The 57,671-nt window shown below is 47.4% G+C and carries 44 protein-coding genes (1 of these 44 running past the window's edge); 29 read left to right on the top strand and 15 right to left on the bottom strand.

The window, feature by feature from the left end:
* The 5 genes from Q5866_RS08385 to lipB form a co-directional block, all read left to right on the top strand.
* Window positions 1-485 carry the final stretch of an ABC transporter permease gene (locus Q5866_RS08385; protein ID WP_099292683.1) on the top strand. It extends 775 nt beyond the left edge of the window, so only the last 485 of its 1,260 coding nucleotides appear in the window; the start codon falls outside the window, past its left edge; its stop codon occupies window positions 483-485.
* A 144-nt stretch (window positions 486-629) separates the two neighbouring features.
* On the top strand, window positions 630-1,733 hold the full coding sequence (locus tag Q5866_RS08380) for an efflux RND transporter periplasmic adaptor subunit (protein ID WP_099292682.1): 1,104 nt from the start codon (window positions 630-632) through the stop codon (window positions 1,731-1,733).
* Between the two features lie 2 nt (window positions 1,734-1,735).
* Window positions 1,736-3,052, top strand: coding sequence for a TolC family protein (locus Q5866_RS08375; protein WP_099294599.1), 1,317 nt, complete (start codon window positions 1,736-1,738; stop codon window positions 3,050-3,052).
* Between the two features lie 197 nt (window positions 3,053-3,249).
* On the top strand, window positions 3,250-4,104 hold the full coding sequence (lipA, locus tag Q5866_RS08370; RefSeq protein ID WP_099292681.1) for a lipoyl synthase: 855 nt from the start codon (window positions 3,250-3,252) through the stop codon (window positions 4,102-4,104).
* A gap of 98 nt (window positions 4,105-4,202) precedes the next feature.
* Window positions 4,203-4,874 carry a lipoyl(octanoyl) transferase LipB gene (lipB, locus tag Q5866_RS08365; RefSeq protein ID WP_303179822.1) on the top strand — a complete coding sequence of 224 codons (672 nt, stop codon included), beginning with the start codon at window positions 4,203-4,205 and terminating at the stop codon, window positions 4,872-4,874.
* A 316-nt stretch (window positions 4,875-5,190) separates the two neighbouring features.
* Here lipB and Q5866_RS08360 read toward each other — a convergent pair whose 3' ends face one another.
* Entirely contained in the window at window positions 5,191-6,501 is a 1,311-nt protein-coding gene (locus tag Q5866_RS08360; RefSeq protein WP_303179821.1) for a hypothetical protein, read from the bottom strand.
* A 629-nt stretch (window positions 6,502-7,130) separates the two neighbouring features.
* On the opposite strand from Q5866_RS08360, the gene Q5866_RS08355 reads away from it, so the two are divergent.
* The 8 genes from Q5866_RS08355 (at window position 7,131) to Q5866_RS08320 (ending at window position 14,743) form a co-directional block, all read left to right on the top strand.
* Window positions 7,131-7,931: a DUF3575 domain-containing protein gene (locus Q5866_RS08355; protein ID WP_303179820.1), complete on the top strand. Its 801-nt coding sequence runs from the start codon at window positions 7,131-7,133 to the stop codon at window positions 7,929-7,931.
* A gap of 6 nt (window positions 7,932-7,937) precedes the next feature.
* Window positions 7,938-8,963, top strand: a complete 1,026-nt coding sequence (locus tag Q5866_RS08350; RefSeq protein ID WP_303179819.1) for a DUF6562 domain-containing protein — start codon at window positions 7,938-7,940, stop codon at window positions 8,961-8,963.
* A gap of 48 nt (window positions 8,964-9,011) precedes the next feature.
* The gene (locus tag Q5866_RS08345) at window positions 9,012-10,034 is read left to right on the top strand and encodes a DUF6562 domain-containing protein (RefSeq protein WP_368502022.1); all 1,023 of its coding nucleotides are present in this window, start codon (window positions 9,012-9,014) and stop codon (window positions 10,032-10,034) included.
* 129 nt (window positions 10,035-10,163) lie between these two features.
* Complete coding sequence (locus Q5866_RS08340; RefSeq protein ID WP_303179817.1) at window positions 10,164-10,325, top strand: hypothetical protein; 162 nt, start codon at window positions 10,164-10,166, stop codon at window positions 10,323-10,325.
* A gap of 82 nt (window positions 10,326-10,407) precedes the next feature.
* Window positions 10,408-11,094, top strand: a complete 687-nt coding sequence (locus Q5866_RS08335) for a hypothetical protein (RefSeq protein ID WP_303179816.1) — start codon at window positions 10,408-10,410, stop codon at window positions 11,092-11,094.
* A 242-nt stretch (window positions 11,095-11,336) separates the two neighbouring features.
* The gene (locus Q5866_RS08330; RefSeq protein WP_303179815.1) at window positions 11,337-12,095 is read left to right on the top strand and encodes a copper homeostasis protein CutC; all 759 of its coding nucleotides are present in this window, start codon (window positions 11,337-11,339) and stop codon (window positions 12,093-12,095) included.
* Between the two features lie 92 nt (window positions 12,096-12,187).
* On the top strand, window positions 12,188-13,951 hold the full coding sequence (locus Q5866_RS08325; RefSeq protein ID WP_303179814.1) for an aconitase family protein: 1,764 nt from the start codon (window positions 12,188-12,190) through the stop codon (window positions 13,949-13,951).
* Window positions 13,952-13,960: 9 nt separating this feature from the next.
* Window positions 13,961-14,743 carry a nitrilase-related carbon-nitrogen hydrolase gene (locus tag Q5866_RS08320; RefSeq protein WP_303179813.1) on the top strand — a complete coding sequence of 261 codons (783 nt, stop codon included), beginning with the start codon at window positions 13,961-13,963 and terminating at the stop codon, window positions 14,741-14,743.
* A 63-nt stretch (window positions 14,744-14,806) separates the two neighbouring features.
* Here the strand turns inward: Q5866_RS08320 and Q5866_RS08315 are convergent, their stop codons facing one another.
* The 4 genes from Q5866_RS08315 to Q5866_RS08300 all read right to left on the bottom strand — a co-directional run bounded on the left by Q5866_RS08315 (window position 14,807) and on the right by Q5866_RS08300 (window position 19,287).
* On the bottom strand, window positions 14,807-15,499 hold the full coding sequence (locus Q5866_RS08315; RefSeq protein WP_227214853.1) for an OmpA family protein: 693 nt from the start codon (window positions 15,497-15,499) through the stop codon (window positions 14,807-14,809).
* 148 nt (window positions 15,500-15,647) lie between these two features.
* Window positions 15,648-16,805, bottom strand: a complete 1,158-nt coding sequence (locus Q5866_RS08310) for a porin (protein ID WP_099292672.1) — start codon at window positions 16,803-16,805, stop codon at window positions 15,648-15,650.
* A 75-nt stretch (window positions 16,806-16,880) separates the two neighbouring features.
* Window positions 16,881-17,942: an L-asparaginase 2 gene (gene ansB / locus Q5866_RS08305; protein ID WP_099292671.1), complete on the bottom strand. Its 1,062-nt coding sequence runs from the start codon at window positions 17,940-17,942 to the stop codon at window positions 16,881-16,883.
* 34 nt (window positions 17,943-17,976) lie between these two features.
* Window positions 17,977-19,287: an anaerobic C4-dicarboxylate transporter family protein gene (locus Q5866_RS08300; RefSeq protein WP_099292670.1), complete on the bottom strand. Its 1,311-nt coding sequence runs from the start codon at window positions 19,285-19,287 to the stop codon at window positions 17,977-17,979.
* Between the two features lie 486 nt (window positions 19,288-19,773).
* Here Q5866_RS08300 and Q5866_RS08295 point away from each other — a divergent pair, with 486 nt between their 5' ends.
* From Q5866_RS08295 to Q5866_RS08275, 5 genes are all read left to right on the top strand, one after another.
* On the top strand, window positions 19,774-20,973 hold the full coding sequence (locus Q5866_RS08295) for a hypothetical protein (RefSeq protein ID WP_303179812.1): 1,200 nt from the start codon (window positions 19,774-19,776) through the stop codon (window positions 20,971-20,973).
* Between the two features lie 104 nt (window positions 20,974-21,077).
* Window positions 21,078-21,761, top strand: coding sequence for a hypothetical protein (locus Q5866_RS08290; protein WP_099292668.1), 684 nt, complete (start codon window positions 21,078-21,080; stop codon window positions 21,759-21,761).
* A gap of 405 nt (window positions 21,762-22,166) precedes the next feature.
* Window positions 22,167-24,125 (top strand): DNA topoisomerase (ATP-hydrolyzing) subunit B, encoded by a 1,959-nt coding sequence (gene gyrB, locus Q5866_RS08285; RefSeq protein ID WP_303179839.1) that lies wholly within the window; start codon window positions 22,167-22,169, stop codon window positions 24,123-24,125.
* A 96-nt stretch (window positions 24,126-24,221) separates the two neighbouring features.
* Complete coding sequence (locus Q5866_RS08280) at window positions 24,222-24,785, top strand: TIGR00730 family Rossman fold protein (protein ID WP_227214848.1); 564 nt, start codon at window positions 24,222-24,224, stop codon at window positions 24,783-24,785.
* Between the two features lie 291 nt (window positions 24,786-25,076).
* A complete protein-coding gene (locus Q5866_RS08275; RefSeq protein ID WP_099292666.1) occupies window positions 25,077-25,343 on the top strand; it encodes an HU family DNA-binding protein in 267 nt (88 codons plus the stop codon).
* Window positions 25,344-25,501: 158 nt separating this feature from the next.
* On the opposite strand, the gene nusB is transcribed toward Q5866_RS08275, so the two are convergent.
* Window positions 25,502-26,449, bottom strand: coding sequence for a transcription antitermination factor NusB (gene nusB, locus Q5866_RS08270; protein WP_303179811.1), 948 nt, complete (start codon window positions 26,447-26,449; stop codon window positions 25,502-25,504).
* A 117-nt stretch (window positions 26,450-26,566) separates the two neighbouring features.
* Here nusB and recN point away from each other — a divergent pair, with 117 nt between their 5' ends.
* From recN to Q5866_RS08245, 5 genes are all read left to right on the top strand, one after another.
* Window positions 26,567-28,225 (top strand): DNA repair protein RecN, encoded by a 1,659-nt coding sequence (gene recN / locus Q5866_RS08265; protein ID WP_303179810.1) that lies wholly within the window; start codon window positions 26,567-26,569, stop codon window positions 28,223-28,225.
* Between the two features lie 10 nt (window positions 28,226-28,235).
* Window positions 28,236-29,072, top strand: a complete 837-nt coding sequence (locus Q5866_RS08260; protein WP_303179809.1) for an enoyl-ACP reductase — start codon at window positions 28,236-28,238, stop codon at window positions 29,070-29,072.
* Between the two features lie 67 nt (window positions 29,073-29,139).
* Window positions 29,140-29,712, top strand: coding sequence for a 3'-5' exonuclease (locus tag Q5866_RS08255; RefSeq protein WP_099292664.1), 573 nt, complete (start codon window positions 29,140-29,142; stop codon window positions 29,710-29,712).
* A gap of 21 nt (window positions 29,713-29,733) precedes the next feature.
* On the top strand, window positions 29,734-31,275 hold the full coding sequence (gene dnaB / locus Q5866_RS08250; protein ID WP_099292663.1) for a replicative DNA helicase: 1,542 nt from the start codon (window positions 29,734-29,736) through the stop codon (window positions 31,273-31,275).
* A gap of 214 nt (window positions 31,276-31,489) precedes the next feature.
* On the top strand, window positions 31,490-33,292 hold the full coding sequence (locus Q5866_RS08245; RefSeq protein ID WP_292269150.1) for an LTA synthase family protein: 1,803 nt from the start codon (window positions 31,490-31,492) through the stop codon (window positions 33,290-33,292).
* A 197-nt stretch (window positions 33,293-33,489) separates the two neighbouring features.
* Here Q5866_RS08245 and Q5866_RS08240 read toward each other — a convergent pair whose 3' ends face one another.
* From Q5866_RS08240 to Q5866_RS08220, 5 genes are all read right to left on the bottom strand, one after another.
* On the bottom strand, window positions 33,490-36,714 hold the full coding sequence (locus tag Q5866_RS08240) for a hypothetical protein (protein WP_303179808.1): 3,225 nt from the start codon (window positions 36,712-36,714) through the stop codon (window positions 33,490-33,492).
* Between the two features lie 67 nt (window positions 36,715-36,781).
* Window positions 36,782-37,972 (bottom strand): metallophosphoesterase, encoded by a 1,191-nt coding sequence (locus Q5866_RS08235; protein ID WP_292269154.1) that lies wholly within the window; start codon window positions 37,970-37,972, stop codon window positions 36,782-36,784.
* Window positions 37,973-37,978: 6 nt separating this feature from the next.
* The gene (locus Q5866_RS08230) at window positions 37,979-38,635 is read right to left on the bottom strand and encodes a carbohydrate-binding family 9-like protein (protein WP_099292658.1); all 657 of its coding nucleotides are present in this window, start codon (window positions 38,633-38,635) and stop codon (window positions 37,979-37,981) included.
* A 59-nt stretch (window positions 38,636-38,694) separates the two neighbouring features.
* Entirely contained in the window at window positions 38,695-40,365 is a 1,671-nt protein-coding gene (locus Q5866_RS08225) for a formate--tetrahydrofolate ligase (RefSeq protein WP_099292657.1), read from the bottom strand.
* Window positions 40,366-40,381: 16 nt separating this feature from the next.
* Window positions 40,382-41,269: a hypothetical protein gene (locus Q5866_RS08220; protein WP_292269157.1), complete on the bottom strand. Its 888-nt coding sequence runs from the start codon at window positions 41,267-41,269 to the stop codon at window positions 40,382-40,384.
* Between the two features lie 209 nt (window positions 41,270-41,478).
* Between Q5866_RS08220 and Q5866_RS08215 the strand changes: the two genes are divergently transcribed.
* Window positions 41,479-42,756: a DUF2851 family protein gene (locus Q5866_RS08215; RefSeq protein WP_303179807.1), complete on the top strand. Its 1,278-nt coding sequence runs from the start codon at window positions 41,479-41,481 to the stop codon at window positions 42,754-42,756.
* Window positions 42,757-43,114: 358 nt separating this feature from the next.
* Here the strand turns inward: Q5866_RS08215 and Q5866_RS08210 are convergent, their stop codons facing one another.
* Complete coding sequence (locus tag Q5866_RS08210; protein ID WP_303179806.1) at window positions 43,115-45,223, bottom strand: M3 family metallopeptidase; 2,109 nt, start codon at window positions 45,221-45,223, stop codon at window positions 43,115-43,117.
* A gap of 328 nt (window positions 45,224-45,551) precedes the next feature.
* Here Q5866_RS08210 and Q5866_RS08205 point away from each other — a divergent pair, with 328 nt between their 5' ends.
* The 5 genes from Q5866_RS08205 (at window position 45,552) to uvrA (ending at window position 51,011) form a co-directional block, all read left to right on the top strand.
* Window positions 45,552-46,805: a 4Fe-4S binding protein gene (locus Q5866_RS08205; RefSeq protein WP_227214834.1), complete on the top strand. Its 1,254-nt coding sequence runs from the start codon at window positions 45,552-45,554 to the stop codon at window positions 46,803-46,805.
* 99 nt (window positions 46,806-46,904) lie between these two features.
* On the top strand, window positions 46,905-47,147 hold the full coding sequence (gene rpmB / locus Q5866_RS08200; protein WP_099292652.1) for a 50S ribosomal protein L28: 243 nt from the start codon (window positions 46,905-46,907) through the stop codon (window positions 47,145-47,147).
* A gap of 11 nt (window positions 47,148-47,158) precedes the next feature.
* Window positions 47,159-47,347, top strand: a complete 189-nt coding sequence (gene rpmG / locus Q5866_RS08195) for a 50S ribosomal protein L33 (RefSeq protein ID WP_018336620.1) — start codon at window positions 47,159-47,161, stop codon at window positions 47,345-47,347.
* 7 nt (window positions 47,348-47,354) lie between these two features.
* Window positions 47,355-47,507: a DUF4295 domain-containing protein gene (locus Q5866_RS08190; RefSeq protein WP_099292651.1), complete on the top strand. Its 153-nt coding sequence runs from the start codon at window positions 47,355-47,357 to the stop codon at window positions 47,505-47,507.
* A 669-nt stretch (window positions 47,508-48,176) separates the two neighbouring features.
* Window positions 48,177-51,011 (top strand): excinuclease ABC subunit UvrA, encoded by a 2,835-nt coding sequence (gene uvrA, locus Q5866_RS08185; protein ID WP_099292650.1) that lies wholly within the window; start codon window positions 48,177-48,179, stop codon window positions 51,009-51,011.
* A gap of 1 nt (window position 51,012) precedes the next feature.
* On the opposite strand, the gene lepB is transcribed toward uvrA, so the two are convergent.
* From lepB to Q5866_RS08170, 3 genes are all read right to left on the bottom strand, one after another.
* Entirely contained in the window at window positions 51,013-51,870 is an 858-nt protein-coding gene (lepB, locus tag Q5866_RS08180) for a signal peptidase I (protein WP_186975617.1), read from the bottom strand.
* Window positions 51,867-54,908: an efflux RND transporter permease subunit gene (locus tag Q5866_RS08175; protein WP_303179805.1), complete on the bottom strand. Its 3,042-nt coding sequence runs from the start codon at window positions 54,906-54,908 to the stop codon at window positions 51,867-51,869. The genes lepB and Q5866_RS08175 overlap by 4 nt, the downstream gene beginning before the upstream one ends.
* Before the next feature lie 3 nt (window positions 54,909-54,911).
* Window positions 54,912-57,671 (bottom strand): efflux RND transporter permease subunit (locus Q5866_RS08170; protein ID WP_303179804.1); only part of this gene is annotated, 2,760 nt, incomplete at its 5' end.

The following is a 57,671-nucleotide window of genomic DNA, read 5'->3' as shown; positions in this document are numbered from 1 at the left end:
TGATTGCCCCGAATGACGCGCAGGCGGTACTCCTTATAAATGCGGAGAAGTTATACAAGTTGTACGAGAACCTGTTTATAGGTATCGACCTGTTGATATGGATTGTCGGCTTGGGAACCTTGCTGGCGGGAGTGATCGGGGTGAGCAACATCATGATGATCACCGTGCGCGAGCGCACCGGGGAGATTGGCGTGCGGCGTGCTATCGGCGCCCGTCCTTACGATATCATGGGGCAGGTTATCAGCGAGAGCATGGTGCTTACCGGACTGGCGGGTATGCTGGGTATTTCCCTTGCCGTCTACGTCCTCGAACTGATGAACGTCGGCGTGACTTCTGCCAAGGGCTATTATGCCGGTTTTGAAATCTCGTTCTGGACGGTCGTCGGTGCAACCTTCATCCTGTTATTGCTCGGCAGCCTCGCGGGACTGGCTCCCGCGTTCCGTGCCATGAATATAAAACCGATCGACGCGATTCGGGAAGAATGAAATAATTCAGTGATTTATGATTTACGATTTTAGATTGATGATTCCAGCCGCACAAGCGGCATGCGAATTTAAAATCATAAATCTTAAATCATAAGCGTTAGCAAGCGGGGAGAAATCTTAAATCATAAATCTAAAATCTTAAATATGAAAAAGCTCTTTAAAATCTTTGTGCTACTTTTGATTGTAGCTGTATTTATCGGGACGTTCGGGTTCCTGTACGTGAAGTCGCAACCTAAAAAGAAGGTGTACGAGATAGTCACTCCCGTTGTCACCGACGTGGAGAAAAACACGGTGGCGACGGGTAAGGTGGAGCCTCGTAACGAGGTATTGATCAAGCCGCAGATATCGGGTATCATCGCCGAGGTCTACAAGGAAGCGGGGCAGCCGATTCGTGCCGGGGAAGTGATTGCCAAAGTGAAAGTAATCCCCGAAATGGGACAGTTGAGTGCCGCCGAGAGCCGCCTGCGTATTTCCGACATCAATTACAGGCAGGCGGTGCAGGAGTTCGAGCGCATGAAGACGCTGTACAAGGACGACCTGATCAGTAAAGAGGAGTTCGAGAAATGCGAGGTTGCCCTGTCGCAATCCAAGGAGGAGAAGGAAACCGCCGCCGATGCCCTTGATATCGTGCGTGACGGTATCTCCCGCAAGAGTGCCTCGGCGAGCAACACTATGATTCGTTCCACGATCGACGGGTTGATTCTCGACGTCCCCGTGAAAGTCGGTAATTCCGTGATCATGAGCAACACTTTCAACGACGGAACCACTATCGCTATCGTGGCGAACATGAGTGATTTGATCTTCAAGGGAAAGATTGATGAAACCGAGGTCGGACGCGTTCACGAGGGGATGCCTATCAAGCTCACGATCGGTGCCTTGCAGGATATGCAGTTTGACGCCTGTCTGGAGTACATATCCCCGCGCGCAAGGGAGGAAAACGGGGCTAACCTCTTCGAGATTAAAGCCGCTATCACCATACCCGATTCCGTTTACATACGCTCCGGGTACAGTGCCAACGCCGAGATCGTGTTGCAGCGGTCGCCGCGGGTGCTGACCGTGCCGGAAAGTTGCGTGGAATTCAAGGACGGTAAAAACTACGTTCATGTCCTTACCGGTACGCGTCCCGATCAGGTATTCGAGCGTCGTCCCGTCACGCTGGGCATCAGCGACGGAATCAAGATAGAGGTAAAAGAGGGTATCACCGCCGACGATAAAGTGCGCGGCACCGAAAAAACGAACACACTATGATGATGAAAGCGAAATTTGTAATCGTGGCGATGCTGGTCAGCCTCGGGGCGGGGGCACAAGAAAAATGGTCACTCCGCCAATGTGTCGAACACGCCCTTGACAACAATATCGAGATCAAACAACGGGAGATTGCCCTCGACCGTCAAGAGATAGAAGTTCATACCGCCAAATTCCGCCGCCTGCCGAACTTGGGGGCGAGGGCGGGACAGTCGTTCAGCTATGGGCGTGTGGCGTCCCCGCTGGATAACACCTATTTCGACCGTAACACCCGTAATACCAGTTTCGAGGCGGCAACCAGCGTGTCCCTTTTCTCCGGGATGCAGATCACTCACAATATAGCGTTGGCGAAACTCAACCTCGATGCCGCGATGGAAGACCTCAAAAAAGCGCGTGAAGATGTTAGTATGCAGGTCACATCCCTTTTCCTGCAAGTTCTTTTCGCGGAGGAAATCAGCAAGGTTGCCGCCGCGCAGTTAAAAGTGAGCGAGGCGCAGCACCACCGGATGAAACGCCTGCACGAGGTGGGCAAAGTTTCCACGTCAGCGTTCTATGAAACGAAATCCCGCTTGGCACAAGATCGGGTGACTGCCGTTCAAGCGGAGAACAATCGTAAACTCGCCCTGCTCGATCTTAGCCAGATACTGGAACTGCCTTCGCCGGAGCTGTTCGCTATTGTCGCTCCCGACATGGAGCCCACGTTCGAGTTGCTCACCCCGCCACAGGATATTTACGATATTGCCGTCGTGTCGAAACCTATCGTGCGTGCCGCCCAACATCGCGTGGCGGGAGCCGAACGGAGTATCCGTATTGCCCAAAGTGCCTTGTACCCGCAGTTGGAATTTGCCGCCGGGATTACCACGGGCTACTATACCGTGGCGAACTTCGACAGCCCCTCGTTCAGCAGCCAGTTCACCAACAACATGAACAAATCGTTCGGTTTCACGCTGACCATTCCTATTTTCAACCGTATGGAAACGCGTGACAAGGTAAAGAGTGCCCGTTTGCAGATGCAGAACCAATCGTTCATGCTCGATGCCGCCAAGAAAGCCTTGTTCAAGGAGATACAACAAGCCTATTACAGTGCCATTGCCGCCCAATCCACTTACCTCTCCAGTGCCACCGCCGTGGAAGCTGCCGAGGAATCCTATCGCCTCACGGAGCGGAAATACGAGGAAGGCAAGGCTACCGGGGTTGAATTTAACGAGGTCAAAACGCTTTTGCAAAAAGCCGTTTCCGATCGTATTCAAGCGAAGTACGACTATCTCTTCCGGTTGAAGATATTGGATTATTACAAGGGGATACCGATTGTCTTGGAATAAAAAAGGTGTGTTTTTAACACACCCTTTTTACCACTATTTACTACTAACCCTAAAATTGGAACTACTTCGTGAGTCCACTTTTTTATAACCCATTTTTATTACTTAGTCACATTCAATAGATGCAGGAAATATAAAAAGGTTGCGTTGGGAGGAGAAAAAAAAGTATATTCGCGTTTGATTGTAAAAAATAAAGCGTTATGGCTTGTTGTAATAATAGACGTAAACCGGAATGGTTGAAAATTAAGTTACCGATGGGACAGTTGTCCACGGGAGTTTTAAACATCGTGCGAGGACATAACTTGCACACGATTTGCACGAGCGGGATGTGCCCGAACCAAGGGGAATGCTGGGGAGCGGGTACAGCCACGTTCATGATCGGTGGCGACGTGTGTACGCGTTCGTGTAAATTCTGCAACGTGGCGACAGGGCGTCCGGCTCCGCTTGACCCGCGGGAACCGGAGAATATAGCCAACTCCGTGAAGTTGCTGGAATTGAAACATGCCGTGATAACCTCGGTGGATCGCGATGATCTCGAAGATTTGGGCGCGGGGCATTGGGTGCGGGTGATCGAAGCCGTGAAGAGGGAGAACCCGAACACGACGATGGAAGTTTTGATCCCCGACTTTCAAGGACGGCGGGAACTGGTGCAACAGGTAATAGACGTCCGTCCGGAGGTAATATCCCATAATCTGGAAACCGTGCGGCGATTGTCGGATAGCGTGCGGAGCCGCGCGAAATACGATATCTCGCTGGAAGTGATCCGTCAGGTGAGCGAGTCGGGAATCGTGTCCAAGTCGGGTATTATGCTGGGGTTGGGAGAAACGCGGGAGGAGATATTACAGACGATGGACGATTTGCGTGCCGCGGGATGCAAGGTGATGACCATCGGGCAATACCTTCAGCCGACATCCGCGAACTTGGAAGTGAAAGAGTACGTGACCCCGGAGATTTTCGAGGAGTATGGGCGTATCGGGCTGGAAAAGGGATTCCGCCACGTGGAGAGCGGTCCGTTGGTGCGGTCGAGTTATCACGCGGAGAAGCATGTAAAATGAGTTCATAAAGTTCATAAGGTTTATAAAGTTCATAAAGTCTATTAAGATACCATGAACTTTATGAACCTTATAAACTTTATAAACCTTATAAACTGAACATGAAAAAGACAAAGTTTTTTGACTTGGGTACGGCAAGTTACATGCCGGTATGGAAGAAGCAGGAAGAATTGCACGAGCGGGTGATTGCCGCGAAGTTGCGGGGGGAGGAAACGGAAAACTACTTGCTTTTCGTGGAGCATAACCACGTGTACACGCTCGGGAAAAGCGGAAACGAGGCGAATATGCTGATTGGCGCGATACAGTTGCAGGCGGCGCATGCCGAGTTCGTGAAGGTAAACCGGGGCGGCGACATCACGTATCACGGACCGGGACAACTGGTCGTGTACCCGATCGTGGACATGGCTAATTTCGGGGTGGGGGTGAAAGACTACGTGGAGCGTCTGGAAGAGGTCGTGATCCGTGTCATCGGGGAATACGGCATCCGCGGGGAACGGCTGGCGGGAGCCACGGGCGTGTGGATTGACACGGGTACGCCCCGTGCCCGCAAGATATGTGCCATCGGGATAAAGTGCTCCCGTTACGTGACCATGCACGGTTTCGCGCTGAACGTGAACACCGATTTGAACTATTTCAATTATATCAATCCGTGCGGTTTCGTTGACAAGGGGGTGACGTCCATCGCTAAAGAGCTGGGACACGACGTTCCGATGCAAGAGGTGAAAGACGCCGTGAAACGGTATTTCATGGAATTATTCGGGATGGAATTTTAGTCGCCTTCGGTGATTGAGGAATTTTAGATTTGTGATTTTTAGTCGCCTTCGGCGAGTTACAGGTTGCATTTGCCCTCGGCAAGTTACAGGTTGCTTCCCCTGCGTTAGGGACTGTATTCCAGCTCCTCCTCTATAAACAGAGGGAGAGCTAGTTACAGCCCCTAATACAAGTAAATTAACCTGCAACTTGCCAAGGGCAAATGCAACCTGTAACTCGCCGAAGGCGACTCTTTTAATCATTCAATTTAAAATCTAAAATCTAAAATCTAAAATCAAAAATCTCCCTCCCCTTTTTCCAATTTTCAATTTTCAATTTTCAACTTTCAATTGCTAATTGTTTCGTCCCGCTCTTTCCCTCGCCGGTGACGGCGATGGCGTAGAGGAAGCGGAAGCGTTTCAACGATTCCGCGGGGGGCGTGAACGCGGCGGGTGTGTTGGCGTGGCTCCCGTGTAGCGGCACGAGGTCGATGGAACGCAGTCGCGCGTCGAGCACCGCGGCGTACAGTCGCCGGGCGTCGTCCTCGTTGTCCGAGTTGTCACGGGCTTCGGCGGCGGCGAACGCGAGGGCGGTCTTGTCGCGCGTGACGGTCACGTCGGGGATGTCGGCGCCGCCCGGGGCGTTATGGCAGCGGGGCACGGATGCCCGCGACAGGTCGTGGAGCACGGCGACCGTGTACACGAGCAGGTCGGCAGCCTCCCATCCCTCGGGCAGGGTTACCCTGAAATTGCCCCTTTTGCCTCGTTTGCCGAGGGGGTGTAGCTTCACGCGGTCGTTGGCGGTGTTGATGATGACGGCGTACACGTCGTCGCGGGGGGTGATGTTGGGAGTTTCCCGTTTCTGGGCGGTCTTCACGAGGTGGACGGTGACCTCGCGGCGGGCGGGGGCGTCGTTGTCTTGCCCGGTGGCGGTGGGAATCTCCCTCTCGTCCATGGTGACGCGGACGAGGGCGTCGCGCACGGCGGCGGGTGGGTAGATGCAGGTGCTTGCCGACGATTTTTTGCCCTCGTGGAATTTCACGAGCGTGTAGATGAACAAGTTCGTCTTGTCCCACCCGGCGGGGATGGCGAACGAGGTGGAGCCCGACTCGGAACGGGCGCGGAGCGGTACGAGTTCTCCTTCCTCGTTGGTGCCGTCGAACACGTAGCCGTACGCCATGTCGTCCGGGTGACGCGTGCCGCTCGACGGTGTCGTGTCGGCGGTTTGCTCGAACACTATCTTGTTCGTTTCCGCGTCGATGGTGGCGGTGATGGCGACGGGTTTGATGTTGCCCGTGGCGAGCACCATTTCCCTGAAGTCGTACACGCGTTGCAGTTCTCCCTGCTCGTCGCGCACGGCGTCGCAGAGGGTTTTGGCGTTCTCTTGCATGAATCGCGTGGAGGGCGTTTCACCCCGTTTCCGCCCGGGCAGCCCGAGGCGAGTGACGTCGGTCACGAGCGGGGCGATATGCCCGGCGGCGCCGAATCCCTTGATTCGTAGGTCGCGTGCCTCTTCCACTTCCTTGTCGTCGAAGGTGGGGGAAGCCGCTTTCTGGTTGATACTCATTTTACCGCTCGGTAGCGTGCGGATGGTCTTGTCGCCGATGGTGCCGCTCATCTCGAGGGCGATGACGGATTTGAAGTCTGCCATAGTTGTAATTTTTAATAGTAGTTTTTTTGTTCGGTCATCCCGGCGTCTGCCGGCGGGGGATGTAAGTGCCTATCCTCGCGGCGGGATTGTCCCGTCGTTGATTCTGCAATATTACAATATTGAAAAATAGAAAACAAGAAAAAAACGAATTAATTTTAAATTAATTTTAATTAATCCAACAAATATTACAATATTGAATGTTAAAAATAATTACACGTTTTCATTGTCCGGCAGGAAACATCTCTCGACTCTATCTTTTTTATCCACATTCTGTTAAAATATTAACATTAGTACATTGCTGATACACATTGGTTTTATGTTGTATTTCCCTCGCCTCCCCGGGGGCTCTTTTTGGAGGTCACCTGATGATCATCTGCTGATCACTTGCTGATGACTTGATATACTTAGGTCATCAGTAGGTTATTGATAGGTGAAAAAGTGTTAATAAAAAAGAAGACTTCAAGGAGGATGCGAGAAGCATCCAAAGATGGTGTATTGTTGGAAGTTGTGTTTGTGGCGGGGAAATTATTAAACGATCGTTTAATGATACACAAATATATTAACATTTTTCGAAAATACAACCATGTAGCCTAATTTTAGTTGATTTTAATACACAATTAGTTACGGGAATGACATCACTCGTGACAAATTCTCGATTTATCGTATCATTAAACGATGATTTAATAATAGAAATCGGCACGCGTATGAAAACAATAACCATAACACTCTTGTTGCTCTTCCCGTTTCTGGCGTATTCTCGCGGGGGGACGTCGGGAACGGCAGTCGCGGACACCGCGGTAACGGATGCCGCTTGGGCGGAACGGGTGAGGAATCTCGAGGCACTGGAAATCCGGCGGGAACGCGGGTGGCGGGAATCTCTGGCGGCGTACGGGCGTCGCCCATCGGCGACGGTAGAGGCGGTGGTGCCGAGCTTGTCGTTCATCGCGGTGAAGACCAACGCGGTGGCGTGGGCGGCGGCGGTGATGAACATCGCCGCGGAAGTGCGGGTAGGACGGCGATGGTCGGTGGAATTGCCCGTGGCGTGGAGCCCGTGGCACGCGGGCGGGAAGCACGCTGTCAAAACCTTTGCCATCCAGCCCGAGGCACGTTACTGGCTCGCGACACCGGGTGAAGGGCATTTCTTCGGCATGCACGCCCACGTGGGATGGTTCAACGTGAAGTGGAAGAGCGACCGTTATCAGGACGCTGGCCGTCCGCTCCTTGGCGCGGGTATAAGCTACGGCTACCTGTTGCTGTTCGGCGGACGCTGGGCGGGTGAGTTCACGCTGGGAGCGGGGTATGCCAACATGAAGCACGATACCTATTATAATATAGATAACGGCGCGCGGATAGATACCCGGACGAAGAATTACTGGGGCATTACCCGCTTGGGGCTTTCCGTGGTCTATCGCTTTAACCTTAAAAAGTAACGGCTTATGAAACGGAAATACACGATAGGATTTATCGCCCTTGTGCTGACAATCGTCCTTGCCGGTTGTGTACACGACTACCCGTCCATGACGGAAGACGGCGAAGAGGGCGTTGACCCCACGCTCGTTGAAGTCAATACCGAAGTGACGCTCGATATGGAGCTTGTCCCGCTGGAAATCGTCACGGGGAAGAATGCCCGCGGCGGGGAGCCGACGGGATACCGCCGCCGCTTCATCGTCGAGGCGTGGCGCGGCGGCAAGCCGGAATCCCGGCAGGTGACGGTGATGGATGATGCCGAAGACGACGGCGACAGGAAAATCACGCTGCCCGTCCGGCTGAAACTGCACGCCGTGGAATACACCCTCGCCGTGTGGACGGACCACGTGGCGGCTGGCACGACGGACGACCTCTATTACGACACCGGGGACTTGCAACGCGTCGCCTGCCGCGACCCCTATACGGGTAGCACCCCGTACCGCGATTGCCTCTACGGCACCACCGCCCTCGACTTGCGGCAGTACCGCGACAAGTGGAACGCGAAGGTTCAGGTGAAAGTGGAGATGGTGCGCCCGCTGGCGAAGTACGAGATTATCGCTACCGACGTGAAAGACTTCCTCCGCAAGACAAAGAAGCAACGTGCCGACGATGAAACATTTACGATTACGTTCTCCTACGGCTTCTATCTCCCCACGGTGTTCAACGTCCTCACGGGCAAGCCCGCGGACTCGCGGACGGGCATTGCCTATACCACCCCGCTCACCGTCCCTGCGGACGGGCAGGAGGAATGCACCATCGGAACGGATTTCGTGTTTGTGAACGGCACGGAATCGTTCGTCAGCCTCTCGATGGAAATACGCGACAGCGGCGGCAACGTCATCAGTCGCACCACCGGGCTGGAAGTGCCCTACCGCCGGGGACACCTCACCACAGTCCGTGCCCGTTTCCTCACCAACGAGATGCAGGGAGGCGTGGACATAGACGACGATTTTGACGGGAATATAGACGTGGACCTCGACGGTCTGCTACATTGATAAAAAGAGTGAATTACCAATAAATTAAAAATCAAAATTATCAAGCACATGAAAAAGTATCATCTTTACCTCTGGATTATCGCCCTCGTGGGGCTGATGACCTCGTGCAGCCAAGACGAAACCGACGCGCTGCAAACCGACACCATCGACGCCAACCGTGTCACCCTTACCGCCTCGCTGCCCGGAGATTTCGCGCAAATCGGTACACGGGCACTGCCTTCCGTAAACAGCCACCAACTGCGCTGCATCCTCGAAGTATGGACAAAAGACGTAAGCCCTGTGTTGAAATACCGCGAGGAAAAGGCCGGTCTGTCCGGCGACAACGTGGTATTCGAGTTTACGATTGACAATGCGACTTACGACTGCCTTTTTTGGGCTGACTTTATCGCGACGAATGCCGCGACGGATGCAAGCGCAAAAATCGGCGACGTAACCTACACGCATTATGCCGACAAGTATTATGCGACAAACACCGCCGACGGTCTGCGGGCCGTTTCGATTACCGGAACTGACTATGTCAAGGACGGAGAATTCACCAGCGATGCCCGTGACGCCTTTTTCAGCCACGCGGAGCTGGAGAAACAAGCCGGAAAGTCTGGCACGCTCTCGACCAGTCTGACACGCCCGTTTGCCAAACTCATCATCAAAGAGAAAACGAAGGATGCTTATAACCTTTGCAAATATATGACGGCGGCAAGCTACACCGTCCCGAAAACGTTCAATGTATTGACCGGAATCGCCTCCGGCAATTATTCGGTTTCTCCCGACGAAATTTATCAGACAGGCAACGTAAACATTGATGACTTTACGCTCTTTTCCGACTTGATCTTCACTTCTTCCGCCGAGAGGGAAACGCTGGGGCAGATTAGTCTGGCGTTTGCCAAGCAGGATTCGAATCCCACGGAGTTGAAGTCTGTTGACATCCCGGCCGGAGTGCCCATACAGCGCAACCACAAGACCAACGCATCCGGAAATCTAATTTCGGAAAAGTCTTCCAACGACGCTAAGGTAACTGTGACCATGAATAACGAATGGAACGGTACAGACATAAATGACGACCTCGACGAGTGATGAGCAGTAGAAAACGGTACATTGAAACTGTAACCGAAGATAAGTGACATGAATTTTCACTACCTCCGACGCCCGTTTCTCTTGTTGTTGACTCGGGAAACGGACATCGGAGCATTCAAATAGTAACACTTGAAAACAATTGGAATTATGCCATTCTGGAAAAAGATGTTCAATGATGCACAGGGATGGAGTCGGGTCATCCCGGCCGTCCCCGCATCCCGTTCCCATTGCATATATGTCCCAAGCCGGAACGGTTACCGGCAAATAGCTATTCGAACAGCCATGCGTTAATGCCCGGGTGTAGTCGGCAGCACATTTATCCGGCAGTTTAGATTACAGGTACTCGCCCGCGGGCGACTAAAATTTTATTATCATGGATGCACGATTCGCGCCCCTTTTGGCGGGGCAAGTAGACAGGATACGGGTGGGCGGTTACACGTTTTTCATGCAAAACGGGAAGTTGCGTTGCTGCCTGTCGAAGCGTCCGGGATGCTCGGGCGACAACTGGGTGATGACGGAGGGGCGGGCGAGGAGCACGACGAATTTTTCCGGCAACCGCGTGCACGCGACGCACGTGAAGGACGTGTACGAGGAGCTGCCGGTGTGGAAGTGCGGTTTCCGCGACCTCGGGATCACGGGGATGTCGCACGATAATTTCCGCCAGCGGGTGAACGCCGGGTGCTTGGGGCTGGAGGGGAAAATCACGGATTTCCGGCATTTCAAGGCGAGCGTGGGGCGATTGTCGTTGCCCCCGGTGATGACGATGATGACTTCCGGCTCGACGGTAAATCTGTGGTGGAAAGACGACCGGAACGTCCCGACGGCACGCCCGACGGATTTGTTGCACGTGATTTTCGTGCAGGAACTGTATCCCGCCTCGCTGCAACGCGTCGTGCCGCTCGTCCTCCTGCCGGGCAATCCCCCGCTGGCGAGTATCCGTGCCGGCGGTTGGGCGGAGTTTACGCTGCCGGGCGGCGACGCGTACCACTTGTACCCTTTCTTCGGCACGGCGGATAACGACGGGTTCTCGCCGAACGAGTATTTTGATTTTAGATTTTAAATTTTAGATTTTAGATTGAACTCCTCCGTCCGCTTCGCGTCCACCTCCTCTATAAACAGAGGAGGAGCTGGGATACAGCCCCTAACGCGGGGAAAGCAACCTGCAACTCGCCGAAGGCGACTCTTTTAATCATTCAATCACAGAATTGATAGAACTAATTTCTTGAATTATTTGCAGGTTGTCGATTATTTCTTTATATTCGTGTTATGAAACGGATTTTGCGTTAAGAAGATTGTAAGGAAATGAAGAGAAATATCGAGGTTGAGGTTTGCACGTTTTCACTGGAATCGTGCGTGAATGCCCAAACGGCAGGTGCCGACCGGGTGGAGTTGTGTGCGGCGATGTATGACGGGGGGACGACACCGTCGGCTGGGATAATCCGTATGGCACGGAAACTGTTGTCCATAGAACTTTACGTGATGATTCGCCCGAGAGGCGGGGACTTTCTTTATTCCGGGCAAGAATTTGAGTTGATGAAAGAGGAGATACGGCACGTGAAGGAGAGCGGCGCGGACGGTGTCGTGCTGGGAATTTTGAAGGCTGACGGAACGGTGGACGTGGAACGTACCCGTGAACTGGTGGAGCTTGCCGCCCCGTTGAAAGTTACTTTCCACAGGGCGATAGACATGACGCGGGATTTGAACGAGGCTCTGGAAGACGTGATTCGGGCGGGATGCTACCGGGTGCTGACCTCGGGAGGGCGGAACACGGTGGCGGAAGGACTGGAGCAAATAAGAGCGTTAACAAAACGGGCAGCCGGACGCGTACAGGTCATGGCGGGAAGCGGGGTAAACGCCGCGAATACACGTTCGTTACTGGACGCGGGGGTGGATGCCGTGCATTTGAGCGGCAAGAGCGGCAGGGATAGCCGGATGGTGTACCGTAACCCGGACGTGTCGATGGGCGGGGTGCCGGGATTGCCGGAATACGAGCAGTATTACAGCGACGTGGAGAAGGTTGAGGCGGTGGTGAAAGAAGCGAATCGATTCTGTGATTTATGATTTACGATTTTAGATTAAAATAACCATTCAATCATAAATCAAGAAATCATAAATCATAAATCAAATAAAAGGGTAAACTAAAAGCGAAGACGATGTTGCGTACATTTGTAGAGAAAATATTAAACGCGGAAAAAGGAAGTGTCGTGGTTCGGGAACCGGATCTCGTGATGAGTCATGATAATTCGGCAAGGGTCAGGTTTCTTTTCGAGCGGATTCACGGGACGAAGGTACACGACCCGTCGCGGGTGGTAATCGTGCTGGACGGGAAAGCCTCCGGGCTGATGCACGAGTTGTCGTTCGAGTATAACTCGATACGGGATTTCGTGGAGGAACAGGGGATTGAACATTTTTACGATTGCGATAGCGGGATCGGTCACCAGATACTGGCGGGGCTGGTGCGACCGGGCATGCTGGTGGTCGGGTGTGATTCGCACACGGCGACGGCGGGAGCTTTCAACGCGTTTGCCTTGGGTATCAATAAGACGGAAACCGCGGTGTCGTGGAAGACGGGGAAAATGTGGTTCCGTGTGCCGGAAACGGTAAAGATCGTGTTGAGGAACCGTCTGCCGGAAGGTGTTCTGGCGAAGGACTTGGCACTGTGGATTAAAGGTGTCCTCGGGGAACTTGACGTGAACGGGCAGGCGATAGAATATCACGGCGAGGGCGTGGAGTCGTTGACGATAGATGACCGTATGACGATAGCCAATATGTCTACCGAAATGGGCGTGGTGAGTGCCGCGTTCCCGCCGGACGACACGTTGGCGGATTATTTCAACGAGCCTGCCGTGAGAGGTGTTTGGGCTGACGAGGGAGCCGTGTACGACCATTCGATAGAAATTGATTTGGCGAAAGTCTTTCCTTTGATATTCAATACCCGAAAAGGAGAGATTCGAAGCGTGGATGAATTGGAGGGTTTAAAAATACAACAGGGATTGATCGGGGCTTGTGCTTCGGGACGTTTGGAAGATTTAAGACTGGTGTCGATGATTCTCGACGGGAGGCGTATCGCTGACGGCTTCCAGTTGTTCGTGGTACCCGCTTCAAGGGATATTTATTTGAAAGCGGTAGAGGAAGGTATTATTGACAAGATCGTGCACTCGGGCGCGATGGTATTGGGTTCGAGTTGCGGACCGTGCCTCGGTGTCGGACATGTTGCCTCGGCAGGGAACAGTCGTTTGATATCGACGGCGAACAGCATGTATATCGGGGGTGCGAATGCCTCCGGCGTGGAGAAATATATCGCTTCTCCCGCCACGATTGCCATGACCGCTTTACGCGGGGAACTCTCGTCGGTGATTCATTTCGAGGGAGCACGTTATAAATACGAGGTAAAACCCGTCGAGCCGGTGATGTTGGGCGGGTATGATTATCGCAGGGTGAACGGGGTATGGAATTACGCGGACGTGGATAATATCTCGAGTAACCAGATTTTCGCGGAGAAATTGATGTACCGTTTGACATTGGAACAGGTGGAGGAGATCAAGCCTTACCTGTTCGCCGGGTTGGATAAGAATTTTGCCACGGACGCGAAACCGGGTGATATTATCATAGCCGGGGAGAACTTCGGTCGCGGACCGTTGGTGAAACACGCCGCCACGGGGTTGGTGGCTGTCGGGGTGAAATTGGTTATCGTGAAGTCGGTAAACCATGATTTCTATCGTATGGCGATTAATCACGGTTTGCTGATTCTGGTAGACTGGGCTATCGCGGATGCCTATACTTCCGGTGAATCATTGAAATTCGACTGGGAGAATCGGGTGGCGTATTTAAATGACAGAGAATACCCACTCCCGAGAATGGACAAGGAATTTAGTGAAATTATCGGAAAAGGCGGACTCGCGAAAGCCTTTTCATGATTTAAAGATATGATGCGACTGACGATTTTCATGTGTGTGTTGTTTTTTGTTGTATCCGGGTACGCCGGAACAAAGAGAGGGCAATCCTTACGGGTTGCCCTTATTCAAGCACACTTGCAATGGGGTGATGTGGACGGAAACCTGAAAGCGTTCGGGGAGAGGGTGGAGAGATGTGGCGAGGCGGACGTAATTGTGTTCCCGGAGTTGTTTGCATCGGGTTGCGAGATGAAGAAAGGAGGCGGGGATAAGAAAGCCGGGATTGCCGCCCGGTACGGGGATATACGTGAAAAGTTGAAAAAGTGGGCGGTAAGTAAAAAAGCGGTGGTGATGGGTTCGACGATATTCGCGGAAGGCGATCGGTATTACAATCGGTTGATCGTGGCTTTCCCGGACGGGAAGTGTTTGTATTACGACAAGCACAATTGTTTTAAAAAAGGAGCTTTCTCGCCGGGGGAAGGGCAACTTATTTTTGATTACAAGGGATTCAAGATAGCCACTTATATTTGTTATGACTTGCGATTCGCTGAATGGAGCCGGAACACGACGGGGTACGACGTGGCGGTATACGTGGCGAATTGGCCGGCTTCCCGTCGGGAAGACTGGCAGAAGCTGTTGCGGGAAAGGGCTAAAGAAAATAAAGCTCACGTGATAGGAGTAAATTGCGCGGGTACAGATCCGGATGGATTGTATTATGCCGGGGATTCGGGAATTGTCGGCACGGACGGGGAGTGGGTAGACCGTTGTGATGAAGGAAAAGACGAGATAAAGGTGGTGAGGATTTATAAAAACTAAAAGTTGGGAAGTAGCCTCAAGCTATCTCAAACTTTTAGTTTTTAACTTTTATCTTTTAGTTTTCTATTGTAATGTTCCTGCTTCTGCTTGTTTAATCATGTTGGCGTTAGCCGTGATGTATATTTCCACCCGGCGGTTTTGCGCACGTCCCTCGGCTGTACTGTTGTCCGCGACGGGTTGGTCAAAAGCAAGTCCCTCGGTTGTGATACGGGCGCGAGAAATACCGTTGCCCACGAGGAAGTTGGCTACCGCGTCCGCGCGTTGTTTGGATATTCTTTCGTTTACTTCACGGGTACCCGTGTTATCCGTGTGCCCGTAGATTGTAACATCCGTGTCGGGAGAGTTTTTGAGTGAATTGGCGAATTTCGTCAAAGCATCGCGGGATGAATTGCTTAATTGGCTGGAATTAGTGGCAAAAAGAATACCGTTGTCGAAAGTTACCTTGATCGCTTGCAAGTCATTGGCATCGGTAACTGTTTCTACTTTTGCTCCTTCGATAGCTTCCAGTTCTTTCTTTTGCTTGTCCATCTTCTTCCCGATCAAGGCTCCTGTTCCGGCTCCCACTGCACCGCCGATGGCTGCACCGATAGCCGCACCTTTGCCTTTACCTACCAAGGCACCGATGCCCGCGCCAAGTGCCGCACCGCCACCGGCACCGATGGCCGCACCTTTACCCGTGTTACTCATGGAAGCGCATCCGGAAAGAATGATACTTCCGCTCAATACTAAAATGGTGAATAAATTAGTCCTTTTCATATGTGTTTAATTTGAAATGTTGGTTTCACTCGTTAATTTCTCCGCAAAAGTAATACCATTTTAATAATTTCAAAATAAAGTGAAGATAAGGGGATAAAAAAAGAGGTATGTTACAGACACACCTCCTTGTTTTTTATAAACTAAAGTATTAGAACATCGGTAATTGATAGATAAACCCGACTTCTACTCTTTGCGTGTTGTAATTGTTTTGACCGAGTACTTTAGCGCGATCGGTGAAATTGTAGCTACGTCCCACGAAAGTACAGAAGAAGTGCAAATTGGATTCCATCGGGTAGAATTCAACACCTGCCAAGTAACCGTATGAGGTGCGGTATTTACCTTTTTCTACATTTTCGGTAGCTTTGAAGATAGACGCGGTTTCATACATTCCTTTCATGAAAACGTTCCATTTCGGTAAGAAACGATAGTTTACCTTGGCTACCAATGACATGTATTTGGCGTTGAAAGCGTTGTGTTCATCTTCTAGTCCCACGATACCGGTCATGATACCTTTGCGGTCAATGTCCTCGTCGGAATACATGAAATCCACGAACGCGTTTACTTTCTTGGAGAAGGTAAAATCGTTACCTAACGCGTAGTAATACATTTGTTTGTCTTTTGCTTCGGACATAATGGATGCAGACCAACGGGTTTTGTAGAAACCGTCGAATAAACTACCGTTCCAGTTTATGGTATAAAGTAACGGGGCTCTTCCGTCTTCAAGGTTCTTTCCGTAAGTATCTTCAAATGAATTATTACGGCTATCCAAAATTTGGAATTGTATCTGATGATTATCATCAACTTGGTAAGCGATGTTCAATCCGGTCATGAAATTGCTCATGTTCTCGATCATGTCGCTATACTCGTAGATTTCAATAGGATTAAGGTCAAATTCAATACCTCCGTAAGCGGCACATTGTTTTCCCGCGAAGAAAGAGAATTGGTCGTTTAGTTTTACCCCGATACCGGCAATATCGATAGAGGTCGGCATATTGTCAATCGTACCGCTACCGTTATTACCGCGGTTCAAACGTTGCCGCCAGCGATAGGACAACCACGGGGTAATGTTACCTTTTGCCTCGATACGGAATTGACGCATCTTGAAAGCTGCTTCGCTCAATCCGTTCCTGTCATAATTGAAGCTGGCGTCGAATGACCCTTGCATATTCAGGTAGAAGTTGAACCAGTCGATTTTTTTCTCGACATTGCTTACTCGTTCAAAAAGTGTTTTTTCCTTGGGAGAGCTTTGCGCGAATGCACTCGCACCGAACCCCATAACGACTATTAATATGGCTAATTTTTTCATGTTCTGCTTTATTATGGTAGAAGGTCGTGTCGTTATACGCGGCTACGACCTTCTACCTGTATTGTTTTCAGTTGGTTAGTATTCGTTGAAGTATTGTTGGATTTGTTTCCAATCACTGGTTTTCGTCAACGCTAACATTAATAAAATACGGGACTTTTGGGGGTTCAATTCTTGAGAAGCGATGAACTTGTATTGATTGTCATCCACTTCTGCATCAAGGGTGGTAGGACCTGTCGGTACGCGGGTGGAACGAACGATAAGAATACCTTTGTTCCGCGCATTAATCAGTTCCGGGAATACATTCTTGTGAATGTTACCGTTACCCAAACCGGCATGAATGATACCCTTGTAACCGCTGTTAGCCATCATTTTAACAACATCACCTTCCATGTTGGAGTAGCTATAAACGATACCTACTTTCGGAAGCGCGTTCAAGTTGGTCACGTCGAACACGGATTGGCTGGTGTGTTTTTTCAACGTGGCTTGGTTATAGAATACTTTACCGTTGTAGATGTAGCCGAGAGCCCCTGAGTTCGGTGCTTGGAACGTTTGCACGTCGATAGTGTTCATTTTAAGCACGCTTTGCGCACCGATAACGAGTCCGTTCATGGCAACCAGTACGCCTTTACCAATGGATTCTTTCGCTCCGGCAACAACTACGGCGTTGTAAAGATTCAACGGTCCGTCCGCGCTGAGGGCGGTAGAGGGACGCATTGCCCCGACAAGAACGACGGGTTTGTTGCTTTTCACTACCAAATTCAAGAAGTAAGCCGTTTCTTCCATCGTGTCGGTTCCGTGAGTGATGACGATACCGTCAATATCTTTTCTAGCCAATAATTTGTTGATGGTCTTGGCAAGAGTCAACCACACGTCGTCCGTCATATCCTGAGAACCGATTTTCACGATTTGTTCCCCGGTTACGTTAGCAATCTTTTGAATTTCGGGAACGGCTGAAAGCAATGTCCCGATAGCTACTTGTCCGGCAGTGTAATTTGTTCCGGTAGAAGAGGCACCTGTTCCGGCGATAGTACCCCCTGTTGCCAATATGTGTATGTTAGGCAACTTTTGTGCAAACGTTGTTGCAACAGAAAATAGCACCAAGGCTACCAGCAAACTTAAATTTCTAAACATTTTCATAACTTGTGTTTTAAATTTACTATAATATAGACTATTAGAAAATCTGAATAAAAAGCAATCCAAGCCCGACGGCTACAACCGTGGCAACGAGTCCGGGCATCATGAACGAGTGGTTCAGCACGTACTTCCCGATGCGGGTGGTACCCGTCCGGTCAAAGTTAATGGCGGCAACCACGGTGGGGTAGTTCGGGATAAAGAAATACCCGTTTACCGCGGGAAACATGGCGATCAGCATGTAAGGCGATATACCCAACGCGATCCCGAGAGGCATTAAAGCGCGGACTGTTGCCGCTTGACTATACAGTAATATAGACATGACGAACAAGGCTATACCGAACAACCACGGCATCTGTCTTACGACTTCTTCGATGGAAGATTTCAATTCAGCCATATTGCCTTGCAGGAATGTATCACCCATCCACGCTATACCGAAGATAGCCACGACGGCTTGCATCCCTGCCCCGAACACGGAACCTTGCGCGGCTTTCAACCCGTCCGTGCGGGTTACCAGCAAGATAAGCGCCGCGGCAGACAGCATCAGAATCTCGATGATTGCCGGCATATCCAGTAATACTTGGTTCCCGTCAATCATGAAGGAAGGGCGTAAGTTGTCGAATGAACCGAAAAGCACGATAAATACGGTAGCGAGTATAAACACGAGAACGGATAGACTTGCCTTCTTTTGGTTGGCCACGTCCTTTAACTCGTATTTCTTATCGGTGAATACACCTTCTTTCAAACGTTTTTGATATTCCGGGTCATCAACAAGCTCTTTACCCACCCGCATGGAGAAGAATGCCCCTACAAGTACGCCGATCAAGGTGGCGGGAATCGTGATTTTCAGAATATCGAACAACGTAATATCGAAACCGGCTAATAGCCCGAGTAAGGCAACCGTGGCAGCCGAGATAGGACTTGCCGTGATAGCCTGTTGTGACGCGATGACCGCGATCCCGAGCGGACGTTCCGGTCGGATTTTCGTTTCTGTCGCGACCTCGGCGATAACCGGGAGCACGGAGTAAGCCACGTGTCCTGTTCCGGCGATGAATGTAAAGGCGTAAGTCACGAGCGGACTTAAAATCGTCACGTGCGCGGGGTTCTTTCTGAGTAAGCGTTCGGCGACCTTAACCATTAAGTCGAGTCCTCCGGCGGCTTGCATGGCGGCTGCGGCTGATATTACCGCCACGATCATGAGCATGACATCAATAGGAGGGGCTGTTGGTTGCAGTCCGAACACGAATGTTAAAATCCCCAGCCCGATTCCGCCCATAACACCCAACCCGACACCGCCTAGACGCGCTCCGATGATGATTGCTGTTAAAACGAAAGCTAATTGTAAAATCATCTCTTTTCTTTATTTTAATGTTTAATAATGCAATTATTCTAATTTCAACACCCATACTTTACGGTTTTCTTAACAAGAAGGTTTCACATTTTTATCAACAATTAGTTACAATAAAAGGTTTTCTCGTTAAAATAATAATCCGATAATAGATATTATAATGTTTAAAATTAACAAATGCATATAGTCAATTTGTATGCCAAACTTTTAATTTCTTATAAATAAATGATTGCTTTTAGGGCTTTATGGAAGGGGGTATTGAGCTAGGGTAAAGACAGATAGAGTCTATGAGGTTTATAAAGTTCATAAAGTTTATAAAGTCACGGGTGTCCTTCGGACAAAGCTTAACGGCAGCGTGAGCTGCCGTGGGCAAAGCGCCCGCAGGGTCAATGAACTTTATGAACCTTATAAACCTTATAAACTTTATAAATTCTACGTCCTTTCTATATTCATCCGAAAGTATTATTTTTGCTATAAATTTTGGAATATATGCAAGATCTGTACCTGTTTAATCCGGATAACGAGATTTCTGTTGCCAACGGCACCAATGGTTACACGCCGAAAGCGAATATCGCTTTGATGGCGGATAATCTTTCTTTTTTGATGGCGTATTTGACGGGGGAAGAGGATTACGTTCTGGTATCCCGGCTGCCGGGATATGATTTCTTGGAGAGAAGACGGGAAGTATTCGGTTTGACGTGCAAGCCGATTCTTTGGGATAGAGCGTGTTTATTGTCTTTCCGGGAAGTTCGCCCGTGGGGGTGGAGTCCTAGGGTACATAATTTACTGGGCGAATTGAAAACCCGTTGCGGTGAGCGATTCCGGCAAGGTGTTATGGCGGAATGGAACGATGAACGACGGGAGTTGTATAGCAGGCAAAGGGCTCGCGAGTGTTTGGAGTTTATCCGGCAACGGTTACCGTTGGTCGAAGCGACGATCGTACCCCGGCAATGTTCTTCCTTGGATGCCATTCGGGAGATCACCGGCGAGGAAAGTGTAGTGGTGAAGGCACCATGGTCGTCTTCCGGGAAAGGTATATTATTTGTACCGCGGGGAGAGTTCACGAAGAAAGAAGAAGAGATTGTGTCCGGAATGTTGCATAAGCAAGGATTCGTGATGGTCGAGAAGCGTTTGAATCGAATACTTGATTTCGCCATGGAGTTCAAGATGGATGATGATTTTCAATTGCAATATTTAGGATTTTCCGTGTTCAAAACCGGTAAGCGGGGGGAATACGAGGGAAATGTCGTCGCATCGGAAAGCCGATTGCGGGGCATGATATCGGCTTACGCGGACGAGGAGGTATTGGAACGTGTCCGGGAACTTTTGACGGAAGCCTTGCTCGAACAGTATCGAGGGATATACACGGGATATTTGGGCGTGGATATGATGATTTATCAAGACGAAGAGGGACGATACCGGGTACAGCCATGCGTGGAAATCAATTTACGCTACAACATGGGGATTGTCGCTTTACAGTTACAACGGCATTTGGCGGAGGAAGCGGAAGGTCGTTTCTGTATTCGTTTTTCAGCCAAGGCGGGAGAAATCCGCGGTTCCGCGGAAGAGCGACGGAAAATGTTTCCGTTGGAAATTCATCACGGGAAGGTCGTTTCAGGGTATATCAATCTGACTCCGGTTGATGAAGAAAGTCGCTTCGTGGCAGAATTAATCGTGGAGAAAAAATAAACTTTGTAAACTTTATAATCTTTTATGTAGTAAAATAAAGAAAATTTTATTCTCTTTGTACTTGATAATGAATTACGGATCTGGCAATAAATAGGGGTTAGCGTATGCACATGAAAATTAAGATCGAGGGTATTAAGGAACTTTTTATAGAGGATATCCTTCCTACCATGGAAAAGCACGGTTACCATTTTTTAAGGTCAAAGAACTCGTTTGTTCACGAGAACAGGGAATGGAAAAACGAGTGCAATCTGCGTTTCACGGATTGGGGTGACGATCATGTATCATTGCGAACAGAGTATTTTGTGACGAGCAAGAAAGTTTCCCGTTTGTTTAGCGAGGCAACTTTAGAGTCGGGATGTATGCCGACTTGTGGTGTGCTCGACGTGGGATGGGCGTATAAATATCTGGGGATTCCGTTGGAAGATAAGCCGTGGTTTGAAATGAGAATCGCCAAACTCGATTCTATCGTGCAGAAATGGATCGTTGAATTCGAGAGCGTGGGTTTGTCTTTTTTCAAGGAGATGAACGATTACGAGAAGTTGGAGAAGGTACTGGATATATATAACGTGTCCGGTTGTCCGGCTTTGTCGGTATGGACAGGTGAGCGCATTCTGCACGGGATATGCCTGCATTATATCAAGACGAGGGACAGGCGTAGGACATTGGAACTTTTCTCCATGTACCGGAAAAAGGTCGAGGGGATGGATTACTCGTTGATAAAAGACCAGTTTATTCGTTTGGAACAATATTTCAGGAATTTACCGGACGGTTTAAATCGGAAGTTGTGACGAATGTCTAGATGTGGTCGTTTAGTGAAGTATTTTTGACCATCATGGCTAGCCTGTGATGGTCTTGTTGTATCATTATCTCTCGATTACCTGTGAAATATTTACATCACATTAATATAATATGTTTATATGTATTATATTATCTTGTAGTTAAATACAGTTAACGCGTGGGAATCGGGACGTGATTGCGCGATGATATCCTCGCTCGAAAAAAAAGGGAGCCACGAGTTTGGGAATGTTGTTTTAGAGGGTGAAAATATCTCGTTAAAAGTTCGATATTCCGGCATATTTTTACTATATTTGTACGTTTTGTGGAAACACAATGGAAAGATTGACGGAGAGGGATTTAGAGATATTTGAAAATATAGAAAACCATTAAATATGAGTGAAGAAATAGAGCAGAATATGAATGAAGAATTAGAGCCGATGAATAACGAGTATTCGGCTGACAGTATTCAGGTGTTGGAGGGGTTGGAGGCCGTGCGTATGCGTCCTTCCATGTATATTGGTGATGTGAACACGAAGGGGTTGCATCATTTGGTGTATGAGGTGGTCGACAACTCGATAGACGAGGCGTTAGCCGGTTATTGTAAAAATATTGAAGTAACGATTAACGAGGATGATTCGATAACGGTTAGTGATGACGGTCGCGGTATTCCCACGGGAATGAACCAGAAAGAGAATCGTTCCGCGCTTGAGGTCGTGTTGACGATTTTGCACGCCGGGGGTAAGTTCGATAAAGGCTCTTACAAGGTTTCCGGTGGTTTGCATGGCGTGGGTGTGTCTTGTGTGAACGCTCTTTCTATCAAATTAACCGCCACGATTTACCGGGAAGGGAGTATCTGGTTTCAAGAATATTCCAAAGGTGTGCCTTTGGAAGACGTGAAGATTATCGGTGAAACCGATCGTACCGGTACGACGATTACTTTCAAGCCGGATGATTCGATCTTTTATGTAACGGAATATAAATATGATATATTGGCCGCCCGTTTACGGGAATTGGCTTATTTGAACCGGGGTATTCGTTTGTCTTTGACGGATAAACGGGTGATTGACCCCGACACGAACGAGTTTAAATCCGAAGTTTTCTATTCTGAAAAAGGGTTGAGCGAGTTCGTGGAATATCTGGATGCCAATCGTGAAAAACTGATTGACGAAACCATCCATATCACGACCGAGAAAAACGGTATCCCGATCGAAGTGGCTATGCATTATAACACGGAGTTCAAGGAAAACGTGTTCTCTTACGTGAATAATATCAACACGATGGAGGGTGGTACTCACCTTGCCGGCTTCCGCAGGGGAATCATGCAGACGTTGAAGACGTATGCCGACAATTCCGGCGCGTTGAGTAAATTGAAGTTTGATATTAACGGGGATGACTTCCGTGAAGGTCTGACTGCCATTATTTCCGTGAAAGTGGCTGAACCGCAATTCGAGGGACAGACAAAAACCAAGTTGGGTAACACGGAAGTGGGTACGGCGGTGGCTCAAGCGGTAAGTACGGCTCTGGCTAATTATCTGGAAGAGCACCCGAAGGATGCCCGTTCAATCGTGGATAAGGTGATTCTCGCTGCACAAGCCCGTCACGCGGCTCGCAAGGCACGTGAGTTGGTACAGCGGAAAACGGTACTTTCCGGTTCCGGGCTTCCCGGTAAACTGGCGGACTGTTCGGATAATAACCCGGAGAACTGCGAGATATTCCTCGTCGAGGGAGATTCTGCAGGGGGTACGGCAAAACAAGGACGTGACCGTAAATTTCAAGCTATCCTGCCTTTGCGCGGTAAGATTTTGAACGTGGAGAAAGCGTTGGCTCACCGGGTATGGGAGAGTGAAGAAATTAAGATTATATTCCAAGCATTGGGCATCACTATCGGTACGGCAGAGGACAGCAAGGCCGTGAATCTCGAGAAATTGCGTTACCACAAGATCGTGATCATGGCGGATGCCGACGTCGACGGGGCGCATATCGCTACTTTGATTATGACTTTGTTCTTCCGCTATATGAAACCCGTGATCGAAAGTGGTTATCTATATATCGCTACCCCACCTCTTTTCTCCGTGAAGAAAGGAAAAGAGCAACGTTATTGCTGGACGGACGAGCAACGTTTGCAGTTGATTCAAGAAATGGGAGGCGGAAAGGAGAGCAGTTTGCATATCCAGCGCTACAAAGGTTTGGGTGAGATGACCGCGGAGCAGCTATGGGATACGACTATGTCGCCCGAAGGGCGTATATTGCGTCAGGTGACGATAGAGAATGCTGCTGAAGCGGATCGTATTTTCTCCATGCTTATGGGAGATGACGTGCCGCCTCGTAGACAATTTATCGAGCAGAACGCCACGTATGCGAATATTGACGCCTAGGGTGTCAATGTTACAGGTTGCAGGTTGACAGGTTACAGGTTTGTGACTGTCCTGCAACCTGTAATTTTAGTATTTGATTTCTATATATCTGGTTTTATGAGAGTTTGTGTGTTTTGTGCTTCTTCTGAAAAGATGGAGAGCGTGTATTTCGAGGCGGCGGCCGAATTGGGGGAGGAGATCGTGAAGAATGGCTGGGAGTTGCTGTATGGCGGGACGAATTGCGGGTTGATGCGGGAGGTTTCGGATGCGGCGAAGAAAGCAGGAGGGAAGGTAACGGGAATTATTCCGCGATGTATCGTTGACCGCGGTGTGTCGGCTCAAGGGATAACGGAATTGATAGTTGCTCCCGATATGAAAGAACGGAAAAGTATGATGCGGGAGCAAGCCGACGCGTTTGTCGCTTTGCCCGGCGGATGGGGTACTTTGGAAGAAATCACGGAGGTAATTACCTTGAAACAATTAGGTGTTCACAACAAGCCGATTGTCTTTATCAACACGAATGATTTCTATGAATACTTTTTTTTGTTTATCAATAATATTCGAAAAGAAGGTTTTGTATCAAATGCTTACGATGGTTTGTACACGGTCGTGAATGATGTTGAAGAAGCCGTGGCTTATATTAAAAAATACAAGGCGAAAGAATTTTCAAGTAAATATTAGGAAATAGTTGTTTTTTTAATATTTATGGACTATATTTACGGTGCTAATATAGCGTATGAGTTGACTATTGTAGTGATACAAAAGTTTGGTTAGTTTAGTTTAGAATGTAAAGGGTGATTTTGGTCACCCTTTATTAATTTGGTGTGAAATAATATTATTTAGATTTTCGGTATGAACACGTGGTTGGTTTTAGTATTGTCCCCTATTTAGGGGCATATTGAACAAAACTGTTTGTTTTTTCTTTTTTAATATTTAAGTTTGCAAAATGAAATAATAAAAAGTGAGGATAATATGAACAAACATGAATTAATTAGGATTGCGGCTAAAAAGAGCGGAGTGTCACAGAAAACAGCAGAAAAAGTTGTATCGTCAATTCTTGAAACAATTTTAGAGAGTCTTAGAAATGATGAGGCTGTATCCATGTTGAATTTTGGAAAGTTTTCCATAAAAAAATATGATGCTCGCAATGGCTATAATGTTGCAACAAAGAAAATTATGACGATTCCGGAGAAAAAAGTTGTCCGCTTTAAAATAGCGAAAGGCACTGGTTTAAAATAAAACAATTTTAGCCCGGTAGAATAATGAAAGGCATAGAAAAATGCCTCTTGTATGCGGTACGTATAAATATATGCGTACCCGTAATTTAATAAACCTAAGGGCAAAAAGCGTTTTGACGCGTTTGCCCTAGTCGTGGTATTATCTGGATAGCTTCTTGTTTATTCCATTAATCCTCTACCAATCTTTTTGATTTGATTTTTCTCTTTGAGCAAGATAACCACTTTATCCAGTACCCCGTTGATGAAACTGCTACTTTTGGGCGAACAGTAGTTTTTGGATATTTCAATAAACTCGTCCAGAGTAACTTTTACCGGGATAGACGGGAAATATTTTAACTCGGCGATGGCGATGTCCATGATCAATTTATCCATTTCGGAAATACGGTCTAATTCCCAGTTGGCGGTAAACTGATCGATGATTTCCATGTTCTCTTTCATGTCGAGGATAGACTTCCGGAACAGGGTTTTGGCAAAATCCAAGTCTTCTTCTTCATTATATAACGAGATAAAGAAAACGGTGTTTTCCGAATAACTTTCTTTCATGTTTTTAACTGTCTTGTAGACGATGCTTAACACCAGTTCGAAATCGTCGTTCCAGAAGATGTTTTTCTCTTCCATTGCCTGCTCGAAGTCTTCGTCAACGGCAATAAGTTCTGAAATCATGTCCAACACGAGTTGCTTGTGGTCGTCATAAGTAACGGTCGGTTTGTTCATGTACAGGTTAAAGAAGTCGGTTTCTACCAATTTGTTGTGCAAGGAAACTACCACGTCTTGACACTCGTTTAATGAAACGAGATTGGTTGAAACGTATGTTTTGAATTTCCGGTTTTCGGCTATTTGGTTGATTACCGGGTTATCAATGAACCGGGTGTTCGGGTTTAAGTCCTTGTGGGATGCAAGCTTTCGATTGCGGGCGGCATCTATTTTTAGAAACGCGTGACGTTGGATCTCTGTAATCAGAAGGAAGACGTGGTAATACAGGTCTGTACTCTTTGTAATACTCTTGAACAAATCTCGTTCCACTTCCGTGATTGTCACTCCCTCTTTCTTCGTGTAAGAATATAAAAGCTGTAAAACTTTAATTCTAATTAATCTTCTGCTTGTCATTTTATAAAGAACTATTGTTATATCGGGCACAAAAGTACGAATTTAATTGAAAATTGGAAATTGATAATTGAAAATTATTCGTTACTTTCGCACGGATTATGCAGTAAAGGATTAAAGATGATACGACATATACATATAGTAAATTATGCTCTGATTGACAAGACGGATTTGGAGTTGGAGAAAGGGTTTACGATTATCACGGGGGAAACAGGTGCCGGGAAATCTATTTTATTGGGGGCTATCGGGTTGACTCTGGGACAGCGAGCCGATGCTTCGGCTATCATGGATAAGGACAAGAAATGTATCGTGGAAATCACGTATGATGTCGCGGGGTATCATTTGCGGCAGTGGTTCGAGGATAATGACTTGGATTATGATGACGAGGTGGTGGTACGCCGGGAATTGAACGCGGACGGGAAGTCCCGTTCGTTTATTAATGATACGCCCGTGAATAATAAGGTATTGAAGGAATTCGGGAGTTTCCTGATTGACGTGCATTCCCAGCACCAGTCTTTGTTGATTGGTCAGCCGGAATATCAATTGGAGATTCTGGATGCTTTTTGTGGTAATCAGTCTTTGTTGAAAGAGTACAGGATGAAATATGCATCCCGCCAGTCGTTGCTCTCGGAGTTGGAACAGGTGAAGCGGCAGGCACGGGAAGCCGAGCAGGAGGAGGATTATTTGAAATTCCAGTTTAACCAGCTGGATGAGGCGAATTTGAGGGAAGGGGAACAACAGGAGTTGGAAGACGAATTGGCCGTTTTGAATCATGCCGAAACTATAAAAAGTGTCTTTTCCGAGGCTACTTACGCGTTGACGGAGTCGGATACGCCTGTTATTCAAACGTTGAAAGGTATACGGAATAGAATAGCCGCTTTGGATGAAGTGGTGAAGGAGGCAACGGATTACGGTCAGCGATTACATTCGGTGATTGTCGAGTTGGAGGATATCGCTGATGAGGCGGAACGGGTTGCCGAACGGGTGGAATATAATCCCGGACGCGTGGACGTGATAAATGACAGGCTCGGGGTGATGTATGACCTTCTGCACAAGCATAAAGTGGAACGGACGGAGGATTTAATCGCTTTGAAAGACACTTTGCGGGAGAGATTGAAAGGTATACAATCTTTTTCTACCCGCGTCGAAGAGTTGGATACGCGAATTGCCGCGTTGGAAGCGGAAATGGAGGTTCTGGCTCGGAAGATTCACGCTGCTCGGGTGGATTCGGAAGGGAAATTGCGGGAGGAGATGCAGGGGTTGTTAGTGGGGTTGGGGATCAAGCACGCCTCGTTTAAAGTCGGGATTGTTCTCGTGGAGCATTTTACCCCGACGGGAAAAGATGAGGTTACTTTCCTGTTCTCGGCGAACAAGAATCAAGAGCCGGGTGAATTGTCAAAAGTCGCTTCCGGGGGAGAGATTTCACGCTTGATGTTGTCTTTGAAGTATATATTGTCCCGGACGAAACAGTTGCCTGTTATTATTTTTGACGAGATAGACACGGGTGTGTCCGGTGAGATTGCCCACCGGATGGCTGCCATGATGAAGGAAATGGCTGCCCGTATGCAGGTAATCAGTATCTCGCACTTGCCCCAGATAGCGGCGGCGGGAGATAGTCATTTTAAAGTGTACAAGGAAGATGATCACGCGGGAACTATTTCGCGGATTCGCCGTTTAACAGAGGAAGAACGGGTGACCGAAATAGCCGGGATGATTAGCGGAAGCGTGGTGAGTGAGGCAGCTTTGGAAAATGCCCGGTTATTACGGGAACAATTTTAATTTAATATTTATGAGTTACAATTTATTGAAAGGAAAGAAAGGAATTATTTTCGGCGCGTTGAACGAGATGTCTATCGCTTGGAAAGTAGCGGAGAAATGTTTGGAAGAGGGGGCGCAAATCGTTTTGACGAACACGGAATTATCTATTCGTATGGGAAAGGTGAAGGAGTTTGCGGAACAGAATAATATTCCTTTGATTCCGGCAGATGCTACCAGCGAGCGGGATTTGGAACAATTGTTTCAATCGTCGATGGATTTGTTGGGTGGAAAGATTGATTTTATCCTGCACTCCGTGGCAATGTCTTTGAACGTGAGAAAGAAACGCTCTTACGATAATTTGGATTACGACTTTTTGCAGAAGACGTTGGATATTTCAGCCGTATCGTTTCATAAGGTGTTACAGACCGCGAAGAAGCTGGATGCCATGAACGAGTGGGGTTCAGTGGTAGCGCTCTCGTACGTGGCCGCGCAAAGAACCATGTTCGAGTACAACGATATGGCGGATGCCAAAGCGATGCTGGAGTCTATTGCCCGCAGTTTCGGGTATATTTACGGGCGGGAAAAGCGGGTACGCGTGAACACGATTTCCCAATCCCCGACGATGACCACGGCAGGTAGCGGTATCAAAGGTTTCGATTCGTTGATTGATTTTGCCGAGCGTATGTCCCCGCTAGGGAATGCCGATGCCGACGAATGTGCCAATTATTGTATTACCTTGTTTTCCGACCTTACCCGCAAGGTTACCATGCAGAATCTTTTCCATGACGGCGGATTCTCCAGTATGGGTATGAGTTATCGGGCAATGCACCAGTACAACAAGAGTTTTGAAAACGATAATTCAAAATGAAATCGGATTTCCGGTTTGTGATAGTAGAAAATCATAAATCGGAAATCATAAATCGGATATAGAAAAGATGTTTTTATTTTTTGACACGGAAACGACGGGACTTCCACAACGGTGGAATGCTCCCATAACCGACTTGGATAATTGGCCTCGTATGGTGCAGTTGGCGTGGATTATGTGCGATGAGAAAGGGAATATTATTGAAGAACGGAGTGACATTGTGAAACCGGAAGGATTTTTGATTCCGGCGGAAGCGTCCCGGGTGCACGGGATAACGACGGCGAAAGCGCAGGCCGAAGGTAAAGAACTGCTGTCTGTTCTGGAAGTTTTTTCAGATAAAATAGACGAGGCGTACGCGATGGTCGGTCATAACATCAGTTTCGACGAGTGTATCGTGGGCGCGGAGTTTGAGCGTAAACGAATCATGAGTTCGATGTTTTTGAAGCCGAAGTATTGCACGATGAAATCGTCCACGAAATATTGCAAGTTGCCGGGTGGGAAACAAGGATTCAAGTCCCCGAAGTTGTCCGAGTTGCATCAAGTGTTGTTCGGCGAGGGATTCGAGAACGCTCATGACGCGTTGGCGGACGTGAGGGCTACCGTGCGGTGTTTCTGGAAGTTGAAGGAACTCAAGGTGATGTGAGGAAAATAAATAAAAAAACGTATGGCTAAAAAGCAGGAATATAATTATAAATCATTACAATCGGATTACGGGAAGATGCCGCCGCAAGCGGTTGATTTGGAAGAGGCGATACTGGGTTCTCTGATGTTGGAAAAAGATGCTTTTATTACCGTGAGCGACTTTTTGAAGCCGGATTGTTTCTATAAAGAGGCGCACCAGAAGATATATCGCGGAATTCAGAATCTGTCCTTGAATAACGAGCCGGTGGATATTCTGACTGTGAGCGAGGAGATGAAGCGGTTGGGAGAACTGGAGGAGATTGGCGGTTATTATTATCTGGCACAGTTGACTTCCAAGGTGGCTTCTGCCGCCCACATTGAGTTTCACGCTCGCATTATCGTGCAAAAGTATATCCAGCGGGAGTTGATTCGCGTATGCACGGATATCCAGAATAAGGCTTATGACGATGCCACGGATGTTGCCGACCTGGTGGATATGGCACAAAAGCAGGTATTCGAGATTGCCGAGGGAAACATCAAGAAGGAGACGACGGCTATTAACGCTTTGATTGATGAAGCCATCAAGGGAATCGAGATTGCCGGGAATCGTCCCGACGGATTGAGCGGTGTGCCTTCCGGTTTCACGGCATTGGATGAAGTTACTTCCGGCTGGCAACCTTCCGACCTCGTGATTATTGCCGCGCGTCCTTCTATGGGTAAGACGGCATTCGTGTTGTCCATGACCCGGAATATGGCGGTAAACCATAACCAGCCTATCGCCTTGTTCTCTTTGGAGATGTCTTCGGTGCAGTTGGTCAATCGTTTGATTGCCAGTGAAACCGAGTTGGGCTCCGAAAAGATTCGGAACGGACGTTTGTCCGAAGACGAGTGGCAACAGTTACATGCGAAAATCAAAGCGTTGATAAAGGCTCCTATATATGTAGACGATACTCCGGCTCTTTCTATTTTCGAGTTACGGGCAAAATGCCGTCGTTTGCAGCAGCGTTATGGTATCAAGGTGTTGATTATCGACTACTTGCAGTTGATGACGGCGGGAGCCGATATGCGAGGAAACCGGGAGCAGGAGGTAAGTATGATTTCCCGGCAGTTGAAGATTATCGCCAAGGAGTTGAATATACCCGTGATTGCCTTGTCGCAGTTGAACCGCGGCGTGGAGCAACGTACGGGAGATGCCAAGAAACCGATGTTGTCCGACTTGCGTGAGTCGGGAGCCATCGAGCAGGATGCCGATATGGTGCTTTTTATCCATCGCCCCGAACGTTACGGGATCATGGAAGACAGTATGGGAAACAGCTTGAAAGGGATTGCCGATATCATTATCGCCAAGCATCGTAACGGTGCCGTGGGGGAGATTCAATTGCGCTTCCGTAACGAGTTGGCTCAGTTCTGCGATCTGGAAGAGGTTTCTCCTTTTGCATCCGGTGGTTCAACGGTAAAAACCGTTACTTTCGGTTCCCGTATGAACGAGGATGCCGCTCCGCAAATGCCGCCCCTCGATACGGATTTCAGGGACGGGGGAAAGAGTTTCGAGAGCGGTGGTAACAGTGGGGCTGCACCTTTCTAATAATTGAAAATGGAGAATTGAAAATTGAAAATGAAAAGAACTCCTCTGTCAGCTGCGCTGCCACTAGCCAAAAATAGTGAGTATTTCAGCTCTCCCTCTGTTTATAGAGGGAAACTTGTTTCCACGTTACCGAGCGAGAGCCAGTTCGAGCGATAGCTCAATACCCTGAAGGGGGGAGGGAGTTCAATCATAAATCATAAATCTAAAATCATAAATGGTCAGGTTTTTATTGAAGTATTACGTGTTTTGGGTCGTGTTCTCGATTGCGGCAAAGGTGATCTTTCTGGTTTACCAGTGGAAAGAAACGGCGACACTCACCGGGTACGATTACGTGATGTTGTTCACGAAAGGGTTGCGTATGGATCTCTCTTTCGGGGGATATGTGATGGTATTGGCTTGCGTGATTATGGCGATAGGTGTGTTCCTGCCGCCCAAATGGTTGAAACGCGTGTACTCGGTAATAACCTTGATACTTTTGGCTATATCCAGTCTGATTGTTGTCGGAGATTTGGAGTTGTTTAAAAACTGGGGCTATCATATGGATGCGACCCCGCTATTCTATTTGAAAACGCCGGGAGAGGCAATGGCTTCGACTCCCACGTGGTTGATATTGGCATTGGTCTTGCTTTGCGCGGTTATGGTAGGGGTATTTTATAGCCTTTATCGCCGTTGGGTGGCAAATTCCTTGAAGCCGGTCCGGAAAGCGGCTTGGAAGAGCGTCGTTTATCTCCTTTTGGGTGGATTGATGATTATTCCGGTGAGGGGCGGTTTCAACGTGGCTCCGATGAATGTGAGTTTCGTGTTTTTTAATAACAAAAATATGTATGCCAATCAAGCGGCAGTGAATCCGGTATGGAATTTCTTGTACGAGGTGGCACACGTCAACAAGATTAAAAGCGACTTCGTTTTTATGCCGGAAGATAAGGCAAGACAGCTGGTGGACAGCGTGTACACGGAAACGGGTACTTTCCCGAGTGTGTTGAAAACGGATAAACCGAACGTGGTGGTGCTTTTGCTGGAAAGTTTTACACTGAACGCTTGGGACGCCATGCCTAATTTGCAGGCGGTGGCGAAAGAAGGCATTTTCTTCTCGAATATATACGCCACGGGAAATCGTTCCGACCGGGGAATACTGGGGGTTATCAGTGGTTTTCCCGCCCACCCGCAGGTGTCCATGCTGAAGTACCCGAATAAAACGTATCTTCATCCTCGTTTCCCGTTGGATTTTGAGGCTAACGGGTATAGTACTCGGTTTTATTACGCGGGGGATTTGAATTTCGGGGGATTTCGTTCCTACGTGACGATGAGTTTTCAAGGTAGCGTGACGGAGAATGATTTTTCCGGGGAAGCTATCGAGAACCGCTTCAAATGGGGGGTACATGACGGTTATATGCTGGATCGGCTGTATGAGGATCTGCGTGTGGCGAAAACTCCGTTCATGTATATGGCATTTACCATGAGTAGTCACGAACCGTTTGTCGTACCCATGAAAACGAAAATTCCGGGAAGTGATACCGGTTCGAAGTTTAAAAATGCCATTGCTTACACGGACCAGTGTTTGGGTGAATTTTTTGAAAAGTGTAAAAAGTCCGGGATTTGGGATAACACGTTGTTTGTGTTGATTGCCGACCACGGGACTCGGCACGTGGGAAACCTGCAACCTCATGCGCCGGAAACTTATCGTATACCAATGATATTTACCGGGGGGGCTATGAGTGTGCAGGATTCGGTGGTGAATACCTTGGGTTCGCAAACAGATATGGTAGCTACTATGTTGGTACAGTTGGGAATAGATGCTTCGGCTTATCATTACAGCAAGAATCTGCTTGACCCGAGTGCCGTACCTTTTGCTTTCTATGCCTTTACCAATGCGGCAGCCGTGGTGACAAGCAATGGAGCCTATATTTATGATTTGAAGTCTAAAAAGGATATCGGGGTGAATACTAATCCTAGAGATGAAGCCTTGTTGAAGGCCTATTTACAAATCGTAGACCAAGACTTCAAGGGAAGGCAGTGAGAATATAGGTTTATTCGTGAGTTTGACAAAATATGCAATTAATATGCTGATTGTTGCAAATAAAAGTAATGTGAATTGAGTTTTGTTCTTGTATCAAAATATTTTAATTGTGAAATTTGCGAATTAAAAATATCAGATATAAAAAGCCAACTAATTCATAGTTGGCTTTTTATATTATAATCTTCCGCTTAAATCACTTACTTCATTTTCACCCATTTCACCGCATCTGCCACCACCACTTGAGTGTACTTGTCGTTTCCCCATTTCTCTGTCACCTCAAACGGGGGAATACCCCGATCATCCAAAACAACACGGGATTCTCCTGCCGGTAAATCAAATTTCCCTAATGAAATCCACTCATCGGTATCGTCCCTAGTCTTCTCGATCACGATTTCTTCGCTTCCCTTCGGGGTATAGACTGTATAGTAATTTTTCATTCCCGGATAATTTGATGCGTAAGTCTCTTCCCAAGATAGTTTTTTAATACGAGATTGATAAATAAAAATCTCGTATTTGCCCGCTTCCGGAAGATTCGCTATCCACTCCGCCTTACAACTTCCATTCCCGGCAATCTTGATAAAGGCACTCTGCACCTCATCCCCGTAAACACCACCTGGGTCAAGAAACGGTCTTCCCCACGTGCTCTTCTTGAAATCCGAACCAATCCTATATCCCTTCTCGTCTTCTTGCGTCAACCGATCTGCCAACCGCTTAAACTTGTTTTCCGACGAATCGATCAAATGAAAGCCTTCGTCCTCGTTATCAATGATAATCTCTCCGGAAGGATAAAACTGATTTCTGTCAAGTGATACGATACATTCTGCTGGGAGCTCTCCCTTCCACAATGGGGGAGTAGGATAGCCCAACATAACTCGTTCCGGTACGCTCCTCGCGAAATTGGTGGATACAAAAAGATATAGTCGATTCGTCTCGTTGGCAATAATCCGCTTGTATTCTCCCGGTTTGACCAAGTAGCTCCGCCAATTGTCAATAACCCATTTCCCGTAATCATCTTGATAACTACTGATTACCGAAACCAAGCCATCCACTTTACCGATATTGCCAACCTTGAAATCAACCGACTGCATATCCTCCGTCTGCCGGTATGTCAAATCCCTTATCGCCAACCTCGGTACATCATGCGTCGTGTACCAATCATCCACAAATGGTTTGATGTCCTGCCCGAAACGCTCGCAGAATCCCTCCATGAACACGTCAAAATCCACCTCTCGGAAACGGGCATTCTCGTAGAACTCCCGTGTGTAAGCGCACACCGAATTCCAACTGGTAATTGTTGTCAGGTAGGCGAGTAACTGCGAAACTTTTATGCTAATCAACTTATTGTATCCATTCGGATACTCTCCCCGGATTATTCTTTCCAATCCCTTTGCCGCAATGCTATCCAGCATCGGAGGGAATAAAATAAACTTGTCAAGCGTCGGGTTTGCTATTTTACCGAACAACATGTCTATCCCCGCGTACCTCTCGGAAGCGACACTCCAGTGGAAATCCGAGAAAAATCGTTCCACGTGTATATCCTTAAGGAAATAAAGAAAATCATTGAATAACATATATTCCTGTACATTCTTTTCCCTCAGGCTATTTAGGGAAATGTCGCCTGGTTTATTGTATTTATCTATTATCCGTTCCCCGAAAAATGCCATTTCCGGCTGGATATGATTATGGAAATAATAACCATTAAGGAAAGAGGAAGGTGCCTCCACGAATTTTAGAAGCTTGAAAGGATACGGGTTAGGCATAGTTCCTTCTATAAGGTTACGGCACTTGTTTACCAATTCCTCCCAATACTCCTCCGCGTTCGGATACCCCGCTATTTCATCCATCCAACCGTCAAATGGCTTCAAGTAAAAATCATTTCCCGGGTACGTGTAGAACTCCAACGTGATGGAATCCGCCACCACCGACCGCTTCACGTAATTGCCCATGCAAAGCGACAATCCGGTTAGAGCTTGTAAATTGCGGAACGTTACTTCGTCCTGTTTTTCCTCCGGTACGCCTTGCGATAACACCATCTGCCCGTCGGGATTCTTCACGTGCAACGTGTAATCCGTGAAATTCGTTTCTTTCGACGGTTGCAAGGCTACCGGTGCCACTGCCGCCGGGTACCATAGTACCTCCGGTATAAGCAGCGTGTAATCCCCTGACACGAATGCGGAACGTTTGCCGTATCGCTCTATCTTCCCCGATTGCCGTACGGGAGCGAAATACTCATCATCATCAATATTCATCTGGTAAATATCCTCATCAATATAACCGGTGTACTCCATTTCCAACACCACGCTATCTCCGGGAGTCAATGACCGCTCTACGACAACCACTTGTTTGTCCCTCTGAAAAGGTATTTCCCGTCCCTCCGACTCCAGCCGGCTGATTTTCAGTCCGGGATTCAGGAACAGGAGCAACTTTTCCATGTTCTTTGCTTTCCGATTCACCACCGCCATCCGGCTCACCGCCGAGAAATTCTTACCCTCGGGCATATAGGTGATGTCATGCGTCAAGATTCTTGCCTTGGGATACGCCTCGTACCGCGAGAATGTATCCCGGTACGCCTCCCGGTTCTCCCGGCGGGTCTGGAACTTATCGATGTAAATATATCCCATCCCCACGGCTAATACCAGTAACAGACCACCTGTCGCGTGATAAAACGCTTTCCGTCCCGGCACGTTGGGTAACCGCCTCGTGAAAGGAACTGCCAGACATAGTAATCCCAGCCCCAGTAACAAGAAGGTCCCCCGTTGCAACAGGCACACGCCGGAATGCATAAATCCCACGATCGAGGAAAAAGATTCCGGTAACAAACTTCCCCGGAAATCCAGTATCCCGTGAAGTGGCTTCGTCAGGTAAAGATACGATATGCAAAGAAACCCGGTCAGCACGAACCAGCTCACGAAAGGATGTCGCAATATCCTGTTCACCAGTAACGACATCCCCGTCACGAACACGAACGTCGGCAACACATCTCTCAACAAGAAGGACAGATACACCCACGGGTTCACCGGCGAATCCGGAATAATCAAATTAATAAATAGCCAGAATGCCATGAAAATAACATCCACGACCAAAAAAGGAATGACCAGCCCCGCTAATTCCGCCCCGAAAATCTGGCTATTACTTAGTGACCGAATAGAGAGCACTTCCCGGCTATCCGCTTTCTTTCGAGCCCTCGACCTGTCGCAAGCCAGAAATACCACGACTAAAGATTGGAACAAATTCAAAAAATAGACTCCTCTCACCGGGATAGAGGATGCGAACACGATGTTCTCCCACGCCTCCTGATGAATGTCCCATGGGATTAGAAACGCCAGAGTGTAACCCAATACACCCAGGATAAAAAGACGGAACAACCAGTTCCTCCTTACTAACTTACTCTCGTAAGTAGTAGTAATTTGCCATCCTGCCATACACAACATTTTTTATTAGTACACATTTTAATAAATACTTGAATATTCTTATCTCATAAAACTTATTTTATTTACAATTGTTCGTTAATTCTATCAGCGTGATTTCCGGTCGTTGACCGATGCGTCCGGCAAAGCCGAGGTAGCCTTCGCCGCGGGAAACGTATAATTGTCGTCCATTCGTTTCGTACAATCCGTTGTATTCGGGGTAGATGTATTTTGAAGGACTCCACCGGAAGCTGCCGATTTGTATCCCGATTTGCATGGCATGGGTATGGCCTGCCAGCATGAGAGCCACGGGATAGCGGATTACCTCGTCCCGCCAGTGTGACGGGTCGTGGGAGAGGAGTATCACCGTGTGTCCTTCCGTGCCTTGCAGGGCTTGTGGAAGGTTCCCGAAACAGGGGAAAGGTGGACGTCCGCAATTCTCGACTCCGGCAAGATAAATCGTATCGGTACCGATAACGAGGGGAACATTGGTGTTGTTTAGCATGTGGAAGCCTGCCGCTTCCATGTTCTTGAAGAATTGTTTCAGGTTATCCGCCTGTTCTTCCCGGGTAGCCCATCTCACGTATGTACCGTAGTCGTGATTACCCGTGGAGGAGTAGACGCCGTATTTAGCTTTCAGTTCTTTCAATTGGTCAATCCACGGGTTCATTTCCGAGGCAAAGCTATTGACCATATCCCCGGTAAACACGATAAGGTCGGGGTTCTGCGCGTTGACTTCTTCCACGAGTTTTTTAATACCGGGATAATGCTCCCCGTAACTTCCCAAGTGCAGGTCGGTTAGTTGCACGATACGATACCCGTTGAAATTGTCGGGAAGTTCTTTAATGCATACTTGCTGGCGTTCTATTTTGTAGTTGCAGCGTCCCCACGTGATACCGTAAAAAATGACTAAAAAGGAGAATAGGGCGATGCCTAAAGCTGTTCTGCTTATAATACGGGCAGCCGGAATGCATTTTAATTTTCGTAACAGGATTGCAAATGCGTTGATAATGATATATAGTGTTTTCGGGGTATAAAAAAGTAAAATCACGGAAACGCCTTTGCCTACCCAAAAATAGGCTTCCGGTCCTTTCAACGTGGGAATAAAAAAATGGTACACGACAATACAGGCCATGAAAAACAAGGAGTGTGCCCAGAATAGACAAGTGTAAATTCGTTTTCTCAAGTAACGTCTGATTTGCAAATAGAGTAGCGAGTCATTCAGTAACACGCAGAGAAGTCCGGCAACGAGTATGAACAGTCCTGTTTTCATGTCAGTTTATTTAAAAATGAGTGTACCGAAATGTTCCGGTTGGTGAAAGTCCGGTTTGGGTGTTTTCACGGGGTGCCATGTCACGAAATGCGGGTGTGGCAATTTGTTACCGCATTTGTGGATATTACCTCGGATGGTAGTACCCGGTTTGGGTTGGAATTTATGTCTGAAAAAAACGGTGTATGGTATTTTCACCATGAGCGACCATTGATAGTAGGCTTCGTCCGGGTTCTCGTTGTTGAACTTTATCGTGGAGTCACGGAGAATATCGCTATCCAGTCTGCGGGGTATGGGTCTTCGTTTCTCCCGGCTGGTGCCGAAGGCTCCCAGTACCGTGCCGATAGCGTTGAGCTCGATGTTGTAATATCCCGTGCATTTTTCCGGTTGTATGAAAAATTCGACGCATGAGTCTTCCCACACGGGAGAGCAAGGCGTGAGCGCCGTGGCACGAAATTCATATTCCTGCACGTCGAATTTCAAGAAAAGATGGTGTTCATTGTAGGCAATCCGGAAATAAACTTCCGGCTTGTATGGATATACATCCGGCCAATTGATTTCCTTCAAGTTTATTCGGTTACATTCTCGGTCTAGGTGATAGCTTAGAGCCTGTAATGTTTCACTACTCGCTACTTCCGGAAACTTTTTTATTTCAATGATATCCATGATATGAGAGAAAATAAGACGTGTCAGGCAATTTTCACCTGACACGTCGGTATAATGTTTTAGAATAGGCCGGTAATTTTACCGTTGTTGTCAATATCTATTTTTTCCGCGGCGGGAATATCCGGTAAACCGGGCATTCGCATGATACTACCCGTGATCGGTATGATAAATCCTGCTCCGGATGCTATCTCGATCTGGCGTACGGTAACCACGAAATCTTTCGGGCGTCCCAGTAATTTCGGGTTGTCCGAGAGTGATTTTTGTGTTTTGGCGATACACACCGGAAGTTTGTCCAACCCGAGATCCATTACTTTCTTCAGGTCGGCTTTGGCCTCTGCCGAATAGTCTATCGCGGCGGCACCGTATAGTTCTTTGGCAATGGTTTCAATCTTTTTCTCCACGCTCCAGTTCCAGTCGTAGAGAGGTTTCATGCTGCAAGTGCATTGCTCTGCCACCTTGGATACCAGTCGGGCAAGGTTTTCGGCTCCTTCACCGCCTTTTGCCCAGACTTCGGCGACTTCCATGGGTACGTCCAGTGCTTTACACGTTTCGGCAAGGAATGCAATCTCTTCATCGGTGTCCGTCACGAATTTATTGATCGCTACAACGGGGCAGATGTTGAATTTCTTCATGTTCTCGACTTGTTTTTCCAAGTTGCCGATACCTTTCTTCAAGGCTTCGAGGTTCGGTTCTTTCAATTGGTCGAGTTTCATTCCCCCGTGATATTTCAAAGCTCTCACGGTAGCCACCATGACCACGGCACTGGGTTTCAATCCTGCTTTCACGCATTTGATGTCGAAGAATTTCTCCGCGCCCAAGTCAAAACCGAATCCGGCTTCCGTGACCACGTAATCGGAAAGAGTCAAGCCCATGCGGGTGGCGATGATAGAGTTCGTTCCTTGCGCGATATTGGCAAAAGGACCACCGTGTATAATGGCGGGGTTGCCTTCCAGAGTCTGCACGAGATTGGGTTTGATGGCATCTTTCAACAAGGCTGCCATAGCCCCGTGTGCGTTTAAATCACGGGCGTAAATCGGTTTCTTGTCAAACGTGTAACCGATGAAGATGTTCCCGAGTCTGTTCTTCAAGTCTTCAAAGTCGTCCGACAGGCAGAGGATAGCCATTACCTCGGAAGCGGCAGTGATGTCGAATCCGGTTTCACGGGGAATACCGGCAGATGTACCGCCCAATCCCACGATGATGTGGCGTAGCGAACGGTCGTTCATATCCATTACCCGTTTCCATGTCACCGTGCGCGGGTCGATGTTCAACGAGTGGGTTTTGCTCTGTATGTTATTATCAATTAAAGCGGACAGTAAGTTGTGGGCTTTCTCGATAGCCCCGAAATCACCCGTGAAGTGCAGGTTGATGTCTTCCATGGGAACGACTTGTGAATATCCGCCCCCGGTGGCACCTCCCTTGATACCGAATACCGGACCTAGCGAGGGCTCGCGCAACACCACGGTGGCTTGCTTGCCGATGCGGTTCAATCCTTCCGTCAGACCGATGGAGATGGTCGTTTTTCCTTCACCCGCGGGGGTGGGGGAGATGGCGGAAACCAGTACCAGTTTTTTCCCGTCGATCTTTGATTTATCGATCAGGCTTAACGGTAGTTTCGCTTTATATCTTCCGTAGGGTTCCAGTAGATCCCTATCGATTCCTAACTTATCGGCGATCTCGTAGATCGGCTTTATCTGTATGGAATTGGCAATTTCAATATCTGTTTTCATACGCGTGTAGTTAATGTTATTTTAATATGAATTTTGTTGTCCCGATCTGTTGGTTGTCCGAGAACAAATCGGCAATGTATTCTCCTTTTTCCAGACTGCCGTCATTCGGCCAGAATATGGCGATTTCCAGTTTTTCGCCCTCGTACTCTATTTCGCGTCTAGCGGAATAGGTCAGCGTGGCGTTTTGGTATTTGAAAAATGATTTACTGGATGCTGCCAATACTTGTCCGTCCGGGCGGGTAATCCGCAAGTATATCATCCGGGGACCTCGTTTGGCCGTGATATTTCGGGCAAGCGAGAAGTCTGCTTTCAGTTGGAAACATCTTCTCAAGTTGGTTTCTTTGTCGTTTTTATTGACGCAGTACACTTTGAAGTTTTCAACGGATAGCGTACTTGCTTTTTCGAGGGTTTCCGCCAATTGTTCTGTTTTCTGTTCCAGTGTTTTATTCCTGTCCCGAACCCAGTTCATTTGTTTTTTTACCTCGGTGTTTTCCGCTACCAATTTCCGGTTCAGTTGGTTCAACGAGTCGATTTGCACCACGTAACTTCTCAGAACTGTTTTCAATGTCCCGATTTCTTTCTTGTACCGGTTGATCTCGGCGTAAGAATTATTACGAAATTCTTTCATTTTCTCCATGAGCGAGGCTATTTTCTCCTGCTCGTGTGCCAATTTGTTGTTCAGTGTATCGTTATCTGTTTTTAAATTGTCGTAGTGATGACTCAAATCCGTCAATTCTTGTTGAAGTTCTTCCTTTTCGGCCGTGATGGCAACCATATTTTCCCGGTTTTCTTTTTTCTCGATCATGAAAAAGACAAAAAGGACGATCAGTATAGCGGACAGAACGCCGATGACGATGAGTAACGTCTTATCTTTCTTGCTTTTAATGAGTTGTTTTTCTTCCATATTTATATTCGGTTTTATGTTATAACAAAAGCTTGGTTATTCATTTCAACAAATATAGATATAAAACGTTATAGAACGGAGAAAGGATTAGATTTTATAAAAATTTAGCACTTGTTTTTTTGATTAAATTTTTCTAATATTGTAATCGGCGTTTTGAATATTATATTTTGAACCCTTGACAAAGCTATAATTTTAAACAGGGAGTTACTATGACGGAAGAATTTTTGCAATACGTGTGGGCGAATTCTCTTTTCACTAGCACGAGATGCCTTTCAACGAAAGGAAAAGAGGTGGAGATTTTGAATGTCGGTTTACAAAACCGGGATGCAGGACCAGACTTTTTCAACGCGAAGGTGCGGATTGGCGATGTCGTGCAAGCGGGAAACGTGGAAATTCATCAAAAAGCGAGTGACTGGTTTCGGCACGGGCACGAGAAAGACACGGCGTACGATAACGTGATTCTTTCCGTCGTGGCGGATGCCGACATGGAAGTGCGTGATTCTAAAGGCAGGGAAATAGACGCGATTACCCTTCGGTATGACGTGCGGTTATGGGATGAGTACATCTTTATGCAGGGTGTTCCCGTGGAACCTCGTTGTTACCGGAATTTGCGTCGTGTTGATCCGGTGCGTATGGATATGCTTTTCACGGGATACGCGATCGAGCGGCTGGAACGGAAATGCGGGGATATTAAACTGATGCTGGATGAAACACGGAATGATTGGGAAGATTGTTTTTACCGGATGTTGGTTCGTTACTGGTCAGGTAACGTGAACGCGGAGGCGTTTGCCCAGTTGGCACGGGATTTATCCTACAAGAAGGTAATTCGTTGCAGTGATAATTTGTTTCGGGTAGAAGCCTTGTTACTGGGGTATTCCGGGCTGTTGACGGGGGTGGAACAAGAGGACGATTACACGATAGCTTTGCGGGAGGAATACGAGTATCAAGCAGCTAAGTTTCATCTGACTACAATGGAACGGGCGCGATGGAAGTATATGCGGATTCGTCCGACTTCTTTCCCGACTGTACGGTTGGCTCTTCTGGCGTCTTTGATGATGCGCTTCAATTTTTTGCTTTCCGCCGTGCTGGAAGCAGAGCATTTGCCGGAGGTGTATAAATTGTTGGACGTGCGGGCTTCCGACTATTGGGACATGCGTTATAAACCGGGCGTACCTGCCGCAAGGCAAGTAAAACGATTGGGAAATAGCATGAAGACCGTTATCGTGATCAATGCGATTATCCCTTTCCTTTTTATTTATGGCAGGGAGAGAAAAGAAGAGCGATATTGCGACAAGGCTATTCAATGGTTGGAAGAGTTGGAAGCGGAACGCAATCACGTGACTGAGGCGTGGACGAAACAGGGTATCGAGTTGAAGTCCGCTTTACAATCGCAAGCGTTGCTTCAAATCAAGCGGGAATATTGTGACGCTCACCGGTGTTTGCATTGCAAGATTGGTGGAGAGGTGTTTCGAAGTGTCGTGAAATAATCAGCCGGGATACAATGGCTAGCCTGCCCTTGAACTAGGGGAAGTCTATATTTAGGGGTGGGTTTAAGGTGACTGTTAGGTGGCTTTTAGGCGGCATCGCCTACACTTTGCCCACACTTCGCCTGCGCTTCGCCCACGTTTTAGTAAACAATACGCTTTTTTAACATTCACGGGTGGTAATGTTTCCCGCGAAACAGAAGAGCAAGGGGATGTCAGTTTGCAGGTTACGCGAGGGGTTGATTGTAGGAAATGTATAATTGTGGGGTTGCCTGTCCCCGGGTTTTTCAAGGTATGGAAAAGGGAATGACCGATTTGTCGTGAGGTCATTCCCTTTGTACAGTTTATATATATGAAGGTGTTATTTCAACCCTTTTCTTTTCAATAGAGGCTCGATGGACGGTTCTTGTCCCCGGAAGCGTTTGTATAGTGTCATGGCGTCTTCCGATCCGCCTTTTGCCAGAATATTTTCCCGGAATGATTTTGCTTTTTCGGGATTGAAAATGTTTCCGGTTTCCTTGAAAGCCTCGAAAGCGTCGGCGTCCAGTACTTCTGCCCACGTGTAGGCGTAGTAGCCGGAGGAGTACCCGCCCGCGAATATGTGCTGGAAGTAGGGACTGCGGTAACGTACCGTGATTTCGGGAATCAGCCCGATCTTATCCAGCGTGGTTTTCTCGAATTCATTCGGGTTCACGAGGTCTGTCGTGGTACGTGTATGGTAAGCCATATCCAACAGGGCGGCAGCCATAAACTCGGTGGTGACGAAACCTTGGTTGAAATGTCCGCTCGCTTCCAGTTTGTCAATCAAGGATTGCGGGATTGCCTCACCGGTTTGATAATGGCGGGCGTATATTTTCATCACTTCGGGATCGGAAGCCCAATTTTCCATGATTTGCGAGGGGAGTTCCACGAAATCACGGGGAACGGATGTTCCGGATACCTTATTATATGTACATTGAGATAACAACCCGTGAAGTGCGTGCCCGAACTCGTGGAAGAGGGTTTGTGCCTCGTCGAAACTGAGTAGGGCGGGTACGTCTTCCCCGGCAGGTTTGGTGAAGTTGCACACGTTTGTGATGACGGGGGATACTTTTTTACCCAAAGCTGACTGTTTCCGGTAGGAGTTCATCCAAGCTCCAGAACGTTTGCTTTCTCTCGGGTGGAAGTCCATGTATAGGATACCGATATGATCGCCGTTGGCTTCTTTTACCTCGAACGCTAGTGCGTCGGGGTGGGGGACGGGAATATCCGCTCGTTGCGTGAAGGTGATACCGAATAGTTTGTTGGCGGTATAGAAGGCTCCTTCTCTCACGCTTTCCAGCGGGAAGTATTGGCGGAGTTCGTTTTCATCCAACCCGTATTTGCTCTTTTTCACTTTCTCCGCGTAATAACGCCAGTCCCAAGGTTGTAATTTGAAGTTTTTACCTTCCTTACGAATCATACGTTGAAGTTCGGCTGCCTCTTTTTTGGCAATCGGTAGAGCCGCTTCCCAGATTTGGTTGCACAAGTTGTAAACGTTCTCCGGGTTTTGTGCCATGTTATTGTCAAGGATAAAGGCGGCGTGGGTGTCGTAACCCAGCAATTGCGCTTTTTGTACCCGCAAAGAGGTCATCTTGGCGATGATTTCCTTGTTATCGTACTCGTTGTCGTTGTTGCAACGATTAATGTATGCCTTGTAGATTTTTTCTCTCAAATCACGGTTGTCGGCATATTGCAAGAACGGGATCATGCTCGGGTTGTGGAGCGTGAAAACCCATTTGCCTTCCAGTCCGGCGTTTTTCGCTGTTGCCGCTGCCGTGGCTATCACGTTGGCGGGAAGACCGGACAAGTCTTTCTCGTTGTCGATAACCAGTTTGAAGGCGTTGGTTTCGTTCAGAAGATTTTCGCCGAACTGCAGGCTTAACACGGATAACTCGCTGTTCAAGCGTTTGTATGTCTCTTTGTCTTCGGGGGAGAGGTTTGCACCACCTCGCACGAAGTCTTTGTAGTATTTATCCAATACGGTCAACTGTTCCGGGGTGAGATTTTCTTTGTTCCGGTTTTCGTACACGGTCTTGATGCGTGCGAATAGCTTGTCGTTCAAGTTAATGGCATCCCTGTGGGCGGTTAGCTTCGGGGTGATTTCCTTGGCGATGGCTTTGATCGAATCATTCGTGTTGGCACCTTGCAGGTTCCCGAAGACGGAAGCTACCTTGTCGAGCATTTCCCCGGATGCCTCGAGGGCGTCGATCGTGTTTTTGAAAGTAGGTGCTTCCGGGTTGTTGATAATCGCTTTGATTTCAGCTTGTTGCTGTTTCATCCCTTCCTCGTAAGCCGGAATGTAGTGTTTGTTTTTAATTAAATGGAAGGGCGGAACCTCGTGAGGGGTTTCGTACGCGTTGAAAAATGGATTTTCATTCTTCACTTGCCCTGATTGGCAGGATTGCATAGCCAATCCCACGCAACAAACTAAGTAAGTGATTTTCTTCATTCGTAAAATTTTAATTGGTTATTGATTAAGGTTTGCAAATTGTCATTTGCAAGTTACAGGTTGCAGGTTGGCAGGTTACAAGTTATGGTGTGACTTGAATTGACTTGCTACTTACAAATTGTAACGTCACGCGTTTGCGTGCGACAAATATAATAAAAGTTTGCAAATTATCATTTGCGGGTTATAGGTTACAAGTATTATGGAATACCTTTTATTAACTTGTAACCTGCAAACCTGTAACTTGTAACGTCACGCATTTATGCGTGACAAAATATACAAGTAAATGATTTTCTCGCTATTTTTGTGTGCTTAATAAGATTTTGATGTTATGAGTGTAAAAGAGAATGTAGCAACATTTGTCACGAAGTTGCCTAAGGTTATATTATTGTGCGTGATTGTTTATTTGATTTCGTTGAATTTCAAGAGCGCGGAGGAGAACAAGGGAGAAGATGTGAAGACGGAAACAGAGGTTGTTCCCTTGGATGAAGTGAAGAAATATTTTCCCGCTTGCACGGGTATCGAGAAAGTCAGTGAGGTGCGTTATGACGTGAAGAATAACGGGGACGTGATAGGTAAATTGATCGTGACGACGCCGATAGCCGACGATCTGATCGGTTATTCCGGGAATGTACCTTTATTTCTGGCCGTGTCCGGGGAAGACGTGATTTTAGGACTTACTTTATTAAATCATAGTGAGTCACCCGGTTTTATCCGTCAGATAACGAGGAAAAATTTCTTCTCGTCATGGGACGGTAAGACATTGGAGGAAGCGGCAGAGATGAACGTGGAAGCCGTTAGCGGTGCCACGATGACCACGGATGCCGTTCGGGGAAGCGTGAAGAAAGCGTTGAATTTTTATTTTGAGCGTGACGGGGGCGGACGGCATACGGATTGGTTGAAACTGGTTCGTCATGCTTTGGGGGGATTGGTAGTGCTGTTGGCTCTGGCCAGTATGTTCTGGGGAAGCCGGATGAAGAAGTGGCGATTGCCGTTACAGGTGGCTTCCATTCTGGTTCTTGGTTTTTGGAGCGGGTATTTCGTTTCGTTCGAGTTGTTGTTCAACTGGTTGTTGAACGGGATTCCTTGGGGGGCGCGTGTTTTATTGCCCGTGATCGCCGTGTTGGCGATAGTATGTCCTTTGTTTCTGAACAAGGCGTATTATTGTGCTTATCTCTGTCCGTTCGGGGCGGCTCAGGAAGTGATGGGAAAAATCCGCAAGAAAAAAATCGTCCCGAAGGGTATTTGGAAAAATATTTTCAAATATACCCGGGTTACCTATTTTATGGTGATCATCGCTTTGTTATTGTGGGGAATCCCGCTGGAATTGGCGTCTTTGGAACCTTTTTCCGCGTTTCTGTTGACGGCGGCATCGAGTTGGGTGATCGCGCTTGCCGTGGTATTTTTAATCTTGTCAATATTTTTTTCTCGCCCGTGGTGTAATTATTTTTGTCCCACGGGAGAGTTGTTGGATATTTTGAGAAAGGGCGATACAAAGGCAAACCCGGAGAGATGGAAGAAGGTGTTTCGGGAATGCTTGGCGTTGGTGATTTTCTTGGGAGTATTGTATTTTATCTTACAGTAAAAAAATATTGAAACTTTTTTATCAAAACACTTGATTGTTTGAATTAAAAGTGCGTAATTTGCATCCTGTTTGGAAAGCGTTTATAAAATATTGAGAGAGATGTCAAGAATTTGTCAAATAACTGGAAAGAAAGCGATGGTTGGTAACCATGTTTCTCACTCTAAGAGAAGAGTAAAGAGAACATTCGAGATCAACTTGTTTAAGAGAAATTTTTATTGGCCGGAAGAAGAAAGATGGGTACGTTTGAATGTATCAGCTGCCGGATTGCGCCTTATCAACAAGAAAGGTATCAATGCTTGCTTGAGAGAAGCTACTGCCAATGGTTTAGTTAAGAACGTATAAAGTAAGAAGAGATGGCAAAGAAGAGCAAAGGAAATAGAGTACAGGTGATTTTGGAGTGCACGGAGCATAAAGAATCCGGTATGCCGGGAACTTCTCGTTATATCACTACCAAAAACAGAAAGAACACACCCGAGAGAATGGAGTTGCGTAAATACAACCCGATTCTGAGAAGAGTAACTTTACACAGAGAAATTAAATAATTAAGCTATGGCAAAGAAAGTTGTTGCAACATTAAAAACAGCAGATGGTAGGGGATTCGCGAAAGTGATCAAAATGGTAAAATCTCCGAAAACCGGTGCCTATACTTTTAAGGAACAAATGGTTCCCAACGAACAGGTAAAAGATGCCTTGAAAAAGTAAGATTTTAAATCTTCATATATGAAAGGAGCGTCGTGAGATGCTCCTTTTTCTGTATATAGATAAAATATTTGTTCCCGTTGGAAAAAAAATTCGGTAAAAGAGTAACCTATTTGAAATCTCCCCGTAAAAGAACACATATTAGCGATCAAGACACAAGAAATGATTGCTAAAATTGAAAGAGTTAGTTTGAAAGATTGAAAAAATAAATTTCCTCGATTTTTTTTCGGGAAATAATGAAACCTTTCTTTTTCGGCGACGTTAAAGAGAGTATATTAGATGATGAACTTATGATTTATTTTTAGCTGTTATTAGATTGAATCATCTAGCATAAAAGAGAAGGGATAGCTTTGACTATGGTTTAAGCTGATTTTCTGAGAGAGTTCTTAATGGTACTGGAATATGTTCTACGGGACACCACGCACACACACCACACACACAGACGCACGCACACACACACATACAACATCTTTTCGTCAGTCCCAATATATTCCATTTAAGACTTACAGGGAATCCCTCCTTTTTTATTTATGATTTTAGATTTATGATTTAGTGTGTATATAACCCTTTTGGATTCATAGAATTTTTAACCTTTTCATTTCCAGTTTTCGGTATTTCCAATGTCAATTTTTAGTATCTTTGTAAGTCAGTTTTTAAGGCCAAGGAAAATTCATGGATTACAGAGAAGAAGATAGCAATATAGCCATATATGGTGCCAGAGAGCACAATTTGAAAAATATAGATTTAACGATACCTCGCGATAAGTTGACGGTAATTACCGGGTTAAGCGGTAGTGGTAAATCGTCGTTGGCATTCGACACGATTTATGCCGAGGGACAACGTAGGTATCTGGAAACCTTTTCCGCTTATGCCCGTCGTTTTTTGGGTGGAATGGAGCGTCCTGACGTGGATAAGATCACGGGATTAAGCCCGGTGATCTCTATCGAACAGAAGACGACGAACAAGAATCCCCGTTCTACCGTGGGTACAACCACTGAAATTTACGACTTCTTGCGTTTGCTGTATGCCCGCGCGGGAGTGGCTTATTCTTATGCCACGGGAAGCAAGATGGTGAAATATACCGACGAGCAGATACAGGAGTTATTACAGAAAGATTTCGAGGGGAAGCGTATTCTTATATTGGCTCCCGTGGTGAAGGGACGTAAAGGACATTACCGGGAGTTGTTCGAGAATATGCGGAAGAACGGGTTTATTTCAGCCCGTGTGGATGGAGAGATACGGGAAATCACGATCGGGATGAGCGTGGATCGTTACAAGATGCACGATATTGAAATCGTGGTGGATAAAATCGTGATGGAGCAAGTTGACCAGAAGCGCTTGAAAAACTCCGTGGCGACAGCGATGAAGCACGGTAAAGGGGTGATGACGGTAAAAGATTACGAGAGCGACGAGATAAAATATTACAGCCGCCATTTGATGTGCCCGGACACGGGTATCTCTTATAAAGATCCGGCGCCCCATACTTTTTCTTTTAACTCTCCTCACGGGGCGTGTAAAAAGTGTAAGGGATTGGGATACGTCAATCAAGTGGCGATGGATAAAATCATACCGGATGATTCGCTTTCTATTTATGCCGGGGGTATCCTGCCCTTGGGGAAATATAAAGGATCTCTTATATTTTACCAGATTGAGACGATATTACGGAAGCATGGTGCGGATATCAAGCAACCGATTCGGGATTTACCGGAAGAGGCTCTGACAGATATTTTGTACGGTTATCCGGGACAGTTCCGGTTAGAGAATGCCGAGATCGGGGTATCATCCAATTTCCTGACGACTTACGAGGGAATTTTGAAGTACGTGACCATGCAGGAAGAGAATTCCACTTCCAAGAAAGCCAACAAATGGGCGGAACAGTTTATCTCCGTGGCGACTTGCGATGTTTGTAACGGGCAACGGTTGAATCAGGAGGCTTTGCATTTTCGGATAAACGGGAAGAACATTGCCGAATTGGCAAATATGGAATTATCCGACTTGTACGAGTGGATTTGTGACGTGGAGGTACATTTGGAAGAGAAACAGAAACAGATCGCCGGGGAGATTTTGAAAGAGATTCGTACCCGCTTGAAATTCATGTTGGACGTGGGATTGGAATATCTTTCTCTGAATCGGCAGTCGATGACGCTTTCGGGGGGAGAATCCCAACGTATCCGTCTGGCAACGCAAATCGGTTCGCAGTTGGTGAACGTGCTTTATATTCTGGATGAGCCGAGTATCGGGTTACACCAGAAGGATAACCGGAAATTGATTCATTCCTTGCAGGAATTGAGAGATAACGGTAATTCCGTGATTGTCGTGGAACATGACAAGGAGATGATGGAGAATGCCGATTATATCGTGGATTTAGGTCCCAAGGCAGGACGGAAAGGGGGAGAGATTACGGCTATCGGAACTTATTCCGATGTGCTGAAAAGCGATAGCCTGACGGCGCAATACTTGAACGGGGAGAAGGTGATTGCCGTGCCGGCGGTTCGGCGTGAGGGGAACGGGAAGAAGATTACCTTGAAAGGTTGTACCGGGAATAACTTGAAAAACGTGAGTGCCGATTTCCCGTTAGGTAAGTTTATCTGTATCACGGGAGTGAGCGGTAGCGGTAAATCTTCTTTGGTGAACGGTACGTTGCATCCGATATTGAGTGCTCATTTTTATAATTCGTTGACGACGCCGTTACCTTACGAGTCGATCGAGGGGATAACCAATATAGATAAAGTGGTCGTGGTAGACCAAAGCCCGTTGGGGAAGAGTCCCCGTTCGAATCCTGCCACTTACACGGGACTTTTTACTGATATTCGTAAGATATTCGAGAAGTTGCCGGAATCACAGATTCGGGGATACACGGCAGGGCGTTTCTCGTTTAACGTGAGTGGCGGACGATGTGAAGAATGTAAAGGGGCGGGGGTGAAAACGATCGAAATGAACTTCTTGCCGGACGTGTACGTGCATTGTGAAGCCTGTGACGGTAAACGTTACAATAAAGAAACTTTGGAAGTCCGTTACAAGGGAAAGTCGATAGGTGACGTGCTGAATTTAACGATCAATCAGGCTGTCGAATTTTTCGAGAATCTGCCTCATTTGCAATTGAAGTTAAAAATGTTGCAGGATGTAGGTTTGGGATATATCAAGATCGGACAGCCTTGCACGACGTTGAGCGGGGGAGAGTCGCAACGTATAAAACTGGCCACGGAATTATCCAAGAAGGATACGGGAAGAACCTTGTATATACTGGATGAACCGACGACCGGGTTACATTTCGAGGATATCAATATTCTTTTAGGGGTGCTGCAAAAGTTGGTGGATAAAGGGAATACCGTTATCGTGATAGAGCATAATCTCGACGTGATAAAAGTAGCGGATTATATTATCGATATGGGTCCCGGTGGAGGTAAAGCAGGCGGTACAATAGTGTGTACCGGAACTCCGGAGGAAGTTGCCAAGAATAAAAAATCGGAAACCGCTCCTTTCTTGCGGGAAGAATTCGGTTCGTGATTCATTTTATCTTCTTGAAAAAACGGCGCCACACGTAATCTTTCGTGTACGGGTCTTTCGAGGTGAGAATGAAAGAGGCTTTGCCCACGATGAAATCTTCGGGGATGGGACCGATGTAGCGGGAATCACGGGAGTCGAAAACTTTATCACCGGCGATAAAATACCAGTTTTTCCGGAAAGTGTATTGTCGGATAAGGCTGTCATCAAGATAGATTTGTCCTCTTCTGATGTAGAGAGGGGTTTGGGTTTCGTGGGTGATTATTCTTTGATACAGGGAGTAATTGGACGTGTCGATCGGGATGGTACTTCCCGCGGCAGGGATGTAAAAGGGACCGAAGTTTTGAATGTTCCAACCGTGACGGGTATCGAAAGGGAAAGCGCGGTAAATTCCGTCGGCATAATCTCCCCGGTAGCGGTGCAAGCGTTGTTGATCCTGCATATTGCCGTAACCGCTTTTGCCGTTCACGAAATTGATGCCTTCCCGGATAGACAGCGTGTCGCCCGGCAAGCCGATACAACGTTTCACGTAAAAAGTTTGCGGGTCCATTTCCCATTCCCCGTGTTGATTATACTTGGGAAAGTTGAAGACGATCACGTTGTTTCTTTCCAGAGAACCGTATCCCGGAACCCTTACCGTTTCCGGTCGTGCCCCTTCCAGAAAATCGAAGTTTTTATAGAAGCGTGCTCCCATGTACAGCTTATTCACGACAATAAAGTCACCCGGCTCGATGGTCGGGTACATCGAGTCGGAAGGAATACTGTAAAAATCCACGATAAAAAACCTCATGATAGCGGCAATCACGATAGCTAACAGGAATGCCCCGACGTATTGCAATATGTTCTTGACAACTTTTTTCATTTCTTTATGGAGATAAAAATACGTTCTAAATAGTAATAAAACAAGGGAATCACGTACAAACTGACTAAAGTCCCGATCGTCATGCCTGCGATCAGGGTAACGGACATGGAGCGTTGTAATTGTGAACCGATATCATTTCCCCATAGCATGGGAACAATGGCCAGTATAGTCGTGAGGCTGGTCATGAGAATAGGTTTCAAGCGTCGTACCCCGCCCTCGTGAATGGCTTCTTCTAAAGGGACACCTGAACGTTGCAACCGGTTGATCGTGTCTATTTTCAGAATGGAATCATTGATAACGATACCGCTCATCACCACGATACCGATCATGGACATAAGATTCAGTGATATACCGCATATCCATAATACCAGCATGGTGAAAGCGATATCCAACGGTATTTCGATCAACAGGATCAAGGGTAAGGACAAGGACTCGAATTGTGCCGCCAGAATAAAATAGAGCATCAGTATGGCGACGATGATGACCATCACCATTTCCCACAATGTTTCTTGTCCGGAAAAATATTGCCCGTCGAATAGGGTGTTCAATTTCTTTTTGCCCGCTTCTTCACGTATTTGATTGATGATCCGGGCTGTGGAGTCACCGACATTATAGATATTCACGGGAACGACCACACCTTCTTTGCGACCGATAATACTCTTGTAATCGAGTTCTTTTTCCATGCGGGTCAAGGCGGCAACGGGAATATCCAGTTGGTCACTGTTGCTCACGAACGAGGTGCGGATGATGTCCAGTATCGTTTTTTCTTCTCCCGATATGACGATTGGGACATAACGATTGCCCGTGTTGAGCTTCCCGATATTCATTTTGCTGATATTCTTTTCGAGTACATTAATTAGTGAAGATTGGTTCACTTTGTAGAGTGCCAGGCGGTCGGGTAAAATTTCCACCACGATTCGTTCGGAAGTACTCGGTTTGTCTAGTTTTAAGCCCGGCATCAGGGAATCGATATGCTCGATAAAAGCGTTGATCGTGTCGAGTTCGACGATTCCTCTTCGGGATTCCCCGCTAAGGTAGACAATCAAGGGGACATCACTGTCTTTAAACAACTGCTCGAAAAGGTTATCCACTTCCTCGATATCCACTTTGGCTGCCGGGTAAGTGGATTTAATATAGTTCCTGATGTCTTTCACTGTTTTGTCCAATTCGTGGGCGTTTCCCGTGCGGATGTAAAATTCTGCCTCGTTCGTGTTTTGGTTCTTTTCCCGGTTCAAGAAGAATAATTTTTCTCCGGCGTGGCAACTGATCTCTTCACATTCTCCTTCAAAGCGTTTGATAATATCCTTTACCCGGGATTCATTTTCTTCCATGTGAATACTCGCGTTCCAGTCTGTGCGGAGGATCATTTCGTTTGTTTCAATAACGGGCATTCGTTCCACTTTTAACTGCATGGCAATCATTGTTCCCGCGATTAACGTGATAAAACATCCGACAACGATCCATCTCTTGTGGTGGAAAACGACGTGAAAAATAGTCGTGTAATAGTCTTCAAGGTGTTTGAAACTGACGTGTTGTATAAAACGAGTGATTTTCCCCTCCCCGGCATTCCGGAACAAAAGGTGGAATACCACGGGGACTATCGTGATAGACACGAAGAATGAAACAAACAATCCGATGGCGACAGCCATAGCCTGATCGTAGAATAGAGCCCCGGCGATACCGCTCATGAAAATCAAAGGTACGAAAATGGCACAGGTAGTCAGAACCGACGAGAGGAGGGGAGTGATGATCTCGTTCGTTCCGTCCACGCAAGACTGGAGTAGCGATTTACCCCGGTTCCGGTGTTGATTGATGTTGTCAATGGTGATGATCGAGTTGTCGACCATCATGCCCACGCCCAAGATAAGTCCCGATAAAGAGATCGTGTTTATGGATATCCCGATGATTTGGAAGAAGAACATCGTGATAACCACGGATACGGGTATGCTGATGGCGATGATAAGTGGTGAGCGGGCATCTCTTAGAAAAAACAACATGGCTACCACGGCGAGCAAAATTCCTTGCCAGAGACTTTGGATGAGATTGTCAATCGAGTAATTCAACAACTGGGCTTGATCCCTTGAAACGGTAAACTCCACGTCCGGGTATTCTTCACGGAATTGTTCGAGCAAGCCGGTTACTTTTTCTTTCATTTCCGACATCCGGGCGTTTGATTGCGTGATAACGGCAAGGCATAGTGACTGGCGGTCGCCGTTGAAGAATATACCTCTTTTTTCCCGGGGACGTATGCCTATTTGTGCCACGTCTTTTATTTGTAACAGTCGTCCGTTGATGTTCAAGTATACTTCTTGCAGTTCTTCCGGCGACATGATTTGCGAGGCAAAACTGATGCTGTACTGGTAATACCCGTCTTTCACGGAGAGATTCCCGGATACTTGGTTATTGTTGTCTATTGCCGTTTTCAGTTGGTCTTGGGTTATTTTCAAACTTCTCAATTTTGTTTCGTCAGGCAGGATATAGAGTTCCGGGGAATACATCCCGCTGATATCTACCATGGCGATGTCTGTCAGTTGTTCCAGTCTTTTTTTCAACACGGCATCCGTGAACTCGCAGAATTCCAAGAATTTTTCTTCCGATTCGTATTCCTTCAGGTTGATGTTTATATAGAATACCGGGAGGTCGGACGTCGACGCTTTGATGATAGTGGGACGTTGTACTTCCTTGGGAAGACTGTTCACGCTGGCGTCCACTTTTTGATTTACCTCGATGAAAGCGTAATCGAGTGAGGTGCCGTACTCGAATTTCATGGTGATCAACCCGCTTCCTTCTTTCGATTCCGTCTGAATTTCCGTTAACTTGGGGATTTGCTGCAATTGGTTTCTCAACCCCGCCGTGATGGTGTTCTCGATCTCGCTGATAGAAGCGTTGTCCCACGTGTAATGAATGGTAATCTCCGGGATCTCGATATCGGGCATCAACGACACCGGTAACCGGAACGATGCCACGATTCCTAGCACGATAAAGGCTATCGTGCTCATAATGACTGCTACCGGGCGTTGTATTAGAAAGCGAACCATATTTTAAATTTTAGATTTGATGATTTTAGATTTTAGATTTCCTTGCTCGTTCTGCCCCTCCTTTTCATTTTCAACTTTTAATTTTCCATTTTCAATTGTAAACGTCATTGGTAAATATATAATCAGTACCGGAAGCGAGAATGCAAGACCACTCATGGTGCCGATTGCCATGTTTTTCCAGAAAGGATTGATCTCTCCGATGAGGAAAGGGATAAATCCCAGCAGGGTAGAGGCGATGGTGAGGAATATCGGGACAATCTTGGCGTTGTACGCTTTCAGGTAAGTCCGTATCCCTCTCGGAGCCCCTTGCCTTATCTTGTTGTTATAATCGTTTAGTATATAGAGTACGGCGTTTACCGACAGACCGCTCAACAGGATAAAGGCAGCGAGGCATCCTTCGTCGAATCCTACCCCGAAGAAATACCCCCCCAAGAAGCAGCCAATAAAGGAAATCGGGGTGATACAGATCACGAGAAGGGCTTGACGTAACGATTCCAGTAAAATGGCGCAAATGAAGTAAATGATCCCGATAACCAACAGGATATACAGGATGCGGGCATCGATACCCCCGATATCTTGTTGCCAGTAATTTCTCCATTCGTCCGATTCTTTTACTCGGAACCCCACGGGCATAGTGCGGTTCATGGCTTTTATTTCTCGCTCTTTCACCTTTTGTGACAAGCGGTAAGCCCCGATAAAATCGTATTGTATCTCGACTTCGTACTCTTGGTTCCTTTTGGTAATGTTTTCGAAATCTTTCTCTTCCGTGATGGTGCCTATATCTTGTAGGCGATACACCGATTTGTCCCCTCGCAACGGTTGGTTACGCACGTCCCACACGCTCGCTTCCACTTTTTTGTCCGGTCGGATATCAATGTTCGAGTATTCCCCGTTGATGTATGCCCGCGTGGAGGACGAACCGGAGTAAGTCAATTGGTTCAAGTTACCCAGAAGATTAGAGATGTCGGCGTTGTTGCGGGCGAGTTTTTCTTTATCCACTTCCACGGCAAACGCTTTTGCTTTTGGAGAGCGGTCGCTGCCGATATATAGTTTCTTCACCCGGATATTATTTTCCAGTCTTTTTTTCAGTTGTTGGGCGTATTGCAGTACTTTGCGGTAATTATATCCGATCACTTTCAGGCGTTCGCTCCGGATATCTTCTGACGTTTTGTTCGAGAATCCTTTGCCCACGCCGTTCACTTCCGAGTCCCCGTTTCCGATCGTGTTGGCAAAGCGTATCAGTTCGTTCTTCACTTGTTCCGGCGAACCGTCTTTCTCGTGTTCCGGTTTGAACGTGATGACCATCTCGGCTTTGTTTGCCGATGACACGTCCGAGGTAAACGCGGCGATGGATTCAAAGCCGGATAAGAAGTTTTCCAGTTTCCCGAAAGCCTCGTTCATCTGTTTGAGCGTGGCACCGTGGGGCATCGTCATGTCGAGCGTGAGTCGTGTCTTGCGGTTTTCCATTTCTTTCCGGCTTCGTGTCCACGCGTCACCCCCGCCTTCCATGAACAGGCGGAGAGAACCGCCCAGGATTTTGTCCGTGTAAGGTTTGAGCGTCAAGTAGGTTTCGCTACCGAAAACAGTATTGTACGTGTTGCTATACCATTTTTCCCGGTCTACACTCGATGGCAACAGGAACACGGGGAGCCCGAATCCTAGCACGGCGAGTATCACCGCTACTTTCCTGTATCTCCGCGTGAAACGGCTGAAACAGCTGTATCTCCGGTTGAAACGGACGATGCGTTTTAGGCGGCGGATGCGTCGTTGTTGATTTTTTTGTTTTAACGGTATTTTTTCCATCAGCGCGGGGACGAAAAAGAGTGCCACGGCAAGCGATACCCCCAAATTAATAATAATCACGGCAGAAAAGTCCCACATGCTTCTCATGATTGAACTGTCCATGTTAAAAATCACGCTCAACGCTCCCACGGTGGTCAGCGTGGCGGCAAGCACGGCAAGGAATGCTTTTCGGTTCCTGTGGTGACGGTAATGGTCGGTCATCACGATCACGCTGTCAATGACGATACCGAATGAAACCGTGATTCCTGCCAACGTGTACAGGTGGATTTCTATTTTGAAAAAATAGTAAAACACGAGAGCGATTAGTAAGTTTGCCGCCAGACAGATCGTGATAATTCCAAGGTAACGGAAATCTCTGCTCACGAGGTACACGAAGAGCAGTAATATCAGAATCGTGAATCCTGTCCGGTACAGAATCTGAGCCAATTCGTCCTTGATCTCCGTGCTGTTGTCCCGGATAAGTTGCACGGAATAGTTTGTCGGGAAACTTTCGGCGAGCCGTTTCATTTCATCTTTGATTCTTCCGGCGAGTTCTATCATGTTGGTGTTCTTTTCCGCATATACGTTCAAGTTGATCCGGTTCAGCCCGTTGATTCTATAATACGCTGAAGGGTCCCTTTCCCGGTAATCCAGACTCACGATATTTTTCAGGTAGATGATTTTCCCGTTGATCACTTTTATCGGGAGATTCATGATATCGGTTTTATCCTCGTCCGAGTTTCCCTTGAACACGAGGTAAGAGTATTTTTTTTCCGGCGTGATTTCAGTCAATACTTTCCCGGCATCATTCCTGTAATAGTAGCGAGAAATGGCACTTGATATATCTGATGCGGTAATTCCAATGTCGGCGAATAATTCCCGGTCATAATGCATCACCCATTCGAACGGGACAGCCCCCGTTACGCTCATGCTCTCCACGCCCGGCATGGTCGAGACGAGAGGGGAGATATGATCTTCCGC

The sequence above is a fragment of the uncultured Butyricimonas sp. genome (genome assembly GCF_959596855.1).
Lineage (GTDB): Bacteria > Bacteroidota > Bacteroidia > Bacteroidales > Marinifilaceae > Butyricimonas > Butyricimonas muris.
This window is presented reverse-complemented; position numbering and strand designations above follow the sequence as displayed.

Excerpts from the sequence above, each read along its gene's own strand:
- Q5866_RS08380 (WP_099292682.1), top strand. The coding sequence starts at position 630 with ATGAAAAAGCTCTTTAAAATCTTTGTGCTACTTTTGATTGTAGCTGTA.
- Q5866_RS08375 (WP_099294599.1), top strand. The coding sequence starts at position 1,736 with ATGAAAGCGAAATTTGTAATCGTGGCGATGCTGGTCAGCCTCGGGGCG.
- lipA (WP_099292681.1), top strand. The coding sequence starts at position 3,250 with ATGGCTTGTTGTAATAATAGACGTAAACCGGAATGGTTGAAAATTAAG.
- lipB (WP_303179822.1), top strand. The coding sequence starts at position 4,203 with ATGAAAAAGACAAAGTTTTTTGACTTGGGTACGGCAAGTTACATGCCG.
- Q5866_RS08360 (WP_303179821.1), bottom strand. The coding sequence starts at position 6,501 with ATGGCAGACTTCAAATCCGTCATCGCCCTCGAGATGAGCGGCACCATC.
- Q5866_RS08355 (WP_303179820.1), top strand. The coding sequence starts at position 7,131 with ATGACATCACTCGTGACAAATTCTCGATTTATCGTATCATTAAACGAT.
- Q5866_RS08350 (WP_303179819.1), top strand. The coding sequence starts at position 7,938 with ATGAAACGGAAATACACGATAGGATTTATCGCCCTTGTGCTGACAATC.
- Q5866_RS08345 (WP_368502022.1), top strand. The coding sequence starts at position 9,012 with ATGAAAAAGTATCATCTTTACCTCTGGATTATCGCCCTCGTGGGGCTG.
- Q5866_RS08335 (WP_303179816.1), top strand. The coding sequence starts at position 10,408 with ATGGATGCACGATTCGCGCCCCTTTTGGCGGGGCAAGTAGACAGGATA.
- Q5866_RS08330 (WP_303179815.1), top strand. The coding sequence starts at position 11,337 with ATGAAGAGAAATATCGAGGTTGAGGTTTGCACGTTTTCACTGGAATCG.
- Q5866_RS08325 (WP_303179814.1), top strand. The coding sequence starts at position 12,188 with ATGTTGCGTACATTTGTAGAGAAAATATTAAACGCGGAAAAAGGAAGT.
- Q5866_RS08320 (WP_303179813.1), top strand. The coding sequence starts at position 13,961 with ATGATGCGACTGACGATTTTCATGTGTGTGTTGTTTTTTGTTGTATCC.
- Q5866_RS08315 (WP_227214853.1), bottom strand. The coding sequence starts at position 15,499 with ATGAAAAGGACTAATTTATTCACCATTTTAGTATTGAGCGGAAGTATC.
- Q5866_RS08310 (WP_099292672.1), bottom strand. The coding sequence starts at position 16,805 with ATGAAAAAATTAGCCATATTAATAGTCGTTATGGGGTTCGGTGCGAGT.
- ansB (WP_099292671.1), bottom strand. The coding sequence starts at position 17,942 with ATGAAAATGTTTAGAAATTTAAGTTTGCTGGTAGCCTTGGTGCTATTT.
- Q5866_RS08300 (WP_099292670.1), bottom strand. The coding sequence starts at position 19,287 with ATGATTTTACAATTAGCTTTCGTTTTAACAGCAATCATCATCGGAGCG.
- Q5866_RS08295 (WP_303179812.1), top strand. The coding sequence starts at position 19,774 with ATGCAAGATCTGTACCTGTTTAATCCGGATAACGAGATTTCTGTTGCC.
- Q5866_RS08290 (WP_099292668.1), top strand. The coding sequence starts at position 21,078 with ATGCACATGAAAATTAAGATCGAGGGTATTAAGGAACTTTTTATAGAG.
- gyrB (WP_303179839.1), top strand. The coding sequence starts at position 22,167 with ATGAATGAAGAATTAGAGCCGATGAATAACGAGTATTCGGCTGACAGT.
- Q5866_RS08280 (WP_227214848.1), top strand. The coding sequence starts at position 24,222 with ATGAGAGTTTGTGTGTTTTGTGCTTCTTCTGAAAAGATGGAGAGCGTG.
- Q5866_RS08275 (WP_099292666.1), top strand. The coding sequence starts at position 25,077 with ATGAACAAACATGAATTAATTAGGATTGCGGCTAAAAAGAGCGGAGTG.
- nusB (WP_303179811.1), bottom strand. The coding sequence starts at position 26,449 with ATGACAAGCAGAAGATTAATTAGAATTAAAGTTTTACAGCTTTTATAT.
- recN (WP_303179810.1), top strand. The coding sequence starts at position 26,567 with ATGATACGACATATACATATAGTAAATTATGCTCTGATTGACAAGACG.
- Q5866_RS08260 (WP_303179809.1), top strand. The coding sequence starts at position 28,236 with ATGAGTTACAATTTATTGAAAGGAAAGAAAGGAATTATTTTCGGCGCG.
- Q5866_RS08255 (WP_099292664.1), top strand. The coding sequence starts at position 29,140 with ATGTTTTTATTTTTTGACACGGAAACGACGGGACTTCCACAACGGTGG.
- dnaB (WP_099292663.1), top strand. The coding sequence starts at position 29,734 with ATGGCTAAAAAGCAGGAATATAATTATAAATCATTACAATCGGATTAC.
- Q5866_RS08245 (WP_292269150.1), top strand. The coding sequence starts at position 31,490 with ATGGTCAGGTTTTTATTGAAGTATTACGTGTTTTGGGTCGTGTTCTCG.
- Q5866_RS08240 (WP_303179808.1), bottom strand. The coding sequence starts at position 36,714 with ATGGCAGGATGGCAAATTACTACTACTTACGAGAGTAAGTTAGTAAGG.
- Q5866_RS08235 (WP_292269154.1), bottom strand. The coding sequence starts at position 37,972 with ATGAAAACAGGACTGTTCATACTCGTTGCCGGACTTCTCTGCGTGTTA.
- Q5866_RS08230 (WP_099292658.1), bottom strand. The coding sequence starts at position 38,635 with ATGGATATCATTGAAATAAAAAAGTTTCCGGAAGTAGCGAGTAGTGAA.
- Q5866_RS08225 (WP_099292657.1), bottom strand. The coding sequence starts at position 40,365 with ATGAAAACAGATATTGAAATTGCCAATTCCATACAGATAAAGCCGATC.
- Q5866_RS08220 (WP_292269157.1), bottom strand. The coding sequence starts at position 41,269 with ATGGAAGAAAAACAACTCATTAAAAGCAAGAAAGATAAGACGTTACTC.
- Q5866_RS08215 (WP_303179807.1), top strand. The coding sequence starts at position 41,479 with ATGACGGAAGAATTTTTGCAATACGTGTGGGCGAATTCTCTTTTCACT.
- Q5866_RS08210 (WP_303179806.1), bottom strand. The coding sequence starts at position 45,223 with ATGAAGAAAATCACTTACTTAGTTTGTTGCGTGGGATTGGCTATGCAA.
- Q5866_RS08205 (WP_227214834.1), top strand. The coding sequence starts at position 45,552 with ATGAGTGTAAAAGAGAATGTAGCAACATTTGTCACGAAGTTGCCTAAG.
- rpmB (WP_099292652.1), top strand. The coding sequence starts at position 46,905 with ATGTCAAGAATTTGTCAAATAACTGGAAAGAAAGCGATGGTTGGTAAC.
- rpmG (WP_018336620.1), top strand. The coding sequence starts at position 47,159 with ATGGCAAAGAAGAGCAAAGGAAATAGAGTACAGGTGATTTTGGAGTGC.
- Q5866_RS08190 (WP_099292651.1), top strand. The coding sequence starts at position 47,355 with ATGGCAAAGAAAGTTGTTGCAACATTAAAAACAGCAGATGGTAGGGGA.
- uvrA (WP_099292650.1), top strand. The coding sequence starts at position 48,177 with ATGGATTACAGAGAAGAAGATAGCAATATAGCCATATATGGTGCCAGA.
- lepB (WP_186975617.1), bottom strand. The coding sequence starts at position 51,870 with ATGAAAAAAGTTGTCAAGAACATATTGCAATACGTCGGGGCATTCCTG.
- Q5866_RS08175 (WP_303179805.1), bottom strand. The coding sequence starts at position 54,908 with ATGGTTCGCTTTCTAATACAACGCCCGGTAGCAGTCATTATGAGCACG.